This is a genomic window from Ornithinibacillus caprae, from assembly GCF_009728145.1.
Classification (GTDB): Bacteria; Bacillota; Bacilli; order Bacillales; family Amphibacillaceae; genus Ornithinibacillus; species Ornithinibacillus caprae.
In genome coordinates this window covers 1-57671 of the sequence record NZ_WOCA01000009.1, presented here as the reverse complement: position 1 = coordinate 57671, position 57671 = coordinate 1, and the positions used below count along the sequence as shown (strand labels likewise).

The 57671-nt window shown below is 36.1% G+C and carries 68 protein-coding genes and 1 tRNA gene (1 of these 69 running past the window's edge); 6 read left to right on the top strand and 63 right to left on the bottom strand.

What is annotated here, in order from left to right; translation table 11 throughout:
- From GMD78_RS12325 to GMD78_RS12190, 28 genes are all read right to left on the bottom strand, one after another.
- Window positions 1–179, bottom strand: the 5' end (the start) of a protein-coding gene (locus GMD78_RS12325) for a PBSX family phage terminase large subunit (protein WP_155669120.1). Its footprint begins 1036 nt before the window's first position; only the first 179 of its 1215 coding nucleotides appear in the window; it begins with the start codon at window positions 177–179; the stop codon falls past the left edge of the window.
- On the bottom strand, window positions 136–1056 hold the full coding sequence (locus tag GMD78_RS12320) for a terminase small subunit (protein ID WP_155669119.1): 921 nt from the start codon (window positions 1054–1056) through the stop codon (window positions 136–138). Before GMD78_RS12320 ends, GMD78_RS12325 begins: the two co-directional genes overlap by 44 nt.
- 73 nt (window positions 1057–1129) lie before the next feature.
- The gene (locus GMD78_RS12315; protein WP_196493804.1) at window positions 1130–1315 is read right to left on the bottom strand and encodes a hypothetical protein; all 186 of its coding nucleotides are present in this window, start codon (window positions 1313–1315) and stop codon (window positions 1130–1132) included.
- A 68-nt stretch (window positions 1316–1383) separates the two neighbouring features.
- The gene (locus GMD78_RS12310; RefSeq protein ID WP_196493803.1) at window positions 1384–1812 is read right to left on the bottom strand and encodes a DUF3908 family protein; all 429 of its coding nucleotides are present in this window, start codon (window positions 1810–1812) and stop codon (window positions 1384–1386) included.
- 346 nt (window positions 1813–2158) lie between these two features.
- Window positions 2159–2698 (bottom strand): sigma factor-like helix-turn-helix DNA-binding protein, encoded by a 540-nt coding sequence (locus GMD78_RS12305; RefSeq protein ID WP_196493802.1) that lies wholly within the window; start codon window positions 2696–2698, stop codon window positions 2159–2161.
- A complete protein-coding gene (locus GMD78_RS12300) occupies window positions 2652–2828 on the bottom strand; it encodes a hypothetical protein (RefSeq protein WP_155669115.1) in 177 nt (58 codons plus the stop codon). Before GMD78_RS12300 ends, GMD78_RS12305 begins: the two co-directional genes overlap by 47 nt.
- Before the next feature lie 60 nt (window positions 2829–2888).
- Window positions 2889–3443: a hypothetical protein gene (locus tag GMD78_RS12295; protein WP_155669114.1), complete on the bottom strand. Its 555-nt coding sequence runs from the start codon at window positions 3441–3443 to the stop codon at window positions 2889–2891.
- 147 nt (window positions 3444–3590) lie between these two features.
- Entirely contained in the window at window positions 3591–4232 is a 642-nt protein-coding gene (locus GMD78_RS12290; protein WP_155669113.1) for a hypothetical protein, read from the bottom strand.
- Window positions 4229–4423 (bottom strand): XtrA/YqaO family protein, encoded by a 195-nt coding sequence (locus tag GMD78_RS12285; RefSeq protein ID WP_155669112.1) that lies wholly within the window; start codon window positions 4421–4423, stop codon window positions 4229–4231. The genes GMD78_RS12290 and GMD78_RS12285 overlap by 4 nt, the downstream gene beginning before the upstream one ends.
- A 120-nt stretch (window positions 4424–4543) precedes the next feature.
- Window positions 4544–5314, bottom strand: coding sequence for a DNA-methyltransferase (locus GMD78_RS12280; protein ID WP_155669111.1), 771 nt, complete (start codon window positions 5312–5314; stop codon window positions 4544–4546).
- Between the two features lie 93 nt (window positions 5315–5407).
- Window positions 5408–6115 carry a hypothetical protein gene (locus GMD78_RS12275; RefSeq protein ID WP_155669110.1) on the bottom strand — a complete coding sequence of 236 codons (708 nt, stop codon included), beginning with the start codon at window positions 6113–6115 and terminating at the stop codon, window positions 5408–5410.
- Between the two features lie 25 nt (window positions 6116–6140).
- Window positions 6141–6542, bottom strand: coding sequence for a replication terminator protein (locus GMD78_RS12270; RefSeq protein WP_155669109.1), 402 nt, complete (start codon window positions 6540–6542; stop codon window positions 6141–6143).
- 20 nt (window positions 6543–6562) lie between these two features.
- Entirely contained in the window at window positions 6563–6928 is a 366-nt protein-coding gene (locus GMD78_RS12265) for a RusA family crossover junction endodeoxyribonuclease (protein ID WP_155669108.1), read from the bottom strand.
- On the bottom strand, window positions 6925–7131 hold the full coding sequence (gene fbpA / locus GMD78_RS12260; RefSeq protein ID WP_155669107.1) for a Fur-regulated basic protein FbpA: 207 nt from the start codon (window positions 7129–7131) through the stop codon (window positions 6925–6927). Before fbpA ends, GMD78_RS12265 begins: the two co-directional genes overlap by 4 nt.
- Entirely contained in the window at window positions 7124–7384 is a 261-nt protein-coding gene (locus GMD78_RS12255; protein ID WP_155669106.1) for a hypothetical protein, read from the bottom strand. The genes fbpA and GMD78_RS12255 overlap by 8 nt, the downstream gene beginning before the upstream one ends.
- Window positions 7381–8310 carry a Lin1244/Lin1753 domain-containing protein gene (locus GMD78_RS21370; protein ID WP_196493801.1) on the bottom strand — a complete coding sequence of 310 codons (930 nt, stop codon included), beginning with the start codon at window positions 8308–8310 and terminating at the stop codon, window positions 7381–7383. The genes GMD78_RS12255 and GMD78_RS21370 overlap by 4 nt, the downstream gene beginning before the upstream one ends.
- A gap of 15 nt (window positions 8311–8325) precedes the next feature.
- Window positions 8326–9027 carry an MBL fold metallo-hydrolase gene (locus tag GMD78_RS12245; RefSeq protein ID WP_155669105.1) on the bottom strand — a complete coding sequence of 234 codons (702 nt, stop codon included), beginning with the start codon at window positions 9025–9027 and terminating at the stop codon, window positions 8326–8328.
- Window positions 9027–9965 (bottom strand): recombinase RecT, encoded by a 939-nt coding sequence (locus GMD78_RS12240; protein ID WP_155669104.1) that lies wholly within the window; start codon window positions 9963–9965, stop codon window positions 9027–9029. The genes GMD78_RS12245 and GMD78_RS12240 overlap by 1 nt, the downstream gene beginning before the upstream one ends.
- Entirely contained in the window at window positions 9958–10158 is a 201-nt protein-coding gene (locus GMD78_RS12235) for a hypothetical protein (RefSeq protein WP_155669103.1), read from the bottom strand. The genes GMD78_RS12240 and GMD78_RS12235 overlap by 8 nt, the downstream gene beginning before the upstream one ends.
- Window positions 10159–12210, bottom strand: coding sequence for an AAA family ATPase (locus GMD78_RS12230; protein WP_196493800.1), 2052 nt, complete (start codon window positions 12208–12210; stop codon window positions 10159–10161). It abuts the gene before it with no gap.
- 88 nt (window positions 12211–12298) lie between these two features.
- Window positions 12299–12544 (bottom strand): hypothetical protein, encoded by a 246-nt coding sequence (locus GMD78_RS12225; RefSeq protein ID WP_155669101.1) that lies wholly within the window; start codon window positions 12542–12544, stop codon window positions 12299–12301.
- 238 nt (window positions 12545–12782) lie between these two features.
- Window positions 12783–13007 (bottom strand): hypothetical protein, encoded by a 225-nt coding sequence (locus tag GMD78_RS12220; protein WP_155669100.1) that lies wholly within the window; start codon window positions 13005–13007, stop codon window positions 12783–12785.
- 92 nt (window positions 13008–13099) lie between these two features.
- On the bottom strand, window positions 13100–13375 hold the full coding sequence (locus tag GMD78_RS12215) for a hypothetical protein (protein ID WP_155669099.1): 276 nt from the start codon (window positions 13373–13375) through the stop codon (window positions 13100–13102).
- Window positions 13376–13454: 79 nt separating this feature from the next.
- A complete protein-coding gene (locus GMD78_RS12210; RefSeq protein ID WP_343042289.1) occupies window positions 13455–13721 on the bottom strand; it encodes a helix-turn-helix domain-containing protein in 267 nt (88 codons plus the stop codon).
- A 108-nt stretch (window positions 13722–13829) separates the two neighbouring features.
- Window positions 13830–14117, bottom strand: coding sequence for a helix-turn-helix domain-containing protein (locus GMD78_RS12205; protein WP_155669097.1), 288 nt, complete (start codon window positions 14115–14117; stop codon window positions 13830–13832).
- Window positions 14117–14842 carry an ORF6C domain-containing protein gene (locus GMD78_RS12200; RefSeq protein WP_155669204.1) on the bottom strand — a complete coding sequence of 242 codons (726 nt, stop codon included), beginning with the start codon at window positions 14840–14842 and terminating at the stop codon, window positions 14117–14119. Before GMD78_RS12200 ends, GMD78_RS12205 begins: the two co-directional genes overlap by 1 nt.
- Window positions 14842–15045 (bottom strand): hypothetical protein, encoded by a 204-nt coding sequence (locus tag GMD78_RS12195; RefSeq protein ID WP_155669096.1) that lies wholly within the window; start codon window positions 15043–15045, stop codon window positions 14842–14844. Before GMD78_RS12195 ends, GMD78_RS12200 begins: the two co-directional genes overlap by 1 nt.
- Window positions 15046–15282, bottom strand: coding sequence for a helix-turn-helix transcriptional regulator (locus tag GMD78_RS12190; protein ID WP_155669095.1), 237 nt, complete (start codon window positions 15280–15282; stop codon window positions 15046–15048).
- A 168-nt stretch (window positions 15283–15450) separates the two neighbouring features.
- Here GMD78_RS12190 and GMD78_RS12185 point away from each other — a divergent pair, with 168 nt between their 5' ends.
- The 4 genes from GMD78_RS12185 (at window position 15451) to GMD78_RS12170 (ending at window position 18312) form a co-directional block, all read left to right on the top strand.
- On the top strand, window positions 15451–15792 hold the full coding sequence (locus GMD78_RS12185; RefSeq protein WP_155669094.1) for a helix-turn-helix domain-containing protein: 342 nt from the start codon (window positions 15451–15453) through the stop codon (window positions 15790–15792).
- Between the two features lie 57 nt (window positions 15793–15849).
- The gene (locus GMD78_RS12180; RefSeq protein ID WP_155669093.1) at window positions 15850–16587 is read left to right on the top strand and encodes an Rv1352/Rv1906c domain-containing protein; all 738 of its coding nucleotides are present in this window, start codon (window positions 15850–15852) and stop codon (window positions 16585–16587) included.
- An 80-nt stretch (window positions 16588–16667) separates the two neighbouring features.
- A complete protein-coding gene (locus tag GMD78_RS12175; protein WP_155669092.1) occupies window positions 16668–17150 on the top strand; it encodes an ImmA/IrrE family metallo-endopeptidase in 483 nt (160 codons plus the stop codon).
- The gene (locus tag GMD78_RS12170) at window positions 17134–18312 is read left to right on the top strand and encodes a tyrosine-type recombinase/integrase (protein WP_196493799.1); all 1179 of its coding nucleotides are present in this window, start codon (window positions 17134–17136) and stop codon (window positions 18310–18312) included. The genes GMD78_RS12175 and GMD78_RS12170 overlap by 17 nt, the downstream gene beginning before the upstream one ends.
- Before the next feature lie 119 nt (window positions 18313–18431).
- Here the strand turns inward: GMD78_RS12170 and GMD78_RS12165 are convergent.
- Window positions 18432–18507: transfer RNA gene (locus GMD78_RS12165), tRNA-Arg, on the bottom strand.
- Between the two features lie 230 nt (window positions 18508–18737).
- Between GMD78_RS12165 and clpP the strand changes: the two genes are divergently transcribed.
- Window positions 18738–19328, top strand: coding sequence for an ATP-dependent Clp endopeptidase proteolytic subunit ClpP (clpP, locus tag GMD78_RS12160; protein WP_155669090.1), 591 nt, complete (start codon window positions 18738–18740; stop codon window positions 19326–19328).
- 85 nt (window positions 19329–19413) lie between these two features.
- On the opposite strand, the gene GMD78_RS12155 is transcribed toward clpP, so the two are convergent.
- The 21 genes from GMD78_RS12155 to GMD78_RS12055 form a co-directional block, all read right to left on the bottom strand.
- Entirely contained in the window at window positions 19414–19668 is a 255-nt protein-coding gene (locus tag GMD78_RS12155) for an HPr family phosphocarrier protein (protein ID WP_155669089.1), read from the bottom strand.
- A 162-nt stretch (window positions 19669–19830) separates the two neighbouring features.
- Complete coding sequence (whiA, locus tag GMD78_RS12150) at window positions 19831–20781, bottom strand: DNA-binding protein WhiA (protein ID WP_155669088.1); 951 nt, start codon at window positions 20779–20781, stop codon at window positions 19831–19833.
- 75 nt (window positions 20782–20856) lie between these two features.
- Window positions 20857–21813: a gluconeogenesis factor YvcK family protein gene (locus tag GMD78_RS12145; RefSeq protein ID WP_155669087.1), complete on the bottom strand. Its 957-nt coding sequence runs from the start codon at window positions 21811–21813 to the stop codon at window positions 20857–20859.
- A 1-nt stretch (window position 21814) separates the two neighbouring features.
- Window positions 21815–22699, bottom strand: coding sequence for an RNase adapter RapZ (gene rapZ / locus GMD78_RS12140; RefSeq protein ID WP_155669086.1), 885 nt, complete (start codon window positions 22697–22699; stop codon window positions 21815–21817).
- A 34-nt stretch (window positions 22700–22733) separates the two neighbouring features.
- Window positions 22734–23186: an 8-oxo-dGTP diphosphatase gene (locus tag GMD78_RS12135; RefSeq protein WP_155669203.1), complete on the bottom strand. Its 453-nt coding sequence runs from the start codon at window positions 23184–23186 to the stop codon at window positions 22734–22736.
- A gap of 326 nt (window positions 23187–23512) precedes the next feature.
- Complete coding sequence (gene trxB, locus GMD78_RS12130) at window positions 23513–24463, bottom strand: thioredoxin-disulfide reductase (RefSeq protein WP_155669085.1); 951 nt, start codon at window positions 24461–24463, stop codon at window positions 23513–23515.
- Between the two features lie 75 nt (window positions 24464–24538).
- Window positions 24539–25555 carry a tetratricopeptide repeat protein gene (locus tag GMD78_RS12125; RefSeq protein ID WP_155669084.1) on the bottom strand — a complete coding sequence of 339 codons (1017 nt, stop codon included), beginning with the start codon at window positions 25553–25555 and terminating at the stop codon, window positions 24539–24541.
- A 13-nt stretch (window positions 25556–25568) separates the two neighbouring features.
- Window positions 25569–26003: a hypothetical protein gene (locus tag GMD78_RS12120; RefSeq protein WP_425495056.1), complete on the bottom strand. Its 435-nt coding sequence runs from the start codon at window positions 26001–26003 to the stop codon at window positions 25569–25571.
- Window positions 26004–26134: 131 nt separating this feature from the next.
- Complete coding sequence (locus tag GMD78_RS12115; protein WP_155669083.1) at window positions 26135–27796, bottom strand: glycerol-3-phosphate dehydrogenase/oxidase; 1662 nt, start codon at window positions 27794–27796, stop codon at window positions 26135–26137.
- Between the two features lie 200 nt (window positions 27797–27996).
- Window positions 27997–28509, bottom strand: a complete 513-nt coding sequence (locus GMD78_RS12110) for an acyltransferase (protein ID WP_155669082.1) — start codon at window positions 28507–28509, stop codon at window positions 27997–27999.
- 49 nt (window positions 28510–28558) lie between these two features.
- The gene (gene ppaX, locus GMD78_RS12105) at window positions 28559–29188 is read right to left on the bottom strand and encodes a pyrophosphatase PpaX (RefSeq protein WP_343042286.1); all 630 of its coding nucleotides are present in this window, start codon (window positions 29186–29188) and stop codon (window positions 28559–28561) included.
- Window positions 29163–30122, bottom strand: coding sequence for a nucleoside recognition domain-containing protein (locus GMD78_RS12100; protein ID WP_155669080.1), 960 nt, complete (start codon window positions 30120–30122; stop codon window positions 29163–29165). Before GMD78_RS12100 ends, ppaX begins: the two co-directional genes overlap by 26 nt.
- A gap of 27 nt (window positions 30123–30149) precedes the next feature.
- Window positions 30150–31022, bottom strand: coding sequence for a prolipoprotein diacylglyceryl transferase (lgt, locus tag GMD78_RS12095; protein WP_155669079.1), 873 nt, complete (start codon window positions 31020–31022; stop codon window positions 30150–30152).
- Between the two features lie 11 nt (window positions 31023–31033).
- Window positions 31034–31972, bottom strand: a complete 939-nt coding sequence (gene hprK, locus GMD78_RS12090; RefSeq protein WP_155669078.1) for an HPr(Ser) kinase/phosphatase — start codon at window positions 31970–31972, stop codon at window positions 31034–31036.
- A 331-nt stretch (window positions 31973–32303) separates the two neighbouring features.
- Window positions 32304–32663: a phage holin family protein gene (locus GMD78_RS12085; RefSeq protein ID WP_155669077.1), complete on the bottom strand. Its 360-nt coding sequence runs from the start codon at window positions 32661–32663 to the stop codon at window positions 32304–32306.
- The gene (locus GMD78_RS12080) at window positions 32663–32857 is read right to left on the bottom strand and encodes a PspC domain-containing protein (protein WP_155669076.1); all 195 of its coding nucleotides are present in this window, start codon (window positions 32855–32857) and stop codon (window positions 32663–32665) included. The genes GMD78_RS12085 and GMD78_RS12080 overlap by 1 nt, the downstream gene beginning before the upstream one ends.
- Window positions 32858–32889: 32 nt before the next feature.
- On the bottom strand, window positions 32890–33555 hold the full coding sequence (gene bshB2, locus GMD78_RS12075; protein WP_155669075.1) for a bacillithiol biosynthesis deacetylase BshB2: 666 nt from the start codon (window positions 33553–33555) through the stop codon (window positions 32890–32892).
- A gap of 25 nt (window positions 33556–33580) precedes the next feature.
- Window positions 33581–33934, bottom strand: coding sequence for a YojF family protein (locus tag GMD78_RS12070; protein WP_155669074.1), 354 nt, complete (start codon window positions 33932–33934; stop codon window positions 33581–33583).
- 141 nt (window positions 33935–34075) lie between these two features.
- Window positions 34076–36952, bottom strand: coding sequence for an excinuclease ABC subunit UvrA (gene uvrA, locus GMD78_RS12065; RefSeq protein WP_155669073.1), 2877 nt, complete (start codon window positions 36950–36952; stop codon window positions 34076–34078).
- Window positions 36953–36959: 7 nt separating this feature from the next.
- The gene (gene uvrB, locus GMD78_RS12060) at window positions 36960–38942 is read right to left on the bottom strand and encodes an excinuclease ABC subunit UvrB (protein WP_343042285.1); all 1983 of its coding nucleotides are present in this window, start codon (window positions 38940–38942) and stop codon (window positions 36960–36962) included.
- Between the two features lie 563 nt (window positions 38943–39505).
- Window positions 39506–40627 (bottom strand): MGDG synthase family glycosyltransferase, encoded by a 1122-nt coding sequence (locus GMD78_RS12055; RefSeq protein WP_155669072.1) that lies wholly within the window; start codon window positions 40625–40627, stop codon window positions 39506–39508.
- Between the two features lie 124 nt (window positions 40628–40751).
- On the opposite strand from GMD78_RS12055, the gene GMD78_RS12050 reads away from it, so the two are divergent.
- A complete protein-coding gene (locus tag GMD78_RS12050) occupies window positions 40752–41582 on the top strand; it encodes a metallophosphoesterase (RefSeq protein ID WP_155669071.1) in 831 nt (276 codons plus the stop codon).
- On the opposite strand, the gene GMD78_RS12045 is transcribed toward GMD78_RS12050, so the two are convergent.
- The 13 genes from GMD78_RS12045 to secA all read right to left on the bottom strand — a co-directional run bounded on the left by GMD78_RS12045 (window position 41579) and on the right by secA (window position 57351).
- On the bottom strand, window positions 41579–42139 hold the full coding sequence (locus tag GMD78_RS12045; RefSeq protein WP_343042284.1) for a YkoP family protein: 561 nt from the start codon (window positions 42137–42139) through the stop codon (window positions 41579–41581). The two genes, GMD78_RS12050 and GMD78_RS12045, sit on opposite strands and share 4 nt — an antisense overlap.
- Before the next feature lie 109 nt (window positions 42140–42248).
- Window positions 42249–43328 carry a multicopper oxidase domain-containing protein gene (locus GMD78_RS12040; RefSeq protein ID WP_155669070.1) on the bottom strand — a complete coding sequence of 360 codons (1080 nt, stop codon included), beginning with the start codon at window positions 43326–43328 and terminating at the stop codon, window positions 42249–42251.
- A 481-nt stretch (window positions 43329–43809) separates the two neighbouring features.
- Window positions 43810–44385: a hypothetical protein gene (locus tag GMD78_RS12035; RefSeq protein WP_155669069.1), complete on the bottom strand. Its 576-nt coding sequence runs from the start codon at window positions 44383–44385 to the stop codon at window positions 43810–43812.
- A complete protein-coding gene (locus tag GMD78_RS12030; protein ID WP_155669068.1) occupies window positions 44366–45850 on the bottom strand; it encodes a cbb3-type cytochrome c oxidase subunit I in 1485 nt (494 codons plus the stop codon). Before GMD78_RS12030 ends, GMD78_RS12035 begins: the two co-directional genes overlap by 20 nt.
- Window positions 45851–45866: 16 nt before the next feature.
- Window positions 45867–46391 carry a cupredoxin domain-containing protein gene (locus tag GMD78_RS12025; protein WP_155669067.1) on the bottom strand — a complete coding sequence of 175 codons (525 nt, stop codon included), beginning with the start codon at window positions 46389–46391 and terminating at the stop codon, window positions 45867–45869.
- A 283-nt stretch (window positions 46392–46674) separates the two neighbouring features.
- A complete protein-coding gene (locus GMD78_RS12020) occupies window positions 46675–47853 on the bottom strand; it encodes a PDZ domain-containing protein (protein ID WP_155669066.1) in 1179 nt (392 codons plus the stop codon).
- Between the two features lie 205 nt (window positions 47854–48058).
- A complete protein-coding gene (locus GMD78_RS12015; protein WP_155669065.1) occupies window positions 48059–49528 on the bottom strand; it encodes a S41 family peptidase in 1470 nt (489 codons plus the stop codon).
- Window positions 49529–49730: 202 nt separating this feature from the next.
- On the bottom strand, window positions 49731–51068 hold the full coding sequence (locus GMD78_RS12010) for a murein hydrolase activator EnvC family protein (protein ID WP_155669064.1): 1338 nt from the start codon (window positions 51066–51068) through the stop codon (window positions 49731–49733).
- 55 nt (window positions 51069–51123) lie between these two features.
- Window positions 51124–52017, bottom strand: coding sequence for a permease-like cell division protein FtsX (gene ftsX, locus GMD78_RS12005; RefSeq protein WP_155669063.1), 894 nt, complete (start codon window positions 52015–52017; stop codon window positions 51124–51126).
- Window positions 52007–52693 carry a cell division ATP-binding protein FtsE gene (gene ftsE / locus GMD78_RS12000; RefSeq protein WP_155669062.1) on the bottom strand — a complete coding sequence of 229 codons (687 nt, stop codon included), beginning with the start codon at window positions 52691–52693 and terminating at the stop codon, window positions 52007–52009. The genes ftsX and ftsE overlap by 11 nt, the downstream gene beginning before the upstream one ends.
- Window positions 52694–53067: 374 nt before the next feature.
- Window positions 53068–53400 carry a cytochrome c551 gene (gene cccB, locus GMD78_RS11995; protein WP_155669061.1) on the bottom strand — a complete coding sequence of 111 codons (333 nt, stop codon included), beginning with the start codon at window positions 53398–53400 and terminating at the stop codon, window positions 53068–53070.
- A gap of 222 nt (window positions 53401–53622) precedes the next feature.
- Window positions 53623–54721, bottom strand: a protein-coding gene (gene prfB / locus GMD78_RS11990) for a peptide chain release factor 2 (RefSeq protein ID WP_155669060.1) whose coding sequence is annotated in 2 segments (ribosomal slippage) — window positions 53623–54648 and window positions 54650–54721 — 1098 coding nt in all. Because the reading frame shifts where the segments join, the coding sequence is not laid out codon by codon here.
- 113 nt (window positions 54722–54834) lie between these two features.
- Window positions 54835–57351, bottom strand: coding sequence for a preprotein translocase subunit SecA (gene secA, locus GMD78_RS11985; protein WP_155669059.1), 2517 nt, complete (start codon window positions 57349–57351; stop codon window positions 54835–54837).
- Window positions 57352–57671: the final 320 nt, after the last annotated feature.

Genomic DNA, 57671 nt, shown 5'->3' with positions numbered 1-57671 from the left:
ACTACTGTTTTTCCAGCACGAACGGAACCATCACATATAATTCCGTCTTTGTCTTTAACTTTTGAGTTAGGATGCCACCAGGTTAATACCTTCAATTGCTTCTTTGAAAATGGTTTAAACTTAAATAAAGCAGGCTTAAGTTTCTTCGGTTTCGGCGCTTCCATCGTCGCTGTCGTCATCGCTCCACACCTCCGCCGCTGCATTACCTAATGCCTCAATAAATCCGTCATCCTCATAGTCACCATCGTCAATATTCGCTTTCGCCTTTGTGATAGCAAGTTTTTCTTTTTCAATAGCCAATTTCTCTTCGGCAATTTTGCGTTTGAAGTTATCTGGAAGCATATCAAAATACTTAGTTAGCATTTCAAGTGCTTTCATCTTGTCAGCTAGTTTGATAGATACGCCATCTTTACCTTGTTTAGCTTCTGTAATAATCGTTCCATCAACCATGTTAGATTCTTTAAAATCAACATAGTTAACTTCTTTCATTAATGGATTGCCTTCTTCATCTTCAAGCGGACCGAACATGCCCATTTCTTGAACTTCTTTTTTACCGAATGTAACGAAATCCGTAATATCTGCGAATGCGATAGTTGCGTATTTCCTAAGTACATCCATTGCATCTAAGAATAGTGAATCAGTCATGTTGCCTTTAATTTCTTTAATGTACGATGCAATTTTAGGTTTCCTTAAGTTTTCATGACCGATTACATGTGCGGTATCAGATGAATACCCAGCCTTAATTGCTGATTGCGTAGCATTAAACGTCTTTACATAATGAATACAAAAAAGCCTTTGCTTTTCAGTGAGTTCGTCACTTGGCAAAGACTCTTCTTTTACTTTTATATTTTGTTTTTTGGGAGACAACTTTTTATTTGTAGTACTACGATCCTTTTTTTGTAGTACTACATTCCATTTATCACGACTTTTCCAAGCGCTTATTGTTTTTTCTGGTACATCTAATTTATTTGCAATTTCTCTATTTGAAATATCACCATTTTGTTGTTTCCATATTTCAAACGCCTTATCTCTACGTGGATCCCTTTTTCTAGGCATGCTACATCATCACCCACCCCCGATTGAAATTAAGTTTGTTTTGTTGCAAAAGAAAAAGCACCACTAAGGGCGCTTAAAAGTAATTCATTTTCATTTGAGTTTTTAGCTGCTTATCGATTATTTCTAGCAGATTTTTTTCAATTTCTTGGTTATTTTCATAAATAACATCTGCAATTGTTTCTGTTAGCTTTTTGTCTGTCAAACCTTTTTCTTCTAATCTTTTTTTTATAGTTTCTAAATTTAATCCTAACTCTTTCAACCCATTCACCTCACTTCCCATCTACATAACTTCGACAAGAAGGGAGTCATTTCCTGCAGTATATATAATTAGGATGCATTGTTTAGATTTTTATATATATTCTCGATAATCTCAAAGAATTTTTCTCCGAAAGAAATTACAGTATCTTCTTTAGGTATTAATACTATTTCTTTATGATTATCAAATGATATAGATAACTTTCTTTTTCCATCTCCACTTCTTTTAACTTCCATTTCAACTGAACTTATGTGGCAATTTTTGATAGTCTCGAAAGACATACTGTCATTACTTACATTAGCTATGACGATTTTGTCTACATAAAATAAAATTAAATTAATCTCATCCCCATAGTACAAACCTTTTGGATATAAGCTGCTTATACTTTTATCTAATCCCAATCTTTCAATCGTTTCGAAAAAGTATTGTAGTTGATATTTTTTAATTTCATTCTCGAATACAATGTGGTCTTGCAAATCCTTTAACTCATTATAATTCATAATATTACCTCCTTTTTCTATCTTATTTCGACAAAAAGGAAGGTTTTCCCTTCTACTATCGTATTTTCCTTGTTTCATTGAACATAATATTCATAGAACCTAATTTGAATGGAGTTGATAAAAGTGTTCAACGAAATCGACTTTTCTTCATTTCTAACTAATTTATGTTGTGTACTATTAATAATTAAGAATTGGATAGAAATTCGGGATCATATCAACCAAAATAAAAAAAAATTAATAAATAAAATTATAATGTAACTTCTCCCTACTACATAATATTTATAGTGCTTAATCTAGATAGAACTTTCGTTCTTTAAATAATTACTTACTAATTTTATTAAGAGCTCTATATAAGAACCCTTTCATCCTCAATACGGGTTCGTACGACATTCGTACGACAAGAAATTTTATTTTCTATTTTTTCCTTTGCTCGTTCAATGTATTTCTGGACTGTGCTTTTCCCCATTCCTAATTCAATCCCGATCTCCCTCATGCTCATACCGTGCGCCATATGAAGCAAATAGCATTGTCTTTCTCTGTGTGATAAATCAACCAATACATTTATAAGAGACTTTTTCTCACGATCAGATAATTCATATTGCTCTGTCTGTAAATCCAAAGAAGGGAATAAATCCATATCAACCAACGCTCTACGCTGATATGCCGAACGCTTATCTATCCCTCGCATATTACCAGGTCTACGTCCAATTTTCATCCACTCAATGGCCTCTGTCATTTCTCCAATCATGCTATTAATCTTAGACTTATCTTGTCGATCAATCTCTGATTCACCTAGTTCGTTCTTCATGCTGCTTAAACCTCTCCTGCCTTGCTCATACTCATTTATCAGCTTGTCCGCCCAATTTTCCAGTTGCTTGTTGTCCATTAAACCCAGCCCCCACTCTGAATAATGATTCTGCATACTCACTACGCTTCACAGGACTAATCGCCCCAGTGCGTTTATCTTTTCTGTATGGATCTACTTTCCACTTGTATTTGATAGATTGTTTTTTCATAATTACCCCCAATAAAAAAAGACACTAAACAACGCTAATACGTCATTCAGTGTCCTCCAGTTAGCTGGTAGAACTATTTATTTCTTTTAATTCTTTATAATTCTTTTTTACAATCACTAATGATTCATAAAATTGATCTTTTAGTTCACTCGAAATTCCGATACGTGGTTCAGTTAAATCCACAAATAATTCGATAATCCCTTCCATGCCACCTAATTCATGCTCAATGATTTCCAAATTATCAAAACATTGCATTGGTATAATTGATTTAGGGATATTATTTATATCTTCCCTTACCCTTCCAAGTAATGCTGTATCAATGCTTTTCCAGTTTAATCTATACTCTGTTCCCCAATTCTTGTAAACTATTTCCATCCTTTCTATCGTTAAATCAAGTAAACGGGAGACTCTCTTAAATTCTTTATAAAACCCACCCTTTACTTGCTTTTCCTCTTCCTTAAGTCTAGCTTTAAAAAATAGGTAAGATCCTAGTGATCCTAATGAAGCACCTATAAGAGCACCGACTAATGTTCCAAATGAGGTCAACCAAGCATCGGGGGTAATACATCGCCAAAATCCATTACATTGTGGCTCTACTATTAATAATTCATTCAAAACTTCTCCCCCTCAAAATAAAAATTTATAGACTTAACTTGAGGTTTCTTTCCATGAATTCCATAGTTCTTCCTCCTCTGGGATTTATATTTTCAGCAGTTAACTGGTAGAAACAACATACATGGTAATTTTCTTCAGTTATAGTTTTTAAAAATACTCTTGTACTTTTTCTTTAATCATCTTGTATTTAGAACTTTCTTTGTTTTTATCCAATTTAATATAGTTATTTATGAGTTTTTTCTCATCTAAAGTCATTTGTAAAACTAAGGTAAGATATAATTTATCTTTTTGCGTTCTAGAAATGGTGCTTAGTTGCACCACATTAATTAATGAATATATACAATTGACGTATTGAATTAGATAAGGATTTATTTCATCGTCAATATAATTCTTAGTATCTTTCTCTATAAGAGAATTAAATGCTTTTATTGCTTCCATTCCTTCATATTTTGAAAAGGTCATTCCATTTATAACTTGAATCCTATGTGCATTTATATTAAAAAAAGTAGTTTCTGCCCTTTGTAATTCCATTGTAATTTTTTGTTCCTTAAAAACCTCACGTGTTTCTTCAAATTCTTTTCTTTGCAAGCTTAACTCCTCTTTCTGCATTAAAACACCTGCAAAAACAATCAAAAAACTTGTTGCTGTAATTAATGGACCGATCTGTTCTATATAAGTATTACTAAGGAATTTAGGTAGAAAGAAAACAACAATAAAACCAACTAACCCGAAAAACATTACAATATTGCTAAAGGATAACTTTAAATTCCTTCTATTATTAGACTTCAAAACTCTTCCCCCTCATCAAACTTAACCCTCTTTACCTTCCCTTGATGCGTGATAACTTTCGTCTCACCATGTTCAGGTAAATATGTTAGTTTTGCTTCTCCTTGACAATATACGACAACAAACGGCTTATCTCCTTCTTTTATGTCTAGATTTAGCTGGTGGTTCTCAAAAGGAATTGATTTTAATCTCATCGTACCGCCCCCACTGTTGTTAGTTAGAATGCTTTTTTATAGCAAGTATCACATAGGCAACTTTTCTTGTTTTGTGGTTTCTTACGACATGCTTTGCATGTTTTCAATCATTCTCCCTCCCTAGCTTTGTTTTAGTCGAACATTAGGTAAACCTAACCTATTCCTGTTTTCATTAACCCTTTCTAATCCTTGAATGCAATAATCCTTTTCAAGCTCAAAACCTATCCAATTACGATTTGTGTTGTCACAGGCAACTGCTGTAGTAAATCCACCCATACAATTATCAAGGACCACTTCTCCTTCATTTGTATAAGTTCGAATAATGTATTCAAACAACTCTTCTGGTTTTTGAGTAGGATGAAATGTTTTCCGATCCCTAGGAAACGATATAACAGACTTAGGAAAGTTTTTATACCTAACTACATGTATTTTATTTAATGTTCCATTTCTATCCCCTAGTGCCTGCATATTCGTATTTTTTTTCACTTTTTTAGGTTTAATCTTGATAAGTCCTTGTGGATTGTAAGTTGGTAATTTTCTATAGAAAACACAGATATTCTCGTGATTTTTCAAGGGCATTCGATTTGCGTTCTGAAAACCAGTTACGTGATTTTCTTTCTTCCAAATCCACTCGTATCTAAACCATTTGAAGTTAGACTCGATTAATTTAGTAGTAAATGGCTGACTAGCAGTTAGTACAATGGCACCATTTTCTTTTATTACTCGCTTGTACTGCTCCCATAACGGTTCAAATGGTATAACACTATCCCATGAACAATTTGTAGTTCCATATGGTAAATCACATAGGATCATATCTACTGATCCATCGGGTATATGTTTCATTCCTTCCAGACAATCCATGTTATAAATTGTGTTCTGCTTGATTTTCATTTCAATTTCCCCTCTCAATATGATATATTATACCTTGAAGGGAACGTATGTTCTTTCTTTTGTTAAGGGCTCAACTAAGAGCCCTTTCGCTTATTAACCAATAATAGTTACTGTTCCTTCTGCGAGTTTGTCACTTAATTCTGCGTTCAGATACTCTTTAATCTGATCAATAGCATGTATTTTCCATGCCCCTCCATCTGCTTCGAATAAAGCACAACTTGGACCTTTCTGCATTCGGAATACAAAATCACTTTCGGGTTGAGCGATTTCAGTGAAAGTTCTGAATGGTGCAAGGGTTACTGGATTAGGTACTTCTACATTACCTACAGATGCTACACCTGTTCTTGCTACTACGGATTGACTAACTCCGTCATCACCAAATGTTTTCACATTGTCTTCTTTGATGTTCCCAACCAATTTCAATATCACTTTACGGTCCTCGTTATTTACAAATACTGATTGAAGTTTAATATTAAATTCTTCAGTGTCATACCAATTATCAAAACGAAATCTAGGCGTTAAAGCTTCAGCCACTAAATACTCATCTCGACGTTGATCTATATTCAGGGCAGATGATACAGAGACTCTTGTAGGGTTTTCCACATGAATCATCAATTCTTCTTCGGTATCAAAGTTAGATTTCACATACTCTACTAAACTAGTTAAAGTGTGTACTTCAAATGGTGAAGCAACCGGTTCTCTTAGTACATACAAATCTTTATCTGAATATTGCTGCCCATTTACTTCGTGGATTTCTGCTTTTCCTAAACTTAAAACATACTGCATTGCTTCTTTAATCATTTTTCATTCCTCCAATTCTTAAATCTTAATTTGATTGATTTCTAAAACTAATTACTTTTTCTGCTGGTTGTTCAACTACTTTTTCACCTGTGTCTTCCGCTACGTCACCATCATCGTCAACAAACATCTGACCTTTTACTCCCGATTTCAATTCCTTACCAATGATATTTCCGTTAGTGTCAGCACCCATAAGAATTTTCGTATCCACTTCTTTCGCTGGTAATAACTTCGATTTGGCAACTACAGCTGCGTTTACTACATCTCTCCTTTCATCTCCGTAAACTTTAACCTGGACTGTTAAAGTTCTAGCCTTCTTTGGATCCGTATTAGGATCAGCGATGTTATCAAGAATTTTTTGGATCTCCTCATTAAATCGTGCTGCTAATGCTCCTTCTGCAAATTCGTTTAAATCAATCATGTATTCCATAGTTCTTCCTCCTTTGGGATTTATATTTTCATTGGTACTAACTCATATATCTGTATTTCTGCTCTTTCTTCATCCTTAGAGCTTTCTATTTTCTCAACATCAATTTTCTTAATTTGTCGATCATCTTCATAAACAATCTTGTTCAAACTGTCAGTAATCGCTTTAAAATAGTTGTCTATATCACCTTGATTCCCACCAGCTAAATAAAGCTTTAGTTTTACTTCAATTGGCTTTCTAGAAGGCTTTTCTTTCAAATGTTGCTTAGCAATCCAACCCACTTTCGTTTTGTACTGCAGGTACCGAATAGCGTATTTATTAACGTGTTTGCTCTTTTTCGTCATCCGTACAGCTGGAACTGGTCTGCCTGGTATTGTTAGTTCGATCATTTTAATTCACCCTGAGCCTGCTTTATATTAGCCATCCTACATTTCTCATTGACGTGAACATGTTCCAAAGTAAATAAACTAACATCCTCTAAGTTTCTACCATCAGGAGTTTCATAGACTCCCATTCGATATAAGCTATTAATTAAATCTGTTCTTCTATCTTGTATATATCGCTGACGCTGTTTTTCTACAATGTCATTCATTCTGATTCCTCCTATGAGCAAATGCCCTAGTAATCTTTTTTTCATCCGCCTGGTGCAGAAGCGCCATGATGATTTCCATAACTGGACGATTAAATGTTTCTGCAATGTCTTCTACACAATAGCCTTCATGGTAGAGTTCCGTTATTTCTTGTAGCAAATCCCATGAGAAAGCATCTTCGTACTTCGCCAACACTCGAATGATTCCTCCGTTAACATTGCTCTTACTCCGTTTCTTACGCTCAATAACGGTCACGATCCACCACTCGCTTTGCTTGTATAACTGTTTATTATGGCTTGTACATCTTCCTCAGTTTCGTTAGGTTTCGGTAGATTGTTAGATTGTTTTTTACGATTGCGGAACCAGTCTGGAACTACTTCTTGGGATTGTTTCCCTTGAAATCTATTAGCCTGTTGATTTTGAAACTGAACCTCTTCCGCTTTAGCTTGATCAATTGTTTTAATACCTTTTTGGTGCCATGACTTTAAAATACTCTCAGCATATCCCCAGTTAGCCTTGTTACGATTCAATGCACGGTCTATGGCTTCAATTACCATTTCATCTCCAACGTCTTTAATCCATGAAAGTATTTTGTCTGAAATACTAGGCTTTATCATTCCGATATTTTGCTGATAAAAAACAATGGCATCAGAAGTTGTTGCTGGTGGTTCAATTTCTTCTACTTTCTCTTTACTTTCCTTTACTTTCCTTTCCTCTACTTTCCTTTGTGTACTAATGTTGTCATTTATCGAGTTAATGTTGACAATAACTAAGTTTTTGTATGAGTTAACCTCTTTTTTATCCATTAGAAGGTAATTCTCACTGATTTCAACTCGCTTTCTTCGAGAAGATGCTTCCAAATATCGCTTTTGAATCCCTTTAGAACTAAGGATTTGGTGTTTTTGATATAGGGACTCAGAAAATAAACCCCATTTCAGACAATCATTAATGATGTCATTAACTTTATTAATGTTGACATTAACTCTCCTAGAGAATAATAATTGTTCCTTTTCTCCCCACTGATAGAAATAACTGTTGTCATAGATTTTCATTAATATCTTGATAACTACACCAAAACCTTCTAGTCCATGATTGGCTTCAATTAATGCGATTTTGTCATCTTGATCTATGTCAACATCTAGTGGGAAGTAATCAAGACCTTCTTTTATGGGTCTAACCATTACCTCACCTCCAACTCATGCGATGTAAACTACTTTTCCTGTAAGTTCCTGAATTTCTCTTTTGAATAAAGCTTCGTCACTATTACTATCTGATAGATGCAGCAAGTGGATCTCCTGCACCTTGGATAAATCATTAGCTTTCAAAAACTCTTTTACGTTCTCTAAACTAAAATGCGACCTAATTAAACGCTTTTTCATGACTTTTGGTGTTATACCTTCGATGATGTTTTGATTAAGTATTTCTGCGCTATAATTACACTCAATTAAAAGATGTGTTAAGCCTTTGAATTTGTACCGAATGTAATAGGTATCTGTAGCAAATAGAAGCTTCTCTCCTGCGTTATTTTGTAGCAAAAATCCGTATGGTTCCGATACATCGTGTTGAACATCAAACGGTAATATGTTCCATGTACCGATACTAAATTGCTTCTTAGCTTGTACAGTGTTAATTCTGTGGTGTTCTATCCCTATTGCTTCTTTTGTACCTGGCGACATATAAGTGTTTATTCCTGCTCTTAGAACATCGTTTAAACCTCCACAATGGTCTTTATGCTCATGCGTGATTAAACACCCTGCTAGATTGCTAGTATTGAATTCCAGTGCTTTCCTAATATCTTTGAATGGTATTCCGCATTCCAAAAGGATTTGGGTATGCCCATCATCAATGTGATAGGCATTCCCTTTACTTCCAGAAGCTAGTGTTTTAATTTGAATCATTAGAACGATGGTCCTCCTGCAGTAACCGGTTCTTTTTCTTCCATTTGGTCCATGGCTTGATCAACATTTAATTGTTCTTCTTGTGCCTGTTCTTGTTTAGGAGCTTGTTCCGGTTCATCTACCTCTGTAGCTTCAATATCGATATACTCTGAATTAGCATTTTCACTTATCTCTTGTTGTGCTTGAGCTTCTTCAACTGCTTCATCCGTCTGATTAAAGTGATTGATGACTAGACTGCTATCATCACTTGAATTGATGTATCTTTTACAAGCACGATTGATCACTGTTTTCTTAGCCATTTCTTGTTTAAACTCATCATGTGTGGATCCTTTTCTCTCTACTGTTTGATCTTTGCCCCACATTTGGGATTTAGACCACGCTTGGCGAATTTCATCCATTGTCATTAGCTCTGTGTATGTTTCGCCTTCTCCAAAATCAATGATGCAGTAAGCTCCAGTGATTTTTTCTTTATTAATGTTCCCAAACTGTTGTTTGTGCGAAAGATTCTTGATCTTACCATTAACCATTTCATAATCAACATCATCACCTTCGTAGATAACTGCTGCATCAATTGACTTAGCACCAGTAACTCTTTTCGTAACAGCCATTGTGCCGAAATAAGAACGTTGGAAGGTTAGAGACTTACCATAGGCTATGAAATAACCTTGGTTTTTCGCTGGGTTAAGACCTTGGACGACCATATTAAGCAAGGAATTGGCAACACTATCTTTTGTGCAATGCTCTAGTACTGGAACATAAGTATTACCGCTCTTAGCCTTTACTTCTTGCAATTTCAACCATGCGCTTTTCATTGCATTTTCTGGTGAATAGTTAGCAGGGAAATGAAGTTCCCCTGCCTCCTGGAATTGTTTAACCTTTTCCGCTACAACATCGACTGTATCTTTCTTGATCATTGCTAATTGATTTTGATTACTCATTTGTTGGTTCCTCCTCAACGATAATATCTGTATTTACCTCATTTACAGTAGTGTGGCTTTCTTTTGAAAACGATTCTTTAAATACTTGCGGACCCATTTTCCGTAAGTTTTGCATCGCTTCTTGCGCATCTTTTCCTATTACGTAATAAACATTTTCGGTCTCCGTAACTTCTACAATTCTATAATTTGGCAATTACGCCACCCCAACTTTCGCTTTACTCTCGACTCTTAATTGTTTATTCTTATCATCCCAAGCCTTCTCTGCCTCTTCATATCTTCCGTATTCTCTGATTAGAGCCTTTTGAGCACTACTATCTAGGTCCTTGAATCTAGGTGGCTTAACTAGGAGAATCAATTGAGAACCGATTTCCGGAAAATCTGATACACCTTCAGCGTTATCAACGAATATCGGAGCTTGTACACCGTAATGTTCAGATAGTGTGTTGATGATATCTAGACCGACATTTATTTTAGCTGCGTTGTTTAGACCTGAACTGTAAGGAACACCTTCATAAGTTGTTTCGCATATTTCCTCAAGTCCACCATTAATGTTTTCTTTGAAGAGATTAAATCGAGCATATTTGAACTTGCTATTGATCTTCTCTTCCAGAAGATTTACTTTCGTGCGAATAAACTCTTCTGCTAAATACAATTCTTCTTCTGTCTTATCGAATTCTGCTGCAAGAGTTCTTTCTTGTTCTTCCAGTTCAGCTATACGTTTTTTAGATCTTTCATGTTGTTCAAGTTTACTTAGATCAATTTGCAAATTATTTTGTTGTTCTTTTAGTGGATTGATTTCATTCTGAACTGAATGAACCGACTCCTGTACGGATTCTTGAATCTCTACAATTTGTTGTTCTATAGCTTGTCTCTCCTGCATAAGCTTGTTGTAGTTAGGGTTTTCAGTGATTGGCTGGACGTTGCTTTCAGCCTCAGTGATTTTGGATTCAAACTTTTTAATTTCTTGTTGCTTCTCCTCGATTTGAAGATTGAGTTTATCAATTTCTGCTTCAATACCAACGTTTTCTTGCTTGATAGACTCTTGTCTTTTTTTGAGATCAGTACCCTTGTTGTTAATCGTTTCAAGTAATCTAGATTTATCACGATTAAACTTGGTAGCAATCTCTGTCACTTGTTCCTGTGGTAACTCCTGTTCACATGTAGGACACTTGCAATTTGCTTCATGATCAAACTCAAGAGCATTTTGTTCTTGCCACTGTTTACGTAATTCATCCATCTGTGCTTCTAAATCTCTAATCGTTGATTCATTCATCGATTTACGCTGCTCGTTATTTCTAACCTTTGACTGTAAGATGCTTACATTCGATTGTTCTTCTTGGTGACGTGATCGAAGCTTGTACAGTTCTTCTTGCCCTTGTTGAGCATGTTCATTCTTCACGTTAGTGATTTGTAGATTAATATCGCTTATTTGAGTGCGCAGTTTATTAACCTCTCCACCACTCTTAATGTCGTTGATCTGCTGTTGCTTTTCTTCGATTTGATTTCCTAATGTATCTATTTGGGCTTGTAAGTCCAGTTCATCCAATCCACTAACATCTGGTAATCCTCGATGAATTTCATCAATCCGAATAGGAATACGGTCCATCTCTTGATTAATCTCTTTACGTTTAGCAGCAATGACTTTTTTATGGTCCTCAATCGAACGATCACCTAATATAGTTATTAACTTACTAAGCTTTTCATTCGATTGAATAACATCTTCGTCTGTTACATCACCAGCGATTTCTAACAACAAATCTCGACGTTTTTTCCAGTGCAGCTGCTCATTAAAGTAACCTGGGCTAGTTAGTAGCTTAAATATCTCTTCGTCAACTAATGAAGCGACCTTATCAACGTATTCTTTTTTCTTACTTGGTACACCATCAATGTAATAATCTGTGGTATGGCCTGAAAATTCTTGGGTAATGGATCCGCGTTTCTTGGTCCATTTTTCGCTGAACACTTTTTTTAGAGATAGTTTTTTACTATCAACCAAAAACGTTGCTTCCACTTCATGATTTAACTTGTGAAGTACCTTTCCGTTTTGTAGCGTTTTGATTTGGAAGTCCTTTTTGTTCTGACTATCCTTATCGAATAGTATCCATACAAATGCATCAAATAGGCTTGTCTTCCCTGTAGCGTTATCACCGTACACTTTTACATTTTCGCCTTCTGCATTTAACTCAAATTGTTTAATACCCTTGAAGTTGGTTAATACTAAGTTCAGTAATTTGATTTGTTTCATTGTTAATTCTCCCTCCATATTGATAAAATGGGGATATTCGCTTATAATGGGTGTAGAAGAATAAAGCGAATATCCGATGGCCAGTTGCTCAGCTGGTCATTTTTTCTGTCCCAAATAACACATTGTGATAGAAGTCTTCTGATACAATCGCAAAATACTGTAGACCGTTTGCTTCGAAACTCAATTGAAACTTGCCTGTAGATGTTATGGTTGTTTCGTATATCACGTGGTGTTTGGTTATCACTGAAAAAAACATTTCTTCATCGATCAACATTTCATTTCTCCATAAATGCTGAACCGAATTAGATTCGACCTTTAATTCTGGTATATCCATAAGGACCCTCCTTTCCTATGTATTTCACTTTCAACAGCAGGTAACGAACGCGCTGTAGGTGCTTGTCACACCTTTAGCAAGTACGAACGTAAGCAATGAAAGGGGGAGATGGAACCTTTCACGCTCGTACCCACTAAAGGAAGGACAAACGTCCTTGCCTTTTCGTGTTTTCAGGTGTTATAATTTATTTAGCTAATAGATTGCTCACGTTGCCGCGTGAGTTATTTTTTTATCTTTTTTAATACCAAGTTCCATCTGCTGCATAGCGCCACCAATCCCCACTTTTGTAATAAACTTCTAAACATCTTTCTTTTACATTTCTTCTTACTCTGACAATGTCTGATAAAGTGAATTTCTTTCTTTCGTCTAATCCCATGCTACGATTATGATTAGCGTAGACTTCCATGAGTAATTGATATTCAGAGTCTGATAAATGTTTAGCTAATGGCAATTTTTTGCTCATGCAATCCCTCCTAACTATTAATCAAAGCTAAATACAAGAATAAAAGTGTTATTACAAAGCCAATTCGATAGGTCCATTTCGACTCACGAATCTTATTGATCATGATGAACTCTCCTAATGATCTGAACTGGAATACCTGCTGCATTTAAACTCTGTACAATTGCATTATGCCGATCTATGCAAATCTTTTTATCCGCTAGTTTAGATAATTCATTTAGCGACTTTTGAGCATCTGTCATTCGATGCATTGCCATTGCGAAGTTACCATGCTTGTAATGTACATCCGCTAACTCCCTACATTCCTCGTAACATCTTTGATGTTTAGTTGCTTCTGCAATGTCGTTTGGTAGAAAACGTTCTGAATTCATGCCATACCTCCTAAATGATTGATAATGATAAAGAATAGTAGTATCAAACCTAAAACTGCTACTGAGCTTGTACTGTCTGTCATAAGAGACCTCCTAGAATAATAGTTCCAACCATTTGCATTCCATCAATAATAGAGACTGGATCCAAGCCATTCACAAATGCGATTAGTACATCTTGTGCTTGAGTTGATCTACACCAATTAATTAAGTCTTCAGCTGATAATTTCATTTTGTCTCGCTCCAATTTCGAAATATTACTGCGAGCTATATGTAATTTCTCAGCCAGTTCTTCTTGACTTAGTCCAGCTCCCTTCCTCATTCTTCGTAAGACTGCTCCAAATTGCACCGTATTCACCCTCCTTTCTGTTCTTAAGATGAACATGTTCAAGCGGTGAACAGTATTTCTATGAAGTTTGTATTATTATGAAATTACCGACCTCCACTCGGTAGATTGTTAGATTGCTTTTTGATTTGTTTGCTGATCTATCCAGTTCATAAGTGCTGTGTATGGTATGCGGATTTTATGACCTTCCCTTATTGCAGGGAAGCCGTTGTTTTCTGATTGCCTACAGAGTTCGTAAGTAGCTGTTTTTCCAATCCTTAGAATTTCGGCTGCCTCTGGTACTGTTAGAAATCTTGGTGCTTCATGGTAGCCGTGTGATTCTAGTAATCGTTTGATGTTGTCTAAGTGTTTTTCGTTTTCTTCTTGAATGATTTGTCGTATGGTGTCTTCGAAGGTCATTAGATCACCTCGCGAATTGTTTGTTGATTATTAGCATTTTCAATTTCAATCCTTAACGCTGTAGACGGTTGCCACATACCGATGAATCTTAGACCATCTTCAAATTGTTTTTTAGGTAAATCACCGTACCTTGGTAAACCAAAGTGATTTTTAAATTCACGCCAGAACTCCGAGAAAGCTTTACGGCTAAGTTGCTCATATGCTGGAGCTTTTTTACCACCAAGCGATTCGATCACAACATGATTTGCTTTTCTTCTGATATGAAATTCTTGCCCGCCGTCTATGCGCATGTTTTCTTCTAGATTGGTAATTCGTTCGTCATGCTGTTGAGTTTTTTCTTCAAGTTCTAGGGAAAGTTTTAACATTTCAATGCGCTGTTCTTTTTCTGTTAGTACTTTAGGTTTTTGTAATTCCTTTTCCATTTCTTCAAAACGTGTTACATATTCAGCGGTAAAAAGAACACCTTTTTGGCCAGTCATTTTGTTTGCTATCATGTCACAACCTTTGCGAGTAACTAAATAGCAAGGTAGCACCTTGTTTTGACTGTTTCTATAAGTAGATTCAATAAAGAAATCGGACTGGGCGAAATCGCCCTCTCCTAAAATTTCTATATAACCACGAATTGTTTTCAGTAATTCGTTGTGTTGTCGATCAACCATTCCAGCAACTTCTGTGCTACTTGTTACGAGTTGACCATTGAATGAAATAACTTTTAATTGATTCATCAAGATACCTCCCCAAGTTTTATGATGTTTTTGTAAAGATGGAAATCCCATTTATCTTTTGGGTTAATCGTTATCTGTTGTCCGATTCTGAATAAGCCATACTTGAATGCTCTAATGACTTTTATAGAATCGGATCGATTAAGAATTTTGTTTCTAACTTGGACTTTTACATAACCAACACGTTTGAAAGTTAATTGATCCAATTAAACTACCTCCTGTTTCGTTTTAGTTTGAGAAACTTGTACTTTGTGACCAAATAAATAAACAACATCCTTTTCTAATATCTTAGAGATCTCGATGGCAGTTGACAAAGTTGGAGTTGAATGACCATTCTCCCAATTGGCGACTGATTGTTTTCCTTTAAACCCTAGCATTTGCGCCAATTGTGTCTGATTAAGATGTTTTTGCTTACGGGCTTCAATCAGCCTTTGATTCTTCATATAAGCACCCCCTCAAAAGTATGAATATCTTGTACTGTAACCTCAGTATAAGTACAAGTAACTTGAATGTCAATACTTTTTGTACAATTTTTTCATACTTTTATACAAAGGTGCATATTTATCTAGTACAATGTACTTGTACTTAAATGCGATAAGGGGATATATTCTATGTTTGCAAAAAGATTAAGATATATTAGAAAGCTACGTCAGTTATCTCAAGAGGAATTAGGTAAGAAAATTAATTCAACCAAAAGCACTATTAGTAATTACGAAAATGAGTATAGCACCCCATCTAATGATGTTCTAAGAGATTTAGCTAATGTGTTAGACACAACTACAGACTACCTTTTAGGACGGTCTGATGCCCCTAATAGATCAGAGGAAGAATCATTCCAAGAGTTTATTAATGATCCTGATCTACAACGTTGGTATAAAGAATTGCCTAAATCTAAAGAAGAGGATCTGCGAAGATTACGAAAGATCTGGGAAGCTTTTAAGGAAGAAGATTAATTTGTTTACAACATTGATTTTACATATAGATAAAAATTATTAAGGGGAGAGATTAGAATGGCTGAAAAAGTCAAAAAACCATTTTATAAGAAGTGGTGGGTTTGGTTAATTGCAGTTATTATTTTTATTGCAATAATAACTCCAGGAGAAGATGATTCAGAAACAGCTTCAACAGATGACAATACAGAGGTTGAGTCTAATGAATCAACTAATGATTCAGATGAAGATGAAGCAGGTGAACCAGAAGAAACAGAAGAAGAAGAGACAGAAGAAGCTTCTAGTGATGTTGAAGAGAGTGAACCAGAAGATGAAAATAAAATTGAATCCGGCACTTATAAAGTAGGGGAAGATATTCCTGCAGGTGAATATCTAGTATTCGCAGAAAGTATGGGATACATAGAGAGTGCTTCCGATAGTACAGGGGATTTAGATAGCATTGTTTTTAATGACAACCTAATGAATGGAGCACATTCATATGTAACACTAAATGAAGGAGAATATTTTAAACTTCAAGGCGCAGTAATGTATCCAGTTGATTCAGCTCCTTCTGTGACTCCTGAAGATGGAGTATACACGGATGGAATGTACAAAGTCGGTCAAGATATCCCTGCTGGGGAATATAAAGTGTTACTAAATGAGAGCTCAGCAGCTGGTATGGGTTACTTAGAAGTAAGCACAGATAGCAGACATCAATTAGAAAGTATTGTTACGAATGACAATGTTCAAGCAGATACTTATATTACTGTATCGGAAGGGCAGTATTTGAAACTTCAAGACCTAACTATAGAAAACTAATAGAAATTTAGGTGTACAGTAACTGTGCACCCCTCTTTTTAACTAAAAACAGAACACACATTCGTAATTAGGGGGAGCCAATGTTTACTTACAATCGTACAGAGGACTATATACAGCAATTTTTACATTCTATTTATATTACCGAACCTCACCAATTAACTATCAGATATATAACGAAGATCATTAAACTTCCAGTACGATTCTGGGAGTTCACAAGCGAGGTTGTTTACAGTAAAGGAAAATACATTATGTTTCTTGAAGAAACAGCCCCTCTACAAAAACAATGGCAGGATTTTGGACATGAATTATGTCACGTCTTATGGCATGTAGGAAGACAAGAATACTTGCCGAATGACTTTTTAAAACCTCAGGAATGGCAAGCAAATCACTTCGCCTACCACTTCTGTGTACCGACTTTTATGTTGGAGCAAATAAGGAATCCAAATGTTAACGAAATTATGTACCTTTTTAATGTTGATAGACAATTTGCTACAAGACGGTTAGAAATGTATCAAAGTAAATTTAATTATATAGGAGGATATGAATATGCGAGGTCATATTAGGAAGAGAGGTAATAAGTACGCAATTGTGATTGACATCGGTCGTGATCACAAAAACAAAAGAAAACAAAAATGGTTTAGTGGGTACGAAAGAAGAAAAGATGCAGAAAAAGATTTGCCAAAGATCATAAATAAATTAGAAAAAGGCTACAAGGACCCTGCTGACATGACTATGGAGGAATACTTTAATCAATGGTTAGATCGTAAAAAGAGTACAGTTGCACCTGGTACTTATGAACATTATGAATCCTACATGAGAAAACACATTATTCCGGGGTTAGGCACTTGGAAAGTAAGCAAACTGGAATCACATCATGTTGAATCGTTTTTAATTGACCTCAACAACAAAAAGGTCCCAAACAGTGATAAGGTTATCTCCCAACGAACCAAAAAACATATCTATAGAATCCTCTCGAGCGCATTAAAAAAAGGTAAACGTTACGGTATCAAAGAAGGTATTATGGAAGATATAGAAGCTCCTAAGGTAGATAGAAAGGAAATTGAATATTGGACTGAGGATGAAGTGCAATCTTTTATGAGTAATCTTAAAAGCAAGAATCATGCATTGCCTATAATACTTGCTTTAGCTACAGGTATGCGTAGAGGAGAAATTTTAGGCTTAAGATGGTCACACGTTGATTTTGACAAGAAAAAGATATCTGTCTACCAACAACTTAAAAAAGATGATACAGGTGAGTGGAAGCTATCTCCTCAGCTTAAAACATCAACTAGTTATCGTACAATAGATATTGATGATGACACAATTGAGATATTAAAAGATCACAAAAGGCAGCAGGAAAAAGATAAAATGAAATGTGGCCCAGACTATGAGGACCGTAATTTAGTATGTTGTACTTCAACTGGAGGAGTTATAAGACCTACCTATTTAAGAACAGTGTTTAATCGTACAATTGAAAAAAGTGGCGTAAAAGATATTAGTTTTCATGGGTTAAGGCACACTCATGCTACTTTGTTACTACGAGCTGGGGTACATCCGAAAGTAGTTCAAGAAAGATTAGGTCATAGATCTATCCAAACGACATTAGATACGTACTCGCATATTATTCCCGGAATTCAAGAAGTTGCTGCAACAAGTATCCAAAAATCACTTTATAAGAAAAAAGAAAGTAAGCCAGAAAATGTGTTTTCGATTGTTAAAAACTAGGCTTAAAATTCATTTCGAAACTCGAAGGTTTGCAATTCGTTTGCAAAGTGGTATTTTTACATGAAAATAGCAAGGGAAGAAAATCACTTCTATCCCTTGCTTTTATTGACTTTTTGGTACGCGCCCAGAGGGATTCGAACCCCCGGCAAACCTGGTACCGGAAACCAGTGCTCTATCCAGCTGAGCTATGGGCGCATATAGATTAAATTGGACACATACGCTATTATAACGCGTTACGTTTGCTTAGACAAGTATTTTCTGGTCTACAGGTTTAATTTTCCAATGTTCCGGGTATGATGGGAAGTGTACTTTAATACATAAGGAAATTTGTCAAACGTTTTTGTTTGACCTTCATTGACCTTTTAGTTATGATAAAAATAGATCCAAATTAAATGGATGAACGTATAGAATAAGGAGGATTTACTATGAATTTGATACCTACAGTTATTGAACAAACAAACCGTGGAGAGCGCGCATATGATATTTACTCTCGTTTATTAAAAGACCGTATTATTATGCTAGGAAGTGCCATTGATGATAATGTTGCTAACTCAATTGTAGCACAATTACTTTTCCTAGAAGCTGAAGACCCTGAGAAGGATATTTCTTTATACATTAACTCACCAGGTGGATCCATCACAGCAGGTATGGCAATTTATGATACTATGCAGTTCATTAAAGCAGATGTCTCCACAATTTGTACTGGTATGGCAGCATCCATGGGTGCATTCCTATTAGCTGCTGGTGAAAAAGGTAAGCGTTTCGCACTACCAAACAGTGAAGTAATGATTCACCAACCATTAGGTGGTACACAAGGTCAAGCAACAGATATTGAAATTCATGCAAAACGTATTATTGAAATGAAAAGAAAAATGAATGAAATCCTTGCTGAAAGAACTGGTCAACCAATCGAAGTAATTGAAGCAGATACAGAACGTGATAATTTCATGACTGCTGAAAAAGCTGTAAATTATGGATTAATTGACCGCATTTTAACTCGTAAAGCAGATCAATAATAATTGAATGGTTCTAGCGCATTTCACGCTAGAACCATTTTTTTGTTATAATTATGTTATTTATTTCACAAATAAGTGTATGAACTTAATCCCCCTGGACAAATGAAACCAAATGATTAATCGCTTCTTCCTCATCTGAACCATCAGCAATTAACGTGATCGTCTCTCCTGTCGTAATTGCTAAACTCATCAACCCCATAATGCTTTTAGCATTTACTTTACGTTCTTCTTTTTCTAGAAATAAATTCGCTGAATAGCGATTTGCTTCTTGAACAAATTGCGCAGCTGGTCTGGCTTGTAGCCCTGTTTCTAACTCAACTTTTACAGTCCTCTCAACCAAATCTCTCATCCCCTTTTAATAGTAAGCGTTAACATAAGAAGTTAAAAAGTTGGCTAATCATCTCGGAAGACATTAGCCATTATTGTTTCAAAACATATAGAATATTCCATTCTATAAATTAACGTAATTATATCATGAATTTTGGGGGAATCAAACAAAATTTTATTGTAAATTTACTTCCCCTTGTTTAAGCTTTTCAGCGAACTCATCAATCTTTTTTAATCGATGGTTTACACCAGATTTAGATATTTTTCCCCCAGAAACTAGTTCTCCTAATTCCTTCAATGAAACATCTTCATGTTGCATTCGTAAAACTGCAATTTCTCTTAGCTTTTCTGGCAAAGCCTCTAATCCAACCGTTCTTTCGATAAATTGAATGTTTTCAATTTGGCGAAAAGCAGCTCCAATTGTCTTGTTTAAGTTTGCTGTCTCACAATTAACCAATCTGTTTACAGAGTTACGCATGTCGCGAACAATTCGAACATCCTCAAATTTAAATAAAGCGTTATGCGCCCCAATAATGCTTAGAAACTCTGTTATTTTTTCCGCTTCTTTCATATACACAATAAAGCCCTTTTTACGCTCTAATTGTCTAGCATGTAATCGATAAGAGTTTAACAGATCACATAGCGCATTATTATGTTCTTCGTGAATATTAGAGATTTCTAAGTGGTAGGAAGAAGTTTCGGGATTATTAATCGAACCGCCCGCTAAAAACGCTCCACGTAAATAGGCACGTTTACAGCAGTCCTTCTTTAGATATTTCTCTGAGATTGTCCGAACAAAAGAGAAAGTACCTTGGAGGATATCCAAATCTGCTAATATTTTATCAACACTATTTTTCATCCGAACAATGTACACATTATTTTTCTTTAGCTTCATCTTTTTACGTACAAGGAGTTCTACTGGATAGGGATAATTCTCTTTTACTAAAATATATATTCTTCTCGCAATAGCAGCATTTTCTGTTTGTACATCTAGTATGTACCTTTGTTGTGAACCTAAAGAAATAGTCCCATTCATTCGTATCAATGCCGCAAGCTCTGCGTGGGAACAGCATGCATCAACTTCAATGGTTGTTAATTCCTTTTTTATTTCCGAAGCAAAAGACATACGCTCCCCTCCTTTACCTATTAAATTTACACATACCCAATGGGCAGCACGCTACCTCATAATGGAATGCTCATTTTACTGAATTAGGGAATATAATAACTTCGCTATCTTCGTTGTGTCATGACGCAATGTTGATCTATTGTGATCAATAATATCCCCTTCAATAATTTTCAATCCCATATTTAATAACCGGTCTGTATCATAGACTACTGGAGCAGCATTTTCTTCTGCGTATAAGTCGCGAATTTCTCGGTCAATTGGTTCATTGTGAACAATAATCGAACCAATACATCCTTCACCTACGTGATTATAAATTGCTTGTACATGGTCAGCCGCTGAAAAACCTGTAGTTTCTCCAGCTTGGGTCATAACATTACAAACGTAAACAACCTTTGATTTCGACCTTCGAATTGCTTCATCTATTTTAGGAATGATAATATTCGGCATAATGCTCGTAAATAGACTTCCCGGTGAAATGACAACCAAATCTGCCTCATCAATTGCTTTGATCGCGTTAGGCAAGGGCTTTACATCCTCTGGATCAAGGAAAACACGTTGAATACGTTTATTTGCTAACGGAATATTCGATTCCCCAGCCACAATGGATCCATCTTCCATTTCAGCATGTAGGGTCAAATTTTCATTCGATATCGGAATAATTTCTCCCTTAACATTTAGCACACGGGATATTTCCTTAATTCCTGTATAAAAGTCACCCGTGATCGACGTCATTGCCGCTAGAAGTAAATTTCCCATGGAGTGACCAGATAATCCATTTCCAATTGAAAAACGATGTTGGAATAATTGAATAATCATCGGTTCCACTTCAGAAAGGGCAGCTATTACATTACGAATATCACCTGGAGCGGGGATAGCCATCTCATTCCGAATTCTTCCCGTGCTCCCCCCATCATCAGCAACCGTTACTAATGCGGTTAGATGAATTGGTAAGTTTTTCAAACCACGAAGTAATACCGGCATTCCGGTGCCTCCACCAATAACTACTATACGTGGTTGTCTTTTTTCCGTCATATTAATGACCCTTTCTTTTGTCGATATCACGATGACTAACGTGTGTAATGTAATTTGCAGCTAACTGTTTTGAGAAATACTCAGCTAATGCCACAGAGCGATGTTGCCCACCAGTACAACCAATAGCTACGACCAGCTGTGACTTTCCTTCTTTCTTGTATTGTGGAAGCATAAACGTTAGTAAATCCATTACTTTTTCTTGGAATTTCTGTGCATCTGACCATTTAAATACGTAGGAAGAAACATCCGGATTTAATCCAGTCAATGGCTGTAAATTAGCAACATAATGTGGGTTTGGCAAGAAACGTACATCAAATACAAGATCAGCATCAATTGGAAGGCCATATTTAAATCCAAATGAAACAAAATGAACGGAGAAAATATCTTCTTTTTCCTCAGTATATGCATTGATTATTTTCTCTCGCAGTTCTTTTGGTTTTAGATTGGTTGTGTCTATAATTCGTTGTGCTCTTCCACGCAATTCATCTAATATTTTTCGTTCCTGTTTAATCCCATTTAGAGGCAAGTCGTCAATTGCCAATGGATGGGATCGTCTTGTCTCTTTATAACGACTTACAAGCTGCTCATCTTTGGCATCTAGAAAAAGTATATGTTCCTCCAACCAATCTTCATCACCCAAAACATCCAATGCTTCAAATAATGAATCAAAAAACTCACGACCACGTAAATCCATAACTAAAGCAACTTTATGAATGTTGTTCGTAGAATCTCTCATAAGCTCTAAAAATTTTGGAAGTAATGTAGGTGGCAAATTATCTACACAGTAATAACCTAAGTCTTCAAAGCTTTGAATCGCAACCGTTTTTCCTGCACCAGACATTCCAGTAATGATTACTAGCTTTGTTTCTTGTTCCTTTTCTGCCATTGTATTTCTCCCCTTCCACTGTTTTTTTCTTTCATTAATTGATTCGATAGTCGATTAACTGAAACTCATTTGTATAGGAGAAAGCTCCAAATACGGTAGCTTTTGATGTCAATATATGCTCAAATATTTTATGATCACCTTCAGCCATTGGTAACTGATGCAACTGTTTAATTGGCACCCACTCCAATTCACCTTCATCACAGTGTTCAGTTAATTGGCCCTGATAGGAATCGGTAATAAACGTAAACATCATCCATTCGTTTTCTAATTCCTCTTGATGATAAATGGAAAACGTAAAAACTCCTGCTAAAGTAGGATTGTTAGGCGTAAGCGCTGTTTCCTCCCAATACTCTCGAATAGCAGATTCTTTGATCGTTTCACCCTGTTCCATTTTCCCACCAGGAATAGCATACCAACCACGGCTAGGTTTCTTTAATAATAAGATATGATCCTGATCGATAACGATGCAGTTTGTCACTCGTTGCATTCCAAACACTTCTTTCTTGTTCATTAGAAGTAAAATTAAACACTATTTCTATTATATTAGAAAACTTACCTTTTTACCAAGTCTTAATTACGATTTGCAAGATTATACAGGAAAGTAAAGTTTTTCTGGAATTTGCTTAGTCTTAACATATGTATTATTACGTCACTTATAGAAGAAAAAGCAAAAAAAAGGGCACAGATGTTATCCACCTGTGCAAAAGCTAATCTATTTATTAAAAAGGGGGTCAATTAGTTAATCCTATTGTAACCCATATATATTTCGTGCGTGTTACAGTGAGGTTAAAAAGCCTTTACGTTCTATTTTTTTTAGTTTTTAGCTTTAATTTTCTCAGATAATTCTTCAATATACTTCTGTACCGCTTCTGCTGCAATACTTCCATCACCAGTAGCTGTCACAATTTGTCGTAGTGTTTTCTCACGGATATCTCCTGCAGCAAAAACTCCTGGAATATTTGTTTCCATGTGTTCATTCGTTGGAATATACCCTTCATCATTAGTTATTCCTAATGACTTAAATGGTTCACTTAATGGTACCATTCCTATATACACGAAAACACCTTCCGCAGAGAATTCTTTCTCTTCTCCAGTATTAACATCCTTAAGAGTTACACTGCTAACTTTACCGTCTGGACCGTTTATAGTTTCTACAACTGTATCCCAAATAAAGTCAATTTTCTCGTTTTCAAAAGCACGGTCTTGAAGAATTTTTTGTGCACGTAGTTCATCACGGCGGTGAACAATTGTAACTTTATCAGCGAAGCGTGTTAGATAAACACCTTCTTCAACAGCAGAATCTCCTCCACCGACTACTACAAGATTTTTTTCTTTAAAGAAAGCACCGTCACATACTGCACAATAGGATACTCCACGGCCACCTAATTCTTCCTCGCCCGGTATCCCTAGTTTCTTATATTGAGCACCTGTTGCAATAATTAATGATCTCGTGTTATATTCCTTATTTCCAGCTACAACGGTTTTATAATCCCCATGATCAATAACTTCTTTTATATCACCATAGGCATATTCAGCACCAAACTTTTTCGCATGTTCAAACATTTTATTCGATAAATCTGGTCCTAATATATGATCAAATCCAGGATAATTCTCTACATCTTCTGTATTCGCCATTTGTCCACCTGGAATTCCACGTTCGATCATCAATGTTTCTAAATTTGCCCGTGATGTGTAGACAGCTGCTGTCATACCAGCTGGTCCTGCTCCAGCGATGATTACATCATACATTTTCTCTTCGGACATTACTTACACCTCTTTTTTTATCTGTCTTACTCTTTATAGCGTATTAAATTAGAACATATTCGTCTAACTATTTGCTCACAAATTCCAAGGCTCTATTTCAGTAGAAAGGATAGTATGTTTCTTACAACCTTCTTTCCATAGAACTTCCGCTTTTTCTATTGCTCCAACTTGGTAAGCTGCTAAGCAATACCAACGATAGTAAGAAACGTGACTTTTTACAATTCCTTTATTTAGCAATCGAAAACGGCCATAAGCCTCCTCGTAATTACTTGTCCTAGCAAATGTTACAGCTATTCTTAATTTTTGTTGTTCATGAATCGGGTATACATTTAATAATGCACCAACATGATTCTTATATTCTTCACGATTTGCTTCATAATAAAATGTCGCTAAATTCGTATGACTATATAAATTATTAGGTTCTTCATGTAATAGCTCTTGTTCCATTTGGATTGCCTTTTCTCGCTCACCATTAAAAAACAACGCATGGGCATACTCGTGTTTTGCTGTCTTGTGTTCTGGAAATTGAACAGTCATTTCTTCTAATACAAGTAATGCTTTGTCCCACTCTTTATTTTCCAAATGGTAAAAAGCAGTTTCTTGATAAATTAATAGCTCGTCTTCATCATCAATTGATGGACCCCAATCTCCATCGTCATCATCTTCTTCATCGAAATCAATAAGTTGTAACAAACCTTTAGCTTCTTCACTAAAGTCACCCTCTGGCTCCATATCCAGGTAGGATATAGCATATTTTTTTGCATCATTTAATAAACCTAAATGCGCATAGTTATTCGCTAATAGATAATAACAATCTACATATTGGTCTCCTGATGACTGTAAAACATTCGTTAATATTTGATTCGCTTTATGATAAGAACCTATTTCTGTATATATAATAGACATTTGACATTGATACAACGGATCTTTCGGTACAGCTTCAACTGCCTTATTCATCCATTTCAACGCAATCTCAAACTTTCTTTTACGAAAGGCTTCTACACCTTTTGTGAAATAAAAGTCACCTTCAGGAATAAAAGGGATAAGATTATTTGGGTTTTGACCAGTTTCTTTATCCTTCACGTTTTGCATACATATCCCCCTATTATTTAACATATCGAAAAAAGTATACCATAATTAAATATAGAATTATATAGTGATATTTAGTGAACCGTGTAGAAAGTATTGTGTCCGATAATTTCGCTCTTGTGTCCGATGTTTCCTCTCTTGTGTCCGATGTTTCCTTTCTCGTGTCCGATGTTTCCCCTCTTGTGTCCGATGTTTCCTCTCTCGTGTCCGATGTTTCCTCTCTCGTGTCCGATGTTTCCTCTCTCGTGTCCGATGTTTCCCCTCTTGTGTCCGATGTTTCCTCTCTTGTGTCCGATGTTTCCTCTCTTGCGTCCGATGCACACACTCTTGTGTCCGATGTTTCCTCTCTTGTGTCCGATGTTTCCTCTCTCGTGTCCGATGTTTCCTCTCTTGTGTCCGATGTTTCCTCTCTTGTGTCCGATGTTTCCTCTCTTGCGTCCGATGCACACACTCTTGTGTCCGATGCACACGCTCTCGTGTCCGAATCTCTCGCTCTCGTGTCCGAATCTCTCGCTCTCGTGTCTGATCACACACGTATATAAAAAACTCCCACCTTTATTTAGATGGAAGTTCCCTTACGTACTATTCAACTGGCGTCACAGCTTCACATAATAGCTTATCAAGTTCCTCCGTGTATTGCTGTTTTTGCTCTTCGTTCCAATGTAAAACTTTAGCCATATAATCAATTACAGGTGTTTTATAATCCTTTACCCAATCAATTGCAAAGAATAATGCACCCGTCCTTCGAACAAAAAAGTCAACTGGTTTATAAACCAACTCATTTTCTATTCCGTAGCAGAGCTGGGCAAAAACAACTGGATCTATGTTTTCTATCTCTGCATCCTGTTTCCTATTTTGATATATTTCGAACACTGTTTCTACATTTGATCCATACCTTTGTACAAGCGTTAGGGCACTTTCTTCGGAGATCCCTAATGCAAGCCCTTCTTTTACTTTTTCTTTCTTATATTTTGTAAATCCAGTAGAACCACCAACATCACCTCCAGATATCGGTAGCTTTTCTGTATCCGATTTAGAATATAGAATTCCCAGTTCCTCTTTTAATTGTTCAACTACTGTATCAACTGCTTCCTGTGCCATTTTACGATAACCAGTTAGTTTTCCTCCAGCCATTGAAATCAAGCCGGAATTCGAAATAAATATTTCATCCTTTCGAGATATTTCACTTGGCCCTTTTCCCTCTTCAGCAATTAATGGTCGTAACCCAGCCCAACTGGATTCTACATCATCAGCTGTAACCCCTAATGAAGGAAACATATAATTGATTGCATGGATAATATAGTCACGATCTTCCTTTGTCATTGTTGGATGAGTTATATCTCCCTCATAGGTTGTATCGGTCGTTCCTACATATGTTTTTTGGTCACGGGGAATTGCAAATACCATTCTACCGTCCGGTGTGTCAAAGTAAATAGCTTGTTGCAACGGAAACACTGTATTCGGAAAAACGAGGTGAACTCCCTTCGTTAGATGCAAATGCTTCCCACGATTGGAACCATCTAATTTACGTAATCCATCAACCCATGGTCCACAAGCATTTATTATCTTCTTTGCATAAATGGAATGTTGGTCCCCAGTAATCTGATCCTCAACAACTGTACCGATTAGCTTGTTATTTTCATTGTAGATAAAATCTACCACTTTCGCATAATTTATCGCACTTGCACCTTTTTCAACAGCTCTTTTCATTACTTCAATCGTTAAACGCGCATCATCCGTTTTATACTCTACATAATACCCCGCTCCTCTTAGTCCCTCACTCTTAATAAGTGGTTCTCTCCGAAGTGCTTCCTCTGGCTTAAACATTTTTCTTCTTTCTACTTTTTTTACACCAGCTAAGTAATCATACACACGTAATCCAATGTTTGTTGAAAACGGTCCGAACGTTCCACCTTTATGAAATGGAAGCATCATCCACTCTGGAGTAGTTACATGTGGTCCATTTTCATATACAATCGCACGTTCTTTTCCTACTTCAGCAACCATCTTTACTTCAAACTGTTTTAAGTAACGTAAACCACCATGTACCAGTTTTGTGGAACGACTTGATGTACCTGCAGCAAAGTCTTGCATTTCAACTACAGCAACTTTTAATCCTCGTGTTACAGCATCTAAGGAAATACCAGCTCCCGTAATTCCTCCCCCTACGACTAAAATATCTAATTCTGTCTTTTTCATTTCAGTAAATATTTCTTCTCTCTTGAAACTAGAAAAACCTTCCATCCAAACACTCCCCTTCAATTATCTTCCTACTACTTAACTATATTATGAACAACGCAGATTAAAGAATAAAAAACCGCAAAACATTCTAATGGTGTTTGACCATCAGTTGTTTGCGGTTCTCCAATTCTCCGTCCAACCTATATTAACTTACTTATATTTTATCATACAGATTCATTGAGTTCAAAGGGTTAATTTTAGAGTTATTCATGTTTTTCTCGTTGTTCCATTTGCTGTTTTGTATAAATAATCTTCATTGGATTTCCACCTACAAAAGAACCTGCAGGGACATCCTTGTGTACGAGGGTAGCCGCTGAAACCACAGCCCCATCTCCAATTGTGACACCTGGGAGAATCGTTGAGTTTGCCCCAATTAGAACCTCATCCCCAATTGTAACCTCACCAATACGATACTCTTTAATCAAATACTCATGCGCTAAAATGGTTGTGTTATAGCCAATTACACTATTGGCTCCAACCGTAATTCTCTCAGGAAACATAATATCCGGCATCACCATTAATGCAAATGAAGTCTCTTCTCCAACCTTCATTCGTAAAAAAACACGATATAACCAGTTTTTCACACGTAAAAAAGGAGTATATCTTGCAATCTGAATAATGATAAAGTTTTTAACTACTTTCCAAAAAGAAACAGTCTTATAGATATGCCATAAAGAATTAGCACTTTCAACCTGATAACGTTCAGTTTTTCGCATAGCCACACCCCTACAGATTTACAATTATAAGCTCGATCTAGTTGTAGGTTTAAATAATTTTAAGCAAATCTTTCATATCTTCTAACATATAAGTAGGATTGTACTTTTCTAAAAAGTCCTTTCCTTTATGGGACCAAGCAACTCCAGCAGTACGTACCCCTGCATGATGGCCCGATTCGATATCATGTGAATTGTCTCCAACCATTAAAGTTGTTTTTGGATCTGCTTTTAGCTCGTTGATTCCCTTAAAGACTGGCTCTGGATGTGGCTTGGCATGTGTTACATCATCTAGTGTTACGACCGATTGGAAATATCCTTCTAAGCCAGCTATTTTTAAGCCCATTTGAACACTTTTATCCATTTTGGTTGTAACAATTCCTAGAGCAATTCCATGATCCTTTAACTCATTAATTGTTTCTACTACATTTGGAAAAGGTTTTACATAGTAATCATGATGAAAAAGGTTATGTTCTCGATATGTTTCAATCATTTCCTCTACTAAATTCTCATCAATCTTTTCAAACGTTTCACGTAATGGTGGCCCATTAAAAGCTAACAACTCTTCCCTTGTGTAATCTCTTCCGTATTGTTTAAATGTGTGCATGAAGGATTGCATAATTAGTTCATTGGTATCAATTAAAGTACCATCTAAATCAAAGAGTATTGTACGAATGCTCACTGGTGACTTCCTTCCCTTTTCGTTGTTCATGACGTTTCCAAACAAAAGCAATAGTCATTGTTAGGACAACCGCTGTGGTTACTCGGATAATAAGCAATGGCCAAACCGGAATCCCCAACGGAATAAATACTAACGTATCTTCAACAACTGCGTGACATGAAACGAGGAAAATTAATGCTAATGTCATATCACGTTTAGATACCCCATCTTCTTTCACTGCTTGAATCATTAATCCAGCACCATATGCCAGACCAATTGTTAAACCTGCAACTAGGGTCATCGAAGTGTTCTTTTCCATTCCAAGAATTTTTGTAAATGGAGCTATTCCATTGGATAATTTATCTAACCAACCTTTTTCCCGTAAATATTGCATAATTACCATTAAAGGTATGACGATTAAGGCAAGTTGTAATATTGCCAATGCTGCAGTTTGTAAACCTTGTATCGTAATTTCTCCCCATCCGTTCAGAACGACTTTACTGGAAGAAATAAGGCCATATTGAGCAAACTCAGACCCGCCATTCCATACTAATTTAATCACTACCGCTGCTAATAAGGCAAGACCAATACGTACACCGGAGATTAACCACCAGCTTACTCCGACTCTTGATGCAACGGCAGATTCAATAAACAAATTATGAGAAAACGATAGCATCACTGCCAGAATAAAAACTTCTTTTACAGTAAAATCAAATGATACAATTGCAGCTATTCCTGCGTACAAATTTAATGCATTTCCCAGTACTAGTGGAACAGCCGCTTCCCCAGACAATCCTAACAATCCCATAATTGGACTAATTTTATCTATTATCCAAGGCAATACCGGGGTATGCTGTATAATGGTAACAAGTAAGGTTATCGGGAAAATAACCTTACCTAATGTCCAAGTTGTTTTAAGTCCTTCTTGTAAACCACGTAATAAAATCCCGGTCATTCTCCACTCCACCTTTGTGCTTCGATCTTATTTCTTTTTCTTTGATGATTTATTTGTTTTTTTACTTCCCTTTTTCTTATTATTCGGTTCTAAATCATTGTACCTTTCTTTCACTGTCTTACGGCGGTAGATAATTAACAGTATTGCTCCAACAATTAATAATATAGAGATAACCTGTGCAGCTCTTAATCCACCACCATATAGGCTATCTGTACGCATTCCTTCGATAAAGAAACGTCCAACTGAATAGGACATTAAGTAGGTTAAGAATACTTCCCCACGTAACAGATTTTTTCTACGTAATACTAGCAATAAGCCAAGAACTAAGAAATTCCAAACCGATTCATAAAGAAATGTTGGATGGTACATGACACCATCAATACACATTTGATTCATAATAAAATCTGGAAGATACTGGTGAAAACTATTATAGGTAGACTCTGAAATTGGCCCACCATGTGCTTCCTGGTTCATAAAGTTTCCCCAACGGCCAATAGCCTGACCGAGAATTAAACCTGGTGCTGCGATATCAACAAGCTTCCAAAAGGAAACCTTTCGCACACGGGCAAATACAATTGCTGTTAATACAGCACCAATTAAGGCACCATGAATCGCAATTCCACCTTCCCAAACAGCAAAAACCTTCCACCAAGGACCACCAACATAACGGTCCCACTCAAATACGACATAATAGATTCGTGCACTCAAAATAGCAATCGGAATAGCGAATACTACTAAGTCCACCATTAAATCTTTTTTCAATCCAAGACGATCTGCTTCTCTTGTTACTAACCATAATGCTAAAAAAGCACCTGTTGCAATGATAACCCCATACCAATAAATAGATAAGGACCCTATTTGCAAAAATACTCGGTCGAGCGTTGGTGCATCACAACTCATAACAACCCCTCCTAATCCATTTCGTCTTTCTCTGTATCCATCATTGTTGTTAATCTTTCCGAGAATTCTTCAGCAGCGTTAACACCCATACGTTTCAGTCTAAAGTTCATGGCAGCTACTTCGATAATTACAGCAAGGTTTCTACCTGGTCGCACAGGAATGGTTGCCTTCGGAAGACTTACGTCCATAATTTTCATCGTATCCTCATCTAACCCTAAACGATCATATTGTTTCTTTTGATCCCAAAGCTCAAGGTTGATAATTAACGATATTTTTTTATAACTACGTACAGAACCAGCCCCGAATAGAGTCATCACATTAATGATTCCTAATCCTCTAATTTCTAGCAAATGCTCAATAAGTGGTGGTGAATTACCAATTAATGTGTCATAATCTTCCTGACGAATTTCTACACTATCATCAGCTACAAGGCGGTGCCCGCGTTTCACTAATTCAAGCGCTGTTTCACTTTTACCGACTCCACTTTGACCAGTAATTAGTACCCCTACTCCATAAATATCAACTAATACTCCATGAATAGCAGTAAATGGAGCGAATTTAGCCTCTAAAAAGTTGGTCAACCTACTGATAACACGTGTTGTTTTACGAGGAGAGTGTAAAATAGGTACTCCAGATTTATTAGCACCTTCTATTAAAACCTTTGGAATCTCCATTCCTCTTGATACGACAATTCCAGGTGTAACGTCGGTACAAAGCTTTTTTACACGGTCATATTGTTCTTCTTCACTTAAGTCCAAAAAGTAGGTCATCTCTGTTTTTCCTATTAATTGCAATCTCTCTTTGGGGTAATATCTAAAATATCCCGTCATTTCTATCCCAGGACGGGAAATATCACTTGTCACAATCTCTCTATGTATTCCATCTTCACCTGCTACTAATGTTAAATTGAAGTTTTCTAGCAGATCTTTTGTTCGTACGATTGTTTTCATTTTATTTCCTCCATTAGAATGACTAACTGCTTTACATTGTAGCACATTTTTACGTTTGGAAGGAATGAATTAACTATGACAAACTACTCTTTTAGAATGAAACAAACATTTTAGTTATAAAATTTGGAGTAACTTTTGGTGAATACACTTTCTTCGACTCATTCGAATCGAGTACTATATTTCTGCTACGGGCAGAACATATAACATCCTGGGAAAGTTACATCTTTTGTCTACTAACGAAATGAGGAACAGCTCACTGACTGTGATGCTCCTCGATCATATCCTCAATTTTAATTTCAAATTCACCAAAAGAAAAACGTAGGCTTTCCACCTACGTTGTGAGTGTATCTTTAACTAAGCGATTTAGAAGTAGATTTAAAATAGAAATCACAATCGCTGCTAAAACAGCTGTACCAAAACCATCAATAACAAACGAAGATCCAATAAACATTTGTGTTAGCATCAATGTAATAGCATTTATCACAAATAAAAACAAACCAAGTGAAATTACCGTTATCGGTAAGGTTAAAATAACTAAGATAGGTTTAATAATGACATTGAAGATAGCCAGTATAAAACTAGCTAACAAAGCTGTGCCAAAACCATCTAAGTGAAACGAATCAAAAAGCTGAGCTACTGCTATTAAGGCAACAGCATTCAAAAAGACAGATAAAAGAGCTCTTTTAAACATTAGCGTACCTCACTTTCCTTTGGAATAATGAAGATCGCAATTACATATGCAACTAATAGAAAAATGTTCGTTAAAAAGAAAAGTACAACAAAAAGCAAACGTACAAGCGTTGGATCGATATTAAAGTATTCAGCTACTCCTGCTAAAACACCTCCAACCATTTGATCTTTTTCAGACCTGTATAGGCGTTTCATTACATCACCTCACTTCATTAGTTTTGCTTCTATTAAAATTTCCAGATATAAAAACTCTCTTTTCCTAACCGTTTTTTTGCTTCCTCTTTTAAATCATCTGGAATGTTTCCGTCTTGATTAAAGTTTTTTAAAATACCACTTGCTTGTGATTTATGAGATAATATTGCATCCATTTTTTTATCAAAATTCGCTGTAACATCATTAATGACATCTGGTTTTCCTAAATCCTCAACATGTGTGTTCGTGATTGCTTGAGCCCATACTGTTGGTCTCTTGTCAGGATCCATCAAGCGAACTGCCTCAATTGCTGCAGCACCAAGTGCGTCATGATCAGGGTGAACAGCATGGTCAGGATAGTGGGTAATTACTAAACTTGGCTCACTCTCTTCAATAATTCCTTTTAAATGTGATGCTACTTCTTGTCTATCCTCGTATTCTAATGTCTTGTCCCGATAGCCTAGCATTTGTAAATCAACATCCAACACCTTACACGCTTGCATTAATTCTTTTTTACGAATCTCCGGTAACGTCTCCCGATTAGCAAAAGTTGGCGATCCCATATTTCTTCCCATTTCTCCTAACGTACCACATAAATAAGTAACTGGTACACCTTGCTCACGAAATTTTGCTATCGTTCCTGCAGCTCCAAATGATTCATCATCTGGATGTGGATATATGACAACTACATGTTTTTCCATCATTCACCATTCCCTCAAAAAAGTTTTAATGACTAAAAGGAGTTTCACTAATTTGCAATGCTACCATTAATCGACCCTCTCGGTCATGTCCAGCCATTAATAGTTTTGATTCTTCATAGATTTCCCAATCTGTTAAACCTTCAGCATAGATCCAACCGATATCCATTTTTAGACCGGCACGATAAGATTTTCCGTCACCTACTATTTTAGCCTGTGAAAATCTTACCTTAGTGTTTCGTATGTATACTCCAACATTATATGCTTTTTCATTAACATGACTTGCATATGCTCCATTAGTTGTTTCTAAGTGTACATACACTTCTTTATTAATAAAGCTTTCCAGCATCTTTTGAACTTTTTCTTTTTCAATTGGTTTCATTCATCGTTCCTCCCAATTTCTTCTCCATTTTACCTTACCTAAATACATGGATTGCGTCAAAGGTTTAAGCTTGATACCAAAGCTTTTTGGTAAAAAGAAGAGGGTAGTAAGTTCCGCTTCAACTCACTACCCATCTCCCCCTTACTTTGCACTTATTTCTTCTTTCTCACGAATGGAATCCTCTTGCCGTTTTCGATCTCGCTCCAATATTGGTTTTAAGTAACGACCCGTATAGGATATTTCTTCTTCTGCAATTACCTCCGGTGTTCCAGTAGCGATGATCTGTCCACCTCTGGCTCCGCCTTCAGGTCCAAGATCAATAATATGATCTGCGGTTTTAATTACATCTAAATTATGCTCAATGATCAGTACGGTATCACCATTATCAACTAATCGCTGTAATACGGTTAACAATCGTTTTATATCATCGACATGTAGACCAGTTGTTGGCTCATCTAGGATATAAAAGGACTTTCCTGTTGAACGACGATGTAACTCACTGGCAAGTTTAACCCTTTGTGCCTCACCACCAGATAACGTAGTTGCTGGTTGCCCTAGTTTTACATAACCTAAACCAACATCATAAATCGTTTGCAGTTTCCGTTTTATTTTCGGGATATTTGCAAAGTAATCTAATGATTCCTCGATCCTCATATCTAGAACATCTGAAATGTTCTTTCCTTTATACTTCACTTCCAACGTCTCACGATTATATCGTTTTCCATGGCAAACTTCACAAGGGACATACACATCAGGTAAAAAGTGCATTTCAATTTTTATGATTCCATCACCGCGGCAAGCTTCACAGCGTCCACCTTTTACATTAAAGCTGAATCTACCTTTTTTATATCCTCTTACCTTTGCTTCATTCGTTTGTGCAAACACATCACGTATATCATCGAAAACTCCTGTATACGTAGCAGGATTGGACCGTGGCGTTCTACCAATTGGAGATTGATCAATGTCAATTACTTTATCAATGTACTCCATTCCATTTATTGCTTTATGCTTTCCTGGCTTTAGTTTTGTACGATATAACTGTTTTGCCAAGGATTTATATACTATTTCATTAACGAGGGTACTTTTTCCTGAACCAGATACTCCAGTAACAACCGTCATTAATCCTATTGGAATTTTTGTAGAAACATTTTTTAGGTTATTTTCTGCTGCACCAACTACTTCGATAAAGCGATCGTCTGCTTCCCGACGTTTAGCTGGAAGTGGAATATACTTTTTACCAGATAAATATTGTCCAGTTAAAGATTTCTTCGTTTTCATCACACTATTCGGTGTACCGCTAGCTACTATTTGACCACCATGTTCCCCAGCGCCAGGACCAATATCAATCAGCCAATCTGCAGCTAACATGGTATCCTCATCATGTTCTACAACGAGTAATGTATTATCCAAATCACGCATATTTTTCAATGTTTCAATTAGGCGGTCATTGTCACGTTGATGCAATCCAATCGATGGTTCATCAAGCACATACAGAACCCCTGTCAATGCGGATCCAATTTGAGTAGCTAAACGAATGCGCTGTGCTTCACCACCAGATAATGTTCCCGCAGCTCGAGACATCGTCAAATAATCTAATCCGACATTTTTTAAAAAGTCCAAACGATTATTAATCTCTTTTAATATCAATCGAGCAATTTGTTGTTCCTTTTCCGTTAATTCTAGATTACCAAAAAATTCCTGAGCATCTGTAACCGAATAATCGGTAATCATACTAATATGCTTTTTATTAATTAGAACTGCTAATGCTTCTTCCTTTAATCGATATCCTTTACAAGAAGGACAATGCTTTACAGCCATATACTTCTCTAATGTTTCACGAATGAAGTCTGAAGAAGTTTCTTTATAACGACGGGAAATATTATGAATAACCCCTTCAAAGTTGACCATATTGTCATGAACCTTACCAAAATCATTGATATAGTGAAAATGAATCTTTTCATCCCCACTACCAAAAAGGATTTTTTCCATTTGATCCTTGGGAATGTCCTTTACAGGAATATCCATGTTTATTCCATAATGATCACAAACACTTTTCAATAGCTGCGGATAATACTGTGAACTAATCGGCTCCCAAGCTGCGATTGCATGTTCATTTAAGGTTAGACCCCAATCTGGTATAACCAAATCTAAATCAACCTCAAGGTTTGTACCTAACCCATCACATGTTGGACATGCACCAAAAGGACTATTAAATGAAAACAAGCGTGGCTCTAATTCACCAATAGAGAATCCACATATTGGACACGCATGATTTTCACTAAACATCAGTTCCTCTTCACCAATAACATCAACAATTATCTTTCCTTCACCAAGCTCCAATGCTGTTTCGATAGAGTCACTTAATCGACTAGATATACCATCCTTTACAACGATCCGGTCAACCACAACTTCAATTGAATGTTTTTTATTTTTATCTAACTTAATCTCTTCGGTTACTTCACGCATTTCCTTATCTACACGAATGCGTACATAACCTTCCTTCCTAAGCTTTTCAAATGTTTTAACATGTTCCCCTTTACGTCCTGAAACAACTGGTGCTAAGACTTGCATTTTTGTTCGTTCTGGATACTCTAGAATTCGATCAACCATTTGTTGCACCGTTTGAGAACTTATTTCAATCCCATGCTTTGGACATGTTGGCCTGCCGATTCGTGCATATAATAAACGTAAGTAATCGTAGATCTCCGTTACAGTTCCAACAGTGGACCTTGGGTTTCTACTCGTAGTTTTTTGGTCAATGGATATAGCTGGCGATAATCCTTCAATAGCATCTACATCTGGCTTATCCATTTGCCCTAGAAATTGGCGAGCATATGCAGACAGAGATTCTACATATCTACGTTGCCCCTCAGCATAAATTGTATCAAAAGCTAATGATGATTTTCCTGATCCAGACAAACCAGTTAACACAACAAGTTTGTTTTTAGGAATCTTCACATCTATATTTTTCAGATTATGTGCTCTAGCACCTTGTATTGTTATTGATTTACTAGGCATGAATGCGTCATCCTTCCACTTTTAATTCAAGTATAATATCACGAAGCTCTGCTGCTTTCTCAAAATCAAGCGCTTTTGCAGCATCACTCATCTCTTTTTCCATATTCTCTATTACTTTTTCTCTTTCTGCTTTGTCTAACTTTGCAAGACTCTTGGTCTTTGAATCATATTCTTCTGTATCCTCAGCAGCAACCGTAGCACGAATGACATCTCGTACATCCTTCTTGATCGTCTTCGGAGTAATATTATGCTCTTTATTATAAGCTATCTGTTTCTCACGACGGCGATTCGTTTCGTCAATAGCTACCTGCATCGAGTGAGTTATTTTATCCGCATACATAATAACTTCTCCATTTTCATTACGTGCAGCTCTCCCCATTGTCTGTATAAGCGAACGCTCTGAGCGTAGGAAGCCTTCCTTATCTGCATCTAATATAGCTACTAGCGACACCTCTGGAATATCTAACCCCTCTCGTAGAAGGTTGATTCCAATTAAAACATCATATTTACCAACTCGTAAATCTCGGATTATTTCAATTCGCTCTAACGTCTTGATCTCCGAGTGTAAATAAGCAACCTTAATTCCTATCTCTTTTAGATAATCCGTTAAATCCTCGGACATTTTCTTCGTCAAGGTAGTTACTAATACCCGTTCATTTCGTTCGGTTCGTTTGTTAATTTCACCTATTAAATCATCTATTTGTCCTTCTATTGGACGAACATTAACTATCGGATCTAGTAATCCAGTTGGACGAATAATTTGTTCCGTCATCTTAGGTGTGTGCTCCAATTCATATGGTCCAGGTGTAGCTGAAACATATATTAATTGGTTAGTTTTCTGTTCAAATTCATCAAATTTCAATGGACGATTATCCAAGGCAGAAGGTAAACGAAAACCGTGATCAACTAATACTTGTTTCCTCGCCTGGTCTCCATTGTACATACCGCGGATTTGTGGCAATGTTACATGCGACTCATCGACAACAACTAAATAATCGTCAGGAAAGAAATCAAGCAATGTATATGGTGTGGCACCTTGTTCCCTCAGTGTCAAATGACGAGAGTAGTTCTCAATACCTGAGCAGAATCCCATCTCTCGCATCATTTCAAGGTCATAATTGGTCCGCTGTTCTAAACGTTGGGCTTCTAGCAACTTATTTTGATCACGTAGCTCTTTTAAACGTTCTTCTAATTCTTTTTCAATATTAGCGATCGCCACTTTCATCTTTTCTTCACGGGTAACGAAGTGAGATGCTGGGAAAATAGCTATATGTTCTCGATCTCCAATAATTTCACCGGTTAACGCATCGACTTCGCGAATTCGGTCAATTTCATCTCCAAAAAATTCAACACGAATACAATGCTCTTCCCGTGAAGCAGGGATGATTTCTACCGAATCTCCACGTACACGGAACGTTCCACGCTGGAAATTGATATCATTACGAGCATATTGAATATCAACAAGTTCTTTAAGCAACTGATCTCGATCCTTTTCCATTCCCATTCGAAGAGAAAGAACTTGGCTGCTGTATTCCTCCGGAGAACCTAAACCGTATATACAGGAAACACTTGCAACAATCAATACATCATTTCTTTCAAATAGTGCAGATGTAGCTGAGTGTCGTAATTTATCAATCTCATCATTAATACTTGCATCTTTTTCAATAAACGTATCTGTTGAAGGAACATATGCCTCTGGTTGGTAATAGTCATAGTAGCTGACAAAATATTCAACTGCATTATTGGGAAAAAACTCTTTAAATTCACTATACAATTGTCCTGCCAACGTCTTATTATGGGCAATAACTAATGTTGGACGATTAATTTCCTGAATTACATTAGATACCGTAAATGTCTTTCCTGTACCTGTCGCCCCAAGCAAAGTTTGGTCCCGCTGACCAGCTAGTACTTTCTCAACTAACTCTTTTATCGCTTTGGGTTGGTCGCCTTGTGGCTCATATTTTGACACTAGCTCAAACTTATTTTCCACATTACTTCCTCCGTTCCTAATCCTAACACCTAGTTTACCATATATTATTATCTATTTTAACATAAATACGAACGAACATTCGATATTTTTGATTATACCCTATTCCTCTTTAACATTCTACCCTTATCCATAAAGACAAAATCAAGAGTATAAAACAAAAAGAGGTAAGCTCAAAACGAATGCGTTCCATTCTAAGACAAAATGTTTCAGAATAACCAAGTATGGAATGTTACTTTTTAACGGTTGGATCTTGTCCGTGTTGATCTTTGTCATGGACGTTTTGCTCTCATCCTGCAGTCATTTTGTCCGTGACAGCTTCTCTCATGGAAATTCATTCTCAAGTAAGTACCTTCGCTAAAAGGTCTCCAGACACTTGCTGTTCAAGCAGGACAAATATTTTCGGCAGGCAGAGTAATCACTGGACCAAGGAAACACACCAGTCGCCCCTGTGCTGGAAGTGAAAGCGTCTTTCCTTAGCGGAAATCAAGTTGCTGTTACGGCTAAAAGAAAAATCCAAACTAATTAGTTCGGATTTTTCATTAATTATTTCCTTTCAACTCTGTTTAATCAAATGAACAAATTTCCGCTAATATTTCATCCATTGATTTCTCTTCTAAATAATGATGATAGGAGTCAATCTTTTTCATGTACTCTTCGAATTGCTTTTCTCCTGAAAAAAAGTTTAAAATTTGCTGTTCTATATTTCCACGTTGAATTGGGATCACTACCCCTAATTCCTTCAGTTTTACTTCATTTATTTTTTCTTGACCAGGTAATGCGTTACAAATAAATATAGGTTTCCGTTTCATGAGACATTCACTGACCGTAACCCCTCCTGGCTTGGTTATCACAGCATCCACCATATCATATAAATGATTAATTTCTTCTTTATTCTCAATATAAGAAATGGGTGTGATGTCATTTCTCAGAGACTTCAGCTTCCTATACAGTATTTCATTTTTACCACACAGTACATAATAATGAATATCGTGCTTTTCGGAGGCTTGTTCAAGCAATTGTTCAATTCCACCAACCCCTAGACTTCCTCCAGTAACTAAAACTTTCAACATTCCTGTATCTTTTTTCCTTTGTAGCTTATTAGGTTGATGAAATACCGGGTGGACTGGAATTCCAGTAACATATATTTGTTCTTCGTTTACCCCCAAACGTAACAAGAAGTTTTTTACTTCTATTGATGGAACAAAGTGATAGTCAACCCCCTCCATTCCCCACACTTTATTAACAAAGTAGTCCGTATAAACATTTACGATTACACCATGTAAATTCCCTTTTTGTTTCAACACACTAGCTATATTAGATGGTAGTGCATGTGTACAAAACAGTATATTAGGTTCGTTCTCTTTCATAAGTCGTTTAAAGAAATACATAAATAATACTTCATATACATACTGACGATTACGTTTAAACGCTTGTTTATATGCCATCCGGTCATACAACCAATGATACGCACTTGGAAGTGATTGAATCCACCTCAAATAGGTTCCAGATACTACCGATTCTATTTTTCCATAACTATACGATAGAATATCTACTTTATTACAACGTATAGATCCAGTGTAGTTCTTCAAATCTTCCATTATTGCGTCTGCTACATGGTGATGACCGGTGGGGATTTGCATAAATGGTAGAAACAATGCTTCTTTCTTTGTTGTTGATGGTTCCATGTTGTTCAACTCCATATTAATAGAAACTACGAATCGCGATTCTTTTTAGCAATAAAATCCCTTGATTTACCAATGATATCTCTAATCCACCATGTTATAATGCTTGTTGGGGAGGCGATACAATATGTCATATATTTTATATGCATTACTACTAGTTCTAGTAGTTTATTTTGTCTATAAAGCCAATCAAAATACAAAAGATATTCAAATAAATAAAATTAAAATAGAATCGCAAACATCTTCAACAAGCCCATCTTTTTCCATTCTACAGTTATCTGACTTACACTTAGAAAACATCTCAATCACACCAGAACAATTAGCCCGTAAAATCAAAAATGAAAAACCTGATATGATTGCTTTAACTGGTGACTTCTTAGATCGCAAACGAACACTACCAAAGTTAGTTCCTTATTTAGAAGTCATTCAAGAGTTGAAGCCACCACACGGGATCTATGCTGTTCTTGGGAACCATGATTATGTGTTAAAAAATGAAAATCTAGAAAAGCTTAAACAGTTGCTTACCGATTATGGTTGTCATGTGATGCAAAATTCTAGTGAAACGATCGAAATTAACGGTCAGAAAATCAATATTATTGGAATCGATGATTACAGTACAAATCGTAGTGATTTAGCTTTGTCTTACCAAAAAGTTCAAGATGGAATGAATATTGTCATAACACACGACCCAAATGTAGTTTTAGAAATGAATGATTACCATTTTGATTACCTGCTAGCTGGTCACTTCCATGGTGGACAAATCTGTTATCCAAAGGCATACCATCTTGTAAAAATGGGTAAGCTTGCAAGACAAAATATCATTAAAGGTTTGCACATGCACAATAACTCACCTTTTTATATTAGTGAAGGTCTTGGACAAACTGGTGTGAATATCCGTGTCGGAAGTCGTCCAGAAATCACCTTTCATGATGTTGCAATTGAATCCAAAAGTGCTTAATTTTTCGAAGTATACTTCGAAATTAAGTCCTTCTTGGACATAAATAAATATACAGGTTCGCCGTTTTTGGCATTTGCCATTAAATTTATTGGTGTAAATGTAAGCTTTTTGTACCTACGATAATAGTTATTTTTAATGGAAAAAACTTCAAATCCTAATCGATTAACGCCTCTGTGAAGTGTAGTTATTCCAATAACTCCTTTTATATCCTCATTTTTGGGGTGATGTTGTAAATAATGGGCTAATCTTGGTAATGAGCGTTTGACCATGTGATAGATAAATACAGCACGCTTTACTTCACTTTTTACCGGTTGGAGATCACTTATTATCCTTACATTGTGTAAATGTATTTTTAATAAAATATCATTCTTATGAATGATGGTCCCATCTTGAAGCACGACATCTGAACCCTTATATCGTGTTAATCGTACCCGAAAAATAGTATTGTGCTGTTCTTCATCTGGAATATAACGCAAACGAGTAAATGTGTAATATATAGGATCAATCGTATTCCACACACCTAATAAATAGCTTTTCATCTTCATTTCCTTTCTCATTGTTGTTCCTCTATAGTTTGCATTATAAATCAGTAAATTATTTACAAAGATAAGCAAAAAAACTCCGATTCTTGTTTTCATGAATCGGAGTTTTTTCTATCATTATTTTTTAGTGACCGCCTACTTCAGAGCCATCATCTTTCCCATCTGCAGTAACTTTAATAAAACCAACTGCTCCTTTTTGTGCGTGATTGAATTGGTGTGTTACGAAAGGATAGACTCCCTCTTCTTTTACCGTGAATTCAACAACTGCTCCACCACTAGCTGGTAACATGACAGTTTGTAAACCTTCCATATGGTTAGCAGGGTTGCCATCTATATACACATCATCAAATACGGTACCTACCACATGAAAGCTACTTACTTCATTCGGACCTACATTGTTAACATATATGCGAACTTTATCTCCTACTTTAGCAAGTAGTGGCTCATCTTTAACTGCTGTTACTGTACCATTTGTATTTGATTGACCTTCATGTAGTGCTTTCGTAGAAAATACCACTTGAGAAGGTACACCATTTGTCATATCATCTAAATCGTTATATTTATACCATTCGTTTTGAATAATTGCATATTCTTTTTCTACTTCATGATCTGTAGGATAACCATCTTTCGGTTGTACAATAATTACGCCATGCATTCCATTTGCAATGTGAGATAATACTGGAGCTGTACCACAGTGATACATGAACACACCTGGTTTCGTAGCTTGATAAGAGAATGTTCCCTCTTCATTCGGCTCTACATTAGCAAATCCTTTATCTGGAGCTGTGTGTACTGCGTGAAAGTCCATGCTGTGGGGGATTGCCGGATCTTTATTCTCTAATGTAAAGTGAATCGTATCTCCTTCATTTACTACTACAAGTGGTCCAGGAGCTTCACCGTTAAATGTCCAAGCTTTGTAGTTATATCCCTTCTCAATTTCAATGTCTGTAATTTGAGCTGTCATATTAATATAAACATCTGTTCCATCTCGCTCAATTTCTAAAGGTACTGGATCATCATTTAATTCCTTATGTGGTTCAATAACTTCTGGAGTATTCGCTTCAGCATTTACAGTTTCAATAGCATTTTCAAGATCAGGTGATACATCGTGTTTAGTATCTTGTGATTCATCAGCACATGCAGATAATAATAGAACTGTTGCACTTAGACCAACAACAACACCATAACCAATTTTCTTAATCATAACACTCACCTCATTAGTTTTTAGATAAGTTTTTTTATCTCTTATCTTTAATTTAATTGTAAGTCCATTTCCCTACCCTACATGTGATTCAGCTCACTTAAAACATGTTCATTTATGAACAATGTTTGACAAGGAATATACCCAACTATATTAAGGTTAATACTATGAATATAGTGGTAAAATAGATTTTTTGGTATCGTTTTCATCAACTAGTTAATTGTGAAAAAATCACAATATTTAAGTGAGTCTAATATACTACTTTGTGGTGTGTGAGGTTACTTAAAGGTATAGGTTGAAGAAGCTTATCTACTTGATGATTATTGTTAAGGATTTATCTTGTGAGATGCAATAGTTATAACCTTTTAACCGAAGCGGGATCCATGCCAACTAATCTAGTGTGTTTTAATTACTATTATACTAATGTACTTTCTTATTCGCTAAAGTAAATCCGCTGAACTTCGTCAGCGGATTTACTTTTATCCTAGATAGCCTCTTCTGTTTGATCTGTAAATACCGCTTGAACAAGATACAGCACCATAAAAGCTGTGATTCCTAACAATCCCCAGCCTAGTATTTTTTGCTCCGCTGCTAGGTAGTTATTACAGATCTGTATTGGTGAGTCAATGTATAACCAGGCCATTAAACCAAACATCGATAAGTAGTTAAGATAGATAAAGCTTTTTCCAATCGACTGCAGTTTTTTCCAGCTATCGTATAATAGCAATCCAATTACGGGCAAGCTGACATATTTAAATAATTCAATATACCAAATTGATAGTGCTTCATCTAATGTTCTAGGAATCATCCAATACATAGTTATCATGACAAAAAGTAAGGTACCAGGTATTCCATTCGAATTCCATGAATCAAAATGTGACTGGAAATTACGGGTTATCGTTATCCCAATTAACCAACCTACTAAAACAAGTAATGGTAGTTGAACGAGCATATGAAGAACCATTACAGACTCTAAAAATTGTCTTATGAACGGAATGAGCAACACCCCAAATAAAATCAATCCAGATAATAGAGAATTACTACGCCACTTTTTTATCATCAAAATCGCTTCCCGTTGATGTACCTCGTACTTGAATATAACTAATAAAGTGAACGATAAATATGACTGTTGCAAGGAACATAAATACCCCTGCTATCCCGCCAAATAATGCTGGACCCATCCACTCAGGAAAATGAGTTGCCCATCTTCGTGGTGTACTAATAGCTCCAGAAACGAGAAACTGTCCACTAACGGAAATAATCGCAAGTGTATAGACAATTAATGCAATTTTATCTAGTATAGTCGTTTCTAAGTTGCTATCTACTTTAGCTAAGTAATACATAAATGCAAACAGCATTGCTACTGCACCTAGCCCCATGTACATGTGAAAGTGTCCAGGAACCCATTTTGTATTATGCATGACATGATTGACTACTATGGTCGCATCCACAATTGCTGGTACAACACCGACTGTCCAACCAAACATAGAAATGAATGCTAGACCTGAAGCCATGTCCCATTTTATACCTGATTTATATACAATCATTAATGCTCCATAAGCGGTTATAACTAAAACAGGTAACCCATTTGCATATGACAACGCCTGTCCCATGATTAACATCCATTTCGGCATCACGGAGTCCATTAACATATGATGTGTATAAATTAATAATGTAAACGTAGTGGACATTGTCCAAGCGATTAAGAAAATTCTATTTGATTTCCATGGACGATTAGTATATCGTGGTAAAATCTCATAAACTACAATGACACCCATATAAATAATGGAATTAGCAAAAATATGACCGAATGCATACGTCAGGTTTTTTGCCAATAGTGGATCAAACGTAAATGCTGGGTTAACAACATTGATTATGTTCATAATGAGTACCGTTGCACCCGCAGTTAACGCAGTTACATTTACGATCGTAACCATTGTACTAGCAACTACTGTTGGTGGCGGTGCATCTTTTTCAGCTTTCTTACCGGAAATGACATCCCATCCTAACCCTTTACCGAGACTTCCGTATTTCTTAATTATTGCACGACCAGTATCGATATATAGTAAAAGGAATCCAACACCAAGAACGAGCATACCTACAAGGTAAAGCAAAGCTCCAACTGTTCCCCAGGCATTTGCTGAAAGTGCAGGTAATGGATATAAAAATGTCCAAGAACTAGCATATTCAAATGAGAATACACCGATAATTACCATCACAACACCAATTAAAAATAACACAAGGTTCCAAGTGAAAATCTTCTTAGAAAGTTGAACATAATCCCTTAGGAAATACCACATAACTCCTGCTGCTGCAAATGCTGCTGCTCCGATCATACCAGTGCCATGTATCGTTAAAAATTGATAAAAATTGGCTGCAGATAGATTCAGCATTCCTCCTTGTGCAAGAAGCATCAGTATTCCAAAAACCATCATTACCGCAATAACTACCGCACCAATGATTAAATACGAAGCTATCTGACCATTCCTTTGCTTTAACTCTCCCTTATTCACCAATGAACTCATCGTTAACAACCTCCCCCTATTCCGTAACTTCAATTGATTGAATCATTAAGTGATGAGCTAATCCACAATATTCTAAACATAAAATGTCGTACGTACCAGGTTCATCGAAGGTAACATAAACTTTATTTGTATACTCTGGCATCGCTTGCGTTTGAGCCAACAGATTCCTATCTTCGTCATAAATACCAAACCCATGATTAACATCTGCACTAGTTACATGAAACTCAATCGGCTCCCCTACTTTAAATTCCGTTTCACTAAAATTCCAACCAAATTGTAGCGCTTCCACATCTACAATAGTAGGATCCTTTCCTTCCCCATACACCGGTTGATTATAAGGTAGTTCTCGTAAGGTATAAATTGTAATCACAAGAAAGAAAACAACTAGTGTAGTACCATAGAACGAACGAGCCTTATACCATTTTTTCTTTATTGGGTCATAATCTCGCTTCTCCTTCGACTTTAGTACCACAACACCAAAAACAATGGTAATAAACAACATAAAAATTAAACTAACTATCCAGGCTACTGTTTGGATCATCCGTATAATCCCTCCCCATAAAATTTCTGAAGTAACTAATAAATTCTATCTTCAGTTACTTATGTTACGTAAAGAGTAATAGATGAATAGTGAGTTAAATCACAATTTTAAGGTATAGAAGTTATTTTGGATTTGATGATTTTTACGTTAGGAATAGGGGAAATAGGATTAAAAAACTTAGCATAAGCCAAGTATTTATGGCGATACCTTAGTTTTTGCTTATACAGGAATTGAAAGAAATCTCATAAAAAAACAAGCATGCAATGCATACATGCTTGTTTTTCTATTTATGTAAACGATGTGGTTTAGATGTGAAAATGAGACCCAATTCATGGTGGTCTCCTTCATATATGGCACTTTGAACAAATCGTACCTCTCCAAAATCATCAATTAAATCTAGTTTGAAAAATGCTCCAGTTTCCTGGAGTGCTTCATAAAACTGTTGCTCCGTCGTAATTCGCTTGCCATTGACTTTTGTAATCGTTTCACCAACTAGAATTTGTAGGCGGTCTGCCGGTGAACCCGGAATAATGGATAATACCTTTAATCCGTCATTCGTCTGATGGAAAAATGGGCGGTTACGTTGATCATTGATTCGATGACGATAATTAATGATCTCCCTACCCAAAATAGCTATTACTACTGCAGCTATAGATAACCATGATACAAAAATACTTCCAACTGCTATTGCTGTTACAATTAAAGCTAAGAAGAACACGCTCTTCGCTATTTTTATAGTCGCTTGATCTGGAAGCCCACCCTTTACTACATGATGAAAACCTATTACAAATGGTACTAATACTAAACTGTACGTCTCCTCACCAATTGTAAAATATGGCCAATACGGGGCAAAAGATTCGATTAACCCATGTGGTATTAACGTAAAAAACGGTATAATAGAGAGCTTTTTGACATGATGGATACCTACCCACCCACCACGCTGATCTAAAGATAAATCAGGGAATGTTTCATTACGCTTTGTCTTACTTAGTAGCTGGGCTTCTACCATTAAAAAAAGTCCTAGTAGTATTGTCAATGCAGTAAGACTAACACTGGAGAATAGTGCTACATTAATAAATTTTTGATTCTCCAATAGTAATGGTATCAGTAACAGTAGTATATACGTTAAGCCGATCGTATAACTAGCCGATAACATGCTAAATCTTAACGTAAAACTCAATAAAATAGTTATAACACTTAAAAGAAGTATAGTTTCATATGTAAATAAAAATCCGATTCCTATCGTTAGTATAGATATAAATAATCCTAATGTTATGGATAAAATCCATGTATCCTTCCATTCGGCAAAAACATCAAATACCTTTGCACCAAACTTTACTCGGTCACGTTTCACTCGTCTGTAGCCAACAACTGTAACCAATATTATCGTCCAATATAATAATGGATTTAGAAAGAGCCTACCGACTGCTTTTAAAAGTTCCATTAACCATGCTTCTAACATCTCGATCACCCCACAATGCTGTGTCAAAAACTTCAGTTGGTTCTATATCTTTATATATTCTCTATTTGTCGAATTTTTTCCTGCTTCTTGGAAATAAAACTTTTTCGCATGTTACAATGTATTTCTATCTTATCGTATATGAACCAAGTTTTCTCAGATTAGAAAAATCCGTGAGTGATTTCTCACGGATTTTATCTTAAACCAATTAATGGTATAGTACTTCCAATGCTCTTTCTAATTGCAGGTCATCTTCACCATCACGGATCTTCTCAACAATTTGTAATTCAAGCATATTAGCTGTTTCTTGGTCTACTTCTCCAGTTACATTTAAATCATTATCTTGTTGGAAAGCTTCAACAGCCTTTTCTGTTTCTTGACTAAAATATCCATCTGTTCTACCTGGATTATAGCCTAGGCCATCTAACATGAGCTGAACACTTTCAATTTTTGGATCTGATTGGTCGATTACCAATGGGTCTTCCACTTGTACTGGATTCGAATAATAATATTCTGGTTGATCTATTTCGACCGTAGGTTCTACACCTGTTTCATGAATCCAATTTCCTTCTGGTGAAAGCCATTTAAAGAAAGTTAATTTAATCGTACTACCATCACCCAGTGGCACAGCCTGCTGTACCGTACCTTTACCAAAGGATGTTGTTCCAACAACATGATAGTCTATTTCCTTCATCGCAACAGCTAGTATTTCTGAAGCAGATGCACTACCTTCATTAACTAATACACTAATAGGATAGTCTTTCTTAGCATTTAAGTTTGAATGGTATGGAGTTCTATTACCATCACCATCTTCAATTTGTACATACGGTACATCTTTAGGAATAAAGTTACTCAAAATTTCTTCTACAGAGTTAAGTAAGCCACCTGGATTACCTCGAACATCAATAACTAACCCTTCTATTCCTTCTTCTTCTAAGCTCTGCAGTTGCTCTTCAAATTCAGCTGAAGTTTGTTCCGAGAAGTTTGTAATCTCAATAATTCCTGTTTTCTTTCCTGAAATAGTCCGCATATCTGAATAAACGGTTTCCACTGGAATCGTATCACGAGTAATTGTAACTTCAAATGGTTCAGAAGCGCCAGGTCGTGCAATGGTAAGAACTACTTCCGTCCCTTTTTCACCACGTATTTTTGATACTGCCTCATTCAAATCAAAACCTTCTAATGATTCACCATCGACCTCTAACACTTGATCATTTGGTCGCAAACCTGATTTTTCTGCAGGTGAATCCTTAATTGGCGCAACAATTGTGACAGTCCCATTCACCATACTTACTTCTGCACCTATTCCTTCAAAAGATGATTCAATTTGTTCATCAAATTCCTTCATCATTTCTATATCCATATATGTACTATACGGATCCTCTAATGTTGCTAACATACCTTGAATAGCGCCTTCAATAAGCTGTTGATCCTCTACATTTTCTAAGTAATTTTTCTTGATTATATCAAATGCTTGAGCGACTTTATTCATATTTTCTGGTGCATTATATTCACTTTCATTAACTGTTTCATCCTGTTCTTCCGCTGGTTGATTCGTTTGCGGTACATTTTGCTCATCAGAACTCGTTGCTACCTGTACCCCTACATAAGCACCAGCAAAACCAAGAACTAATGCAGCAGCTAAAATGAGTATAATATGCGGTATTTTCAATTTCATATCTTCACCCCAAAGAATTATGTTTACTTTATTTTATGTATTATAAAAAAGCATACCACTATCTGAGCTAGATGACTATGGATTTTACTTAAGAAATTAATTTTATATGTACTCATGGAGCTTATGCAAATTGGAAAAAGTTATTAGGTACTGTATACGAAAAAGACATCGCCCTTTAGGGAGATGCCTTTTCATACTCTATTTATTTTAAATACGGGAGTGGGTTTACAGGGTTTCCGTATCCTCCAATATGTACTTCAAAATGAAGGTGGGGTCCTGTTGAATTACCAGTGTTACCTGTTGCTCCTATTACTTGTCCTTCTGACACTTCTTGTCCAGGTGAAACAGACATACTACTTAAATGAGCAGATACAGTGGTATAACTTTGCCCATTAATATAATGCGAAATAAAAATGGCATTTCCAAATCCACCAACTACACCTACTTTACTTACGACACCGTCAGCCGGTGCAAGTAAAGGTGTTCCTGTAGATGTTGCAAAATCTACACCTGCATGGAGTCTATTTTCGTGAAAAATTGGATGATATCTCATTCCAAAATGAGAAGATATTCTCGCTTTTGCTGGGTGTGTAAAAATCCCATTTGGATTTCCAGAGTTTGCTGCTGGTTCTTTTTTATTTAATTGCGCTAATTCCGTTTTCTTACGTTCAGCCATTGCAATTGCTTTCTTCTTTGCTTCCGCTTCTGCACGTATGACTTCTTGTTCCTCAGCTAATGTTAATTCAATTTCGTGTAGCTCTTCATGTTCATGTTCTAGCTCGGCCATCAAGGTTTCCTTTTCAGCCATTTGATTATTCAGTTGCCCTTGTAAAGCAACTAATTCTTGTTTTTGAGACTCCAAAGCAACTTTCTTATCTTCAACTTCTACTTTCTTATCCTCAACTTCGGTTTTATTATCTTCTACCTCAGTCTTTTTCGTTTCTACTGTAATTCGATCTTCTTTTAATGTTTCCATGATCGCTTTATCCTGATCCATCATGATGTTTACTGCAGCAGTTCTACTGATAAAATCAGCAAAGCTACTAGACCCGAGTAACACTTCAATATATCTCATTTGACCGCCATTTTTTTGGATGGTACGTAAACGATCTTTTAGTAATTCTTCACGTTTTTCAATTTTCTCTTGTAATTTCTTAATTTCTTCTTTTAATTCTTCGATTTGCTCTTTTAACTCTTTTATTTTGTTATTTAAACTATCAATTTCTTTATTCGTTTCAGCAATTTCATTTTCTTTCGCTTGAATGTTTGCTCTTGTCGTATCAAGTTGCTGATCAATAGATTCAATTTCACCTTTAACTGTACCTTGCTTATTCAAGTTCTCTTGAATCTTTTTCTCCGTTTCTGATTTCTCACTTTCTAAACCATCTTGTTTTTCTTTAAGTTCTAATTGTTCTTTTTCCAAATCTTTAATTTGTTTATTCAAATCATCGACTGATTCCGCAGAAACCTGATCCAAATTTAAACCTGGAATCGTTAATACTAAGGCAACGACAAGTAATAATGGTAAATATTTCTTCATCCCGTTAATTCCCCTTTCAAAAAACAATCAACTCTATCAATTCTCGATAGTTGAATTAAACTTTTAAGAATTTACGTACACTCATGACACTTCCCCAAATACCTATTAGGGCACCTATTCCTAGGATAATTGCAGAAAGTTGCCAAGCAAATGGATTATAAGGCAATATTTCAACGAATCCGATAGCACTGATTTCGCTTATACTAGTTTCAAAGAATTTATATCCGGATAAGATCCCGACAATAGGGATAATAGATCCTAAAACCCCAAGTAACATTCCTTCAATAAAGAATGGCCATCTAATAAATCCATTGGTAGCACCAACTAATTTCATGATGCCAATCTCTTTACTACGTGCCATAATTGTAAGTTTAATTGTATTAGAAATTAGGAAAATAGCCGTTAACACTAATCCAATAATTAAGACTAATCCAATCGTTCTAGCATAGTTGTTAAATTTAAATAGGTTTTGAACAACCTCTTGCCCATAAGATACTTCATCTACATTATCAAATGTCGCAATTTCATCAGCGAGTTCTTCCGTGTTTTGAGGATCCTTCGCCTTAACTACGTAAGCATGATTTAGTGGATTTTCTTGTTCTAATAACTGCCAAGTTTCTCCACCTTCTCCCATACCTTCAATTAGGTCCTGTAATTCCTCATCTTTAGATGAGAATAACACTGTATCAACTGCATCTAGTTGATCAATTTCTTCACCTAATTCTTTTATTTGTTCATCATCAGCAGTTGTATCAATCAATGCCTTAATTACAACATCTTCCTCCAGATTAGTAGCCATTTGATTCAGGTTTAACATAAGAGCTAGAAATGCTCCAACCAAAACCAATGTAACTGTAACTGCACCAGCAGAGGCTATTGTCATCCAACCGTTACGGAAAAGATTTTTAACACTTTCCCGTAGATGTCTTTTTAATGTTCTAGCTTTCATAACCGTATTCACCTCTGTGTTGGTCTCTTACAATTAACCCATCTTCAATTGCAATAACACGCTTTTTAATCGTGTTTACAATCTCCTTCGAGTGAGTTGCCATTAAGATAGTTGTTCCTCTATTATTGATCTCTTCAAAAACACGCATGATCTCCCATGAAGTATCTGGATCGAGGTTTCCAGTAGGCTCGTCCGCAATAACAATCTTCGGATGATTTACAATAGCACGAGCGATGGAAACACGTTGTTGTTCACCACCAGATAACTCATCTGGTAAAAAACGGGCCTTATTTTTAAGACCAACTAGTTCAAGTACATCCATCACACGTTTGCGGATATTTCGAGGAGATTCTTCGATTACCTCTAGTGCAAAAGCCACATTTTCATAGACTGATAGTTTAGGAAGCAATTTAAAGTCTTGGAAAATAACTCCGATATCACGACGAAAATGAGGAATATTTTTTTCTTTTAACTCACTTAAATCCGTTTTATTTATAACAAGTTGTCCATTACTAGGTTTTACTTCACGATACATCAATTTAACAAATGTTGATTTTCCCGCTCCACTTGGACCTACTATATATACAAATTCACCTTGATCTATGTCTACTGAAATACCATTTAACGCAGTTACCCCATTGGAATACGTTTTATATACATCTTTCATTAATATCATATAAACTCACCTTTATATTTTTATAATGTTGTTGTGAAAAATCGGCTTGGTATGCCTTTGTGCCAAAAGACCTAGTTGCAAAATGCAAGCCTATTCTCGCTTTTCTGCTAAAGAAAATAACTTCATTTCATAAAACCTTTTTAATAAAACAGACTATTTTCTTCGGAATTCTTTTATATTATAACATCTTTCTACATATTTTTTACGATAAAAATTATTACATTTATATTTCAAAGGAACTATTTTGGTAGTTTTTTTGTAAAATTCGGTAAAATTTTGGGAGATGTTGGAGCCTGAGTATTTGGGATGGGAAAATGGAAAATAAAAAAAGCTTGACCTAAGGAGATCAAACTTTTTATATACTTAAGATAAATTTATTTCTTTTCTGCTAACCAGTTTGCTAATACTTCTGCATCATCATTGTCAACATTTTGTGCTTGCATGTTACCAATTCCATTATGGATAATATCAACAATTTCATCAGCAGAGTACTTAGATCCTACTGCACTTAAGTTCGGACCAGCACCACCGGATAAATCTGCACCATGACAAGCTGCACAGTTTGCTTCATAAATTTCTTGACCTGCAGCAGTTTCTGTTGTTTCGCCACCATCACCGTTCGTGTCTGTAGCATCATCATCTCCACCGCCACATGCACCAAGTACTAGTGCGGATCCAATTAATACTGCAAATAACCATTTCTTCATGTGAAATCCCCCTAATCAAAGTTTAATAATAGGTTTGTCATATTTATTATAACCAATATAGAAAATAATAAAACCTCTTATAAAGCCTTCAAAAACCAAAAATTGGCTAAAAACGTTGTCATACCAACATTTTAGTAATTTGTGGCAATTTCATGACTTTCACAACACGTCACAAACCTAGTTATATCAAGAGGTTAGGGGCTTTCAAAAAGGTGATTTATGTCACATTTTTGATCGTAAAAATGCATCGATAAACGGGTCAAGATCACCATCCATAACTGCATTTGTATTTCCAATTTCTACATTTGTACGATGGTCTTTTACCATGGAATACGGATGGAATACATAGGAACGAATTTGGCTTCCCCATCCTATCTCTTTCTGTTCACCACGAATATCCGCCAGTTCTTGTTGCTGCTTTTCGATTTCTAATTGATACAGCTTAGCCTTTAACATCTTCATAGCAGCTTCACGGTTTTTAATTTGAGAGCGTTCATTTTGACAGGTAACAACAGTATTTGTTGGAATATGAGTAATACGAACCGCAGAATCTGTTGTATTTACATGCTGTCCACCTGCACCACTAGCACGATACGTATCCACCTTTATATCTTCTGTTTTCACATCAATATCCACATCATCAGAGAGCTCTGGCATAACCTCACAAGATGCAAACGAAGTATGTCGCCTACCTGAAGAATCGAATGGAGAAATACGTACCAAACGATGGACACCTTTTTCTGCTTTTAAATACCCATAGGCATTATGACCCTTAATTAACAGGGTAACACTTTTTACACCAGCTTCATCCCCAGGTAAATAGTCCAATGTTTCTACTGAGAATCCTTTTGCTTCTGCCCAGCGTTGATACATGCGAAGCAGCATGCTTGCCCAATCCTGAGATTCTGTTCCACCTGCTCCTGGATGTAATTCCAAGATCGCATTATTTGAATCGTATGGTTCACTCAAAAGCATTTGCAATTCAAATTCATTAATGGCTTTACGAAGCTCCACAATATCGTTATTTAGTTCTTCATATAATTCTTCATCATTTTCTTCTTTCACTAGCTCATACGAAACCTCTAAGTCATCTAAACGAGCTGATATACCATCAAATGTGTTTACATAACCTTTTAGCCCATTTGCTTCATCGATTACCTTTTGAGCGGCATTTTGATCATCCCAAAATCCGGGCTCGGTCATTTCTAACTCTAGTTCCTGAATACGTGCATTCTTGGCATCTAAGTCAAAGAGACCCCCTAAATTCCGCTACACGCGTATTCATTTTATCTAATTCATTTTTAATTTCTGCAAGTTCCATTGAATTCACCTCATAAGTTAATATATTTATTTACCAATGAAAACACCCCCAAGAAATTGGGAGTGTTAGTATCATTTTAATCATTTTCAAACCTTTTTAAAAGGTTAAATATGCTATTTACCGTGACAGTTTTTAAATTTCTTCCCACTTCCACACGGACAAGGATCATTTCGACCTACATCTTGCTTCTTAATATATGGCTTTTTCGTCTTTTTCTTCTCTTCCTGTTCGCCAGAAACAGCTTGTGTATTCTTCACTACTTCTTGACGTTTTAAGTTTTCACGAATTTGTGCCTTCATGATATATTTTGCAACTTCATCCTCAATGCTTGCAACCATTTCTTCAAACATAGAGAAACCTTCTAATTGGTACTCACGCAATGGATCATTTTGTCCATACGCACGTAAGTGGATACCTTGACGTAATTGATCCATTTGATCGATATGATCCATCCACTTTGTATCAACGGTACGTAATAGTATAACTTTTTCAAACTCTCGCATTTGCTCTTCAGATAGTTCTTCTTGCTTCTCGTCATAGCGAGTACGTACTTTATTCATGATCATTTCGATTATTTCTTCTGAATCTTTTCCTTTTATATCTGCCTCAGACAAATCTTCTGGCTCTAATAGGCTTCCATGTACATATTCAACAATAGCTTGAATGTCCCAGTTGTCTTCATCTTCATCCTGAGTATGCGTATCAATCACACGCTGTAATGACGATTCAATCATATTCTCAATGATTTCTCTTAATTCATTTCCTTCTGCATCAATAACTTCAAAACGTTGTTTATAAATGATTTCACGTTGTTCACGTAATACATCATCATAGGAAAGTACAGTTTTACGAGCATCAAAGTTATTACCCTCTACTCGTTTTTGAGCGGATTCGACTGCACGCGATACCATTTTACTTTCAATCGGCTGAGAATCATCCATCCCCAGTTTGTCCATCATATTTCGTAAATTATCAGAACCAAATCGACGCATTAATTCATCTTCCATCGATAAATAGAATTGAGATAGACCTGGGTCGCCCTGACGTCCGGAACGACCGCGTAACTGATTATCAATACGTCTAGACTCATGTCGTTCTGTCCCAATAACAGCTAGACCACCTAGCTCTTTCACACCTTCACCAAGTTTGATATCCGTACCACGACCAGCCATGTTGGTAGCGATGGTTACTGCTCCTTGTTGCCCGGCATTTTCGATAATTTCTGCTTCACGATAATGATTTTTCGCGTTTAATACATTATGTTTAACGCCTGCTTTTTTTAGTAAATGGGAAATAATCTCAGAAGTTTCTACGGCAACAGTACCAACAAGTACTGGTTGACCTTCTAGGTGACGCTCTTTAATGTATTCGACTGCTGCACGGAACTTACCTTCCATCGTTTTATAGATCATATCAGGTTTATCATCACGTACAATCGGTTTATTTGTTGGGATCGCTATTACATTCATATTATAAATATTTCTAAATTCTTCTTCTTCTGTTTTTGCTGTACCAGTCATACCTGACAGCTTATTGTACATACGGAAAAAGTTTTGGAAAGTAATTGATGCTAATGTCATGCTTTCATTTTGAATTTTTAAACCTTCTTTTGCTTCAATTGCTTGATGAAGACCGTCACTGTAGCGACGTCCTTTCATTAAACGTCCCGTAAACTGGTCAACAATGACAACTTCTTCGTCCTGTACAACGTAATCTGTGTCACGATGCATAGAAACGTGCGCTTTTAATGCTTGATTAATATGATGCGTTAACGATACATTATTCAGATCAAATAAATTATCAATATTAAAATAACGTTCTGCTTTGTTAATTCCTTCTTCTGTTAGCTGAACACCCTTTGTTTTTTCATCAAAGGTGTAATCATCTTCACGCTTTAAGGTAGTAACAAAAGAATTTGCTTGTTGATAAAGCGATGCAGATTTTTGAGCAGAACCAGAAATAATCAATGGTGTTCGTGCCTCATCAATTAAAATCGAGTCAACCTCATCAATGATTGCAAAATTCAGTGGGCGTTGCACCATTTGCTCTTTATAAAGAACCATGTTATCACGTAGATAATCGAAACCAAATTCATTATTCGTACCATACGTAATATCACAGTAATAAGCTTCTCTTTTTTCTTCTTTTGATAAACCATTACCATTTAAGCCAACGGTAAGACCAAGAAACTCAAATAATTGCCCCATTTCCTTAGCATCACGGTCTACCAAGTATTCATTGACGGTAATAACATGTACACCTTTTCCAGATATTGCATTTAAATATGCTGGCATAGTGGAAGCTAATGTTTTACCTTCACCTGTTTTCATTTCAGCAATATTACCCTCATGCAATGCCACTGCTCCCATTAACTGAACTGGGAATGGTCGCATGTTCAACACACGTTTGGAAGCTTCACGTACAACTGCATATGCCTCTACAAGCATGTCGTCTAAGCTTTCCCCATTTTCATAACGTTCCTTGAATTCTTCTGTTTTTTTCTTTAGTTGATCATCCGATAATTTTTCAATCTCTGGCTCATTTGCTTCGATTTGATCAACAACTTTTTGTATACGTTTAAGTTCTTTTTGATTTGGATCCCCAAATATTTTTTTTAATAACTCTGCCATACATGAACGCTCCTCATTAATAGAAAAACTTATCATTTTTATACTGAATCACTGTTAGATTCTTACTTTAGTCCATAATTTATAATAACACTTCTTATTCGTATATGACAATAATTGCCTCGCTATGGACAATGTACGTTAACGTATAAGAAATTACCAACATGGTAATGATAGAAAAAAGACGATCCCGTGTTGAACTGCACCCCAATTGTTAGACACAAATAACAATTGGAGGTGTAGTTTTTTATGGCTAAATTTTCTTCAAGAGAAAAAATTGAAGCAGTAAAGCGATTTCTTAATACTAACGAAGGCGGAGACTC

Bases quoted from the DNA above. Each gene is read 5' to 3' on its own strand.
- GMD78_RS12310 (WP_196493803.1), bottom strand. From the start codon at position 1,812: ATGAATTATAATGAGTTAAAGGATTTGCAAGACCACATTGTATTCGAG.
- GMD78_RS12055 (WP_155669072.1), bottom strand. From the start codon at position 40,627: ATGGAACCATCAACAACAAAGAAAGAAGCATTGTTTCTACCATTTATG.
- GMD78_RS12070 (WP_155669074.1), bottom strand. From the start codon at position 33,934: ATGAAACCAATTGAAAAAGAAAAAGTTCAAAAGATGCTGGAAAGCTTT.
- GMD78_RS12100 (WP_155669080.1), bottom strand. From the start codon at position 30,122: ATGACCGGGATTTTATTACGTGGTTTACAAGAAGGACTTAAAACAACT.
- rapZ (WP_155669086.1), bottom strand. From the start codon at position 22,699: ATGGCAGAAAAGGAACAAGAAACAAAGCTAGTAATCATTACTGGAATG.
- GMD78_RS12240 (WP_155669104.1), bottom strand. From the start codon at position 9,965: ATGAGTAATCAAAATCAATTAGCAATGATCAAGAAAGATACAGTCGAT.
- GMD78_RS12170 (WP_196493799.1), top strand. From the start codon at position 17,134: ATGCGAGGTCATATTAGGAAGAGAGGTAATAAGTACGCAATTGTGATT.
- GMD78_RS12285 (WP_155669112.1), bottom strand. From the start codon at position 4,423: ATGAGATTAAAATCAATTCCTTTTGAGAACCACCAGCTAAATCTAGAC.
- GMD78_RS12305 (WP_196493802.1), bottom strand. From the start codon at position 2,698: ATGGACAACAAGCAACTGGAAAATTGGGCGGACAAGCTGATAAATGAG.
- GMD78_RS12190 (WP_155669095.1), bottom strand. From the start codon at position 15,282: ATGAAGAATCAAAGGCTGATTGAAGCCCGTAAGCAAAAACATCTTAAT.
- GMD78_RS12215 (WP_155669099.1), bottom strand. From the start codon at position 13,375: ATGAATTCAGAACGTTTTCTACCAAACGACATTGCAGAAGCAACTAAA.
- GMD78_RS21370 (WP_196493801.1), bottom strand. From the start codon at position 8,310: ATGGTTAGACCCATAAAAGAAGGTCTTGATTACTTCCCACTAGATGTT.
- GMD78_RS12050 (WP_155669071.1), top strand. From the start codon at position 40,752: ATGTCATATATTTTATATGCATTACTACTAGTTCTAGTAGTTTATTTT.
- hprK (WP_155669078.1), bottom strand. From the start codon at position 31,972: ATGAAAACAATCGTACGAACAAAAGATCTGCTAGAAAACTTCAATTTA.
- GMD78_RS12015 (WP_155669065.1), bottom strand. From the start codon at position 49,528: ATGAAATTGAAAATACCGCATATTATACTCATTTTAGCTGCTGCATTA.
- GMD78_RS12275 (WP_155669110.1), bottom strand. From the start codon at position 6,115: ATGATTAAAGAAGCAATGCAGTATGTTTTAAGTTTAGGAAAAGCAGAA.
- GMD78_RS12180 (WP_155669093.1), top strand. From the start codon at position 15,850: ATGGCTGAAAAAGTCAAAAAACCATTTTATAAGAAGTGGTGGGTTTGG.
- GMD78_RS12045 (WP_343042284.1), bottom strand. From the start codon at position 42,139: ATGAGAAAGGAAATGAAGATGAAAAGCTATTTATTAGGTGTGTGGAAT.
- GMD78_RS12085 (WP_155669077.1), bottom strand. From the start codon at position 32,663: ATGTTTAAAAGAGCTCTTTTATCTGTCTTTTTGAATGCTGTTGCCTTA.
- GMD78_RS12020 (WP_155669066.1), bottom strand. From the start codon at position 47,853: ATGTTAGAAGCATGGTTAATGGAACTTTTAAAAGCAGTCGGTAGGCTC.
- GMD78_RS12035 (WP_155669069.1), bottom strand. From the start codon at position 44,385: ATGATAAAAAAGTGGCGTAGTAATTCTCTATTATCTGGATTGATTTTA.
- uvrA (WP_155669073.1), bottom strand. From the start codon at position 36,952: ATGCCTAGTAAATCAATAACAATACAAGGTGCTAGAGCACATAATCTG.
- GMD78_RS12320 (WP_155669119.1), bottom strand. From the start codon at position 1,056: ATGCCTAGAAAAAGGGATCCACGTAGAGATAAGGCGTTTGAAATATGG.
- GMD78_RS12185 (WP_155669094.1), top strand. From the start codon at position 15,451: ATGTTTGCAAAAAGATTAAGATATATTAGAAAGCTACGTCAGTTATCT.
- lgt (WP_155669079.1), bottom strand. From the start codon at position 31,022: ATGAGTTGTGATGCACCAACGCTCGACCGAGTATTTTTGCAAATAGGG.
- GMD78_RS12030 (WP_155669068.1), bottom strand. From the start codon at position 45,850: ATGAGTTCATTGGTGAATAAGGGAGAGTTAAAGCAAAGGAATGGTCAG.
- GMD78_RS12230 (WP_196493800.1), bottom strand. From the start codon at position 12,210: ATGAAACAAATCAAATTACTGAACTTAGTATTAACCAACTTCAAGGGT.
- GMD78_RS12280 (WP_155669111.1), bottom strand. From the start codon at position 5,314: ATGAAAATCAAGCAGAACACAATTTATAACATGGATTGTCTGGAAGGA.
- clpP (WP_155669090.1), top strand. From the start codon at position 18,738: ATGAATTTGATACCTACAGTTATTGAACAAACAAACCGTGGAGAGCGC.
- bshB2 (WP_155669075.1), bottom strand. From the start codon at position 33,555: ATGGAAAAACATGTAGTTGTCATATATCCACATCCAGATGATGAATCA.
- GMD78_RS12145 (WP_155669087.1), bottom strand. From the start codon at position 21,813: ATGACGGAAAAAAGACAACCACGTATAGTAGTTATTGGTGGAGGCACC.
- GMD78_RS12265 (WP_155669108.1), bottom strand. From the start codon at position 6,928: ATGATCGAACTAACAATACCAGGCAGACCAGTTCCAGCTGTACGGATG.
- GMD78_RS12025 (WP_155669067.1), bottom strand. From the start codon at position 46,391: ATGATCCAAACAGTAGCCTGGATAGTTAGTTTAATTTTTATGTTGTTT.
- GMD78_RS12245 (WP_155669105.1), bottom strand. From the start codon at position 9,027: ATGATTCAAATTAAAACACTAGCTTCTGGAAGTAAAGGGAATGCCTAT.
- secA (WP_155669059.1), bottom strand. From the start codon at position 57,351: ATGGCAGAGTTATTAAAAAAAATATTTGGGGATCCAAATCAAAAAGAA.
- GMD78_RS12220 (WP_155669100.1), bottom strand. From the start codon at position 13,007: ATGAGCAAAAAATTGCCATTAGCTAAACATTTATCAGACTCTGAATAT.
- GMD78_RS12040 (WP_155669070.1), bottom strand. From the start codon at position 43,328: ATGATTAAGAAAATTGGTTATGGTGTTGTTGTTGGTCTAAGTGCAACA.
- whiA (WP_155669088.1), bottom strand. From the start codon at position 20,781: ATGTCTTTTGCTTCGGAAATAAAAAAGGAATTAACAACCATTGAAGTT.
- GMD78_RS12200 (WP_155669204.1), bottom strand. From the start codon at position 14,842: ATGAATCAATTAAAAGTTATTTCATTCAATGGTCAACTCGTAACAAGT.
- GMD78_RS12135 (WP_155669203.1), bottom strand. From the start codon at position 23,186: ATGCAACGAGTGACAAACTGCATCGTTATCGATCAGGATCATATCTTA.
- GMD78_RS12175 (WP_155669092.1), top strand. From the start codon at position 16,668: ATGTTTACTTACAATCGTACAGAGGACTATATACAGCAATTTTTACAT.
- GMD78_RS12110 (WP_155669082.1), bottom strand. From the start codon at position 28,509: ATGCGAAAAACTGAACGTTATCAGGTTGAAAGTGCTAATTCTTTATGG.
- GMD78_RS12080 (WP_155669076.1), bottom strand. From the start codon at position 32,857: ATGAAACGCCTATACAGGTCTGAAAAAGATCAAATGGTTGGAGGTGTT.
- GMD78_RS12225 (WP_155669101.1), bottom strand. From the start codon at position 12,544: ATGGATATACCAGAATTAAAGGTCGAATCTAATTCGGTTCAGCATTTA.
- GMD78_RS12010 (WP_155669064.1), bottom strand. From the start codon at position 51,068: ATGAAGAAATATTTACCATTATTACTTGTCGTTGCCTTAGTATTAACG.
- fbpA (WP_155669107.1), bottom strand. From the start codon at position 7,131: ATGAATGACATTGTAGAAAAACAGCGTCAGCGATATATACAAGATAGA.
- cccB (WP_155669061.1), bottom strand. From the start codon at position 53,400: ATGAAGAAATGGTTATTTGCAGTATTAATTGGATCCGCACTAGTACTT.
- ftsX (WP_155669063.1), bottom strand. From the start codon at position 52,017: ATGAAAGCTAGAACATTAAAAAGACATCTACGGGAAAGTGTTAAAAAT.
- GMD78_RS12115 (WP_155669083.1), bottom strand. From the start codon at position 27,796: ATGGAAGGTTTTTCTAGTTTCAAGAGAGAAGAAATATTTACTGAAATG.
- GMD78_RS12300 (WP_155669115.1), bottom strand. From the start codon at position 2,828: ATGAAAAAACAATCTATCAAATACAAGTGGAAAGTAGATCCATACAGA.
- GMD78_RS12125 (WP_155669084.1), bottom strand. From the start codon at position 25,555: ATGCAAAACGTGAAGGATAAAGAAACTGGTCAAAACCCAAATAATCTT.
- trxB (WP_155669085.1), bottom strand. From the start codon at position 24,463: ATGTCCGAAGAGAAAATGTATGATGTAATCATCGCTGGAGCAGGACCA.
- GMD78_RS12270 (WP_155669109.1), bottom strand. From the start codon at position 6,542: ATGGAATACATGATTGATTTAAACGAATTTGCAGAAGGAGCATTAGCA.
- ftsE (WP_155669062.1), bottom strand. From the start codon at position 52,693: ATGATATTAATGAAAGATGTATATAAAACGTATTCCAATGGGGTAACT.
- GMD78_RS12205 (WP_155669097.1), bottom strand. From the start codon at position 14,117: ATGACCTTCGAAGACACCATACGACAAATCATTCAAGAAGAAAACGAA.